The organism is Rhizobium sp. TAL182, from assembly GCF_002117725.1.
Classification (GTDB): domain Bacteria; phylum Pseudomonadota; class Alphaproteobacteria; order Rhizobiales; family Rhizobiaceae; genus Rhizobium; species Rhizobium esperanzae.
Map to the genome: position 1 here is coordinate 171,444 of NZ_CP021028.1, position 57,009 is coordinate 228,452.

A 57,009-nucleotide genomic window follows, 5' to 3' on the forward strand; every position below is an offset into this window, starting at 1 on the left:
CCTGAAACAGAACGACAGGCGCCGCACCGCCGGCAATATCGCCAGACACCTCGGCGAACTTCTGCCCGAGGGCGCACGCGTCGGATTTACGGTCCTCTATACCTCCGCCGGAGCCAGGCTATGAGCACGTCGATCAGCAGGGTCCTCAACATTGCGGCCGTCCTCCTGCTTCTGGCCGCTCCTGCCCTGGCGCAGCAAGACACGGATTTTGCCGGCGAGGATGGCGGCCGGGTGATCGGCGGCCAGGCGGCGAAGAAAGGCGAATGGCCCTGGCAGGTGAAGATCCTGGCGCCCGATCCCGAGCAGCGCGGCCGCTTCGGCGGTCATTGCGGCGGCTCGCTGATCTCGCCGCGCTGGATCCTGACCGCCGCCCATTGCGTCACCAGCGGCCGTTCCGGCAAGCAGGACCTCTTCGCCCGCGACCTCCTGATCGTCGAGGGAAAGCAGAAGGTCGACAAGGTGATCTCGGTCGACGGGCCTGACAAGCCGGGGCTGTCCGTCGAAGACGTGATCATCCACGAGGATTTCGACCGCAAGGTCTTCGCCAACGACATCGCCCTCATCAAGCTTGCCGAACCCGCCGTCTCGAAACCGGCAATCCTCGCCTCGGTCTCGGACGAGACCGTCGAAAGCCCCGGCCACACCGCCGTCGTCACCGGCTGGGGTTACACCAAGGCCGATCACGGCTGGGATGACAAATACCTGCCGACCGAACTGCAGGAGGTCGAGCTGCCGCTCGTCTCGCGCGAGGATTGCCGCGCCGCCTATCGCGAGAGCTCGATGCGCATGAACCCGATCGACGAGCGCAATGTCTGCGCCGGCTATGCCGAGGGCGGCAAGGATGCCTGCCAGGGTGACAGCGGCGGGCCGCTGGTCGCGCAGCGCCCCGACAAGCGCTGGATCCAGCTCGGCATCGTCAGCTGGGGCGCCGGCTGCGCCGAGGCCGAGCATTACGGCGTCTACACCCGCGTCGCCGCCTTCCGCGATTGGATCGCCGCCAAGACGGACGGCGACGTGCCGAACGCGCCCGACACCTCAGCTGCTGCCGCCGGCGACCAGGTGGCGGCGATCGGCACCAAGCGCCGGCCTGCTCCCAGCGAGACGGCGGCCGGGATGAAGCAGAAACAGACGCCGGCCGCACAGATCGAGGCCAACCTTGCGATCACCACACCGCCCGACGCCACGAAGGCGCCTGCGGGAACGACGGAGACTCCACCAGCCGCTTCACCCGACGGCAGTCAGCCCGAGGTTCAGGCGCCGGCCGCCGAGCTGCCGATGGCCGTGCGTTCCCCCGGAGACCGCGCGCTTCTGATCGGCATCGACGATTATGAGATGCGCGAGGCGAAGCTGACGGGCTCGGTCGACGATGTGAAGGCGATGCAGCTCTTCCTCGTCAAGACGGTCGGCTACCGTCCCGAACAGATCCACACGCTCACCAACCGCAAGGCTAGCCGCGCCGCGATCCTTGCCGAGATCGACGACTGGCTCGTGCGCCAGTCGCAGACCGGCAGCCGTGTCTTTCTCTATTTCAGCGGCCAGGGCTCCGAGGAAATGGGCGCCGAGGCGACGACGAGCCCGACGCTGGTTGCCGCCGATGCCAAGCTGGTGCGGGACGGCGGTAAGGTGACCGTCACCAACCAGATCCGCGAGACCGAAATCGCCGCCCGGCTGAACAGCCTCAAGGACCGCCGCGTCACGCTGCTGATCGATGCCTGCCATGTCGGCCCCGGCAGCCGCAGCGCGGTCGCCGCACCCGCCGGCGGCACGGTGCGCTGCCTCGGTCCGGCCCTGGCGTCGCTGCAGCCGCCGAACCGGTCCGGCAAGGAAGCGAAATTCTCCTTCGGCGGCGAAACGGCGATGGTCTGGTCGGCGGTCAATGCAGGCCAATGGGCGCTGGTCGATACCGAGGCCAAACCGCCGCTCGGCGTCTTCACCCGCCGCTTCATCGAAGGCGTGCAGGAAGGGGTGGCGCGCGCTTCCGACAAGCCGAACGTTAGCAACGCCGCCCTGCTCGATTATGTCAGGCGCAAGTCCGACGAATATTGCCGGGCCCATTCTGGGGATTGCCGCTTCACGCCGGTGCCGCAATTCTACGGCCTGCCGGACGCGCTCGGCCGCGACGTCGTCACCGGCGAGGAGGCGAAGACGCCGGTCGCCGCCGTCGAAAATACATTGAAAACCGACAACGAGGCGGGTGTTGCCGTGGACGTGCTGCCCGGCACTTCGGTCAGCATCGGCGACAAGGTGGCGATGCGAGTCTCCACCAAGAAGCCTGGCTACCTGATCCTCGTCGATATTGACGCGGCGGGCAAGTTGACGCAGCTCTATCCGAACAAACGCTCGATGGGCCTGAAACCGACCGCCAAGGGCGGCGACAACCGGCTCGACCCGGCACGGCCCGTGGTCGTGCCCGATGCCCGCAATCCCTATATCGGCTTCGAATATGTGGTGGAGGGGCCGGCCGGCGTCGGCATGGTCGTCGCCATCCTCAGCGACAAGCCGATCGAAGTGCTCGACCTGCCAGACGTGCCGACGCCGCTCGTCGGCCAGCGCGCCGCCTTCAACTATGTCTACGACCTCGCCCGAAGCCTCAGGATCGTCGGCGACGACGAGACCGGCGTCCAGGGCAAATGGTCGTTCGATTCCAAATTCTATCGCATCCGCTGAAAGAGGAGCGAATGATGTCGAAATCCATTCTGCTGGCGGGCCTCGCCGCTTCCCTGATGGCGCTGGCGCCCGCCCATGCGGGCGACGCCACTGACACCAGCGCGGTCCTTGCCGCCCAGGCCGGGCTTGCCGTCGACCTGATCGACCGCACGCTGGCGAAGGAAGGGGCGGCCAACATCATGGTGTCGCCGGCAAGCCTTGCTGCCGCTCTCGGCCTCGCAGGCCTCGGCGCCTCGGATGCGGGCAAGGCGGCGATCGCCAAGGGGCTGGGCTTCGGCGATGCGGTCAAGGGGCCGGAGAAGGTGCTCGACGAGATGAACCCGAAGATGCCGCCGGCGGCCGACGCGCCGCTCGCGTCAGGCGTTGCGATCGTCTTCGACGACAAACTGGCGCTCGTTCCCGATGCCCTCTCCATGCTGGCCGGTCACCGCATCAAGCCGTCGATCGAGGATCTCGATCAACCGCAATCCGTCGAGCACATCAACGGCTGGGTCAGGCAGGCGACGCGCGACGCCATTCCGGCGATCCTGGAAACCCCGCCCGGCGGCGGCTTCATCAGCCTCGGGGCGCTCTCCTTCAAGGCCCGCTGGAAAACCGCCTTCGAGGCTCAGAGCCCGGCGGCGCCGTTCCGGCGGCCGGACGGCTCGATGGTCTCGGTGCCGATGATGCATCTTGCCGGCGACGGCCAGAAATTCCGCGTCGACGACCGCTTCGCAGCCGTCGACCTCGCCTATTCAGGTGAAACCTACCGCATGGTGGTGATCGCGGCGCGCTCCGAACAAGGCGTTGGCGGCGCCGATCTCAAAACCCTTGCCTCCTGGCTCCAGGGCGAGAAATTCGAAGCCGCCAAGGGCGAAATCTTCCTGCCCCGCTTTTCCCTCAATGACGGGCGTGATTTGATGCCGACACTCCACGCGATGGGGCTTTCGCCCGAAAAGGCGAGCGATGCGGCTTTTCCCGGGTTCACCACGGAAAACATCAGCTTGTCGCGCGTTCTGCAGAAGACGATGATCAAGGTCGATGAGAACGGCACGGAAGCGGCGGCGGCAACCGCTGTGGTCACCGAGCGCAGCATCGATCCGAAACTGGTGCGGGTGAGCGCGGATGCCCGTTTCGCCTTTGCGCTGCGGGACACGAAGACCGGCCTGTTTCTCGCCGCCGGCCTGATCGGCGATCCGCTTCTGGCGGGTGAATGACATGCGCTTTGATGAAGACAAAATGGCAGGGGGACACGTGCATGAGAAGTGATCTGATCGCCCGCTACACGATCGGCGAGCCGGTCTACGAGAACGAGTTCATCGTCTATCCGGCTCAGGACAAGCGGATGGATCGTTCGGTCTTCATCGTCGCGCCTGACGTGGCGCTGAAACTGGACAAGGCCCGCTTCGAGCGGGTCTGGACCTCGGTCAACGAGGCCAAATCGCTGACGGCGCGGCGTTTCGTCGAGATCGAGGACCTCATCCCGCCGTCGCCGGAAGACGACAATTTTTATATTGTCGAGAAGCGGCCGTCGAAGACGCTGCACCAATATCTCGAGGAAACCGAGATGGTGGCCTATGACCGCGCCATCGAGATCGGCCGCCATATCCTCGAAGGGCTGGCGACGCTGCATGGGGCGGGTTATGCCCACAATGCGCTGACCGACCAGTGCATCTATGTGTCGGAGGATTATTCCGGCCTCTCGGTCCGGATCGGCAACCTGCACCTGATCTCCAGGATCGGCGAGCACATCATCCCGCCCTATGCGCCGGAATTCGGCGCGCCGGAGATCTATGCCAGCGGCACCTTCTCCGCTTCGGCCGCGCTCGATATCTATGCGATGGGCATGATCGCCTACAAGCTCTTCCTGCCGCGCCAGACCTATGCCAGCGTCTTCGACAGCGTCATGGTCTGGGAGGACGAACATCAGCGCGAGCAGAGCTGGAAAAACATCCATCTCGACCCGTCCAACATCTTCCCGCGCCTCGACGTGCTGATCCCCGGTTTCCCCGAGGGCCTGGCCAGCCTGATCGAGAGAATGTTGAGCCGCGACCCGGCCCAGCGGCCGCGCATGGGCGCCGATGCGCTCGGCGAATTCAGCCGCGTCACCACCGGCATCCAGCCGATGGCCTGGGATCCGCGCGGCGGCATGCCGCAACAGCCGGAAACCCCGAAGCGGAAGAAATGGACGCTTGCGCATTTCTCGATGATCGGTGCGCTGCTCCTGATCTGCATCGGCGTCGGCGTCGTCACCATCCCGAAGCTGCTGCGCCCCGATCCCAAGCTCGTCGCCGATGTCGGCACCTGGAAGAAGGAGGCCGAAAGCCGCAGGGACAAAGCAATCGCCGCCAAGGCGCCGGAACGCCCCTCGGGCGACGAGGCGAAGCTCTCCTATGATGCTGGCGCCGCCGCACTGACCGAGGCCAATGCCCTGCTCAAGGACGAGGACTATAAGAAGGCGCTTCCCGGCTACCAGAAGGCGGCGATCAGCCTCGGCAAGTCGCTCATCACAATCTCGAAAGAAAATGCCGAGAAGGCCAAATCAGCCGCTGCCGCCGCCGGCGGTGACAAGGCCCCGAGTTTTGCCGAGGCCGACAGCAAGATGAAGGCCGCCGCCGACAGCGCCGCCGCCCAGCAGATGCACGGCGCGGTCGATAATTACGAGGCCGCCAAAACGGCTTACGACGATCTCGCCAAGGCGCTGACCGCGCTGACGGCGGCCGAAAAGGACGCCACGGCAAAACGCGACACCGTCACCCGCATCGGTGCCGGCGACAGCCCCGACGTCGCCAAGGCGACTGGCCTCATGACCGAGGCCAAGGCCAAGGCCGAGCAGTGGCAGCTGCCGGCCGCGACCTCGGGCTATGGCGACGCCGCCAAGCTCTTCGCCGCGCTGATATCGGATGTCATGGCGGCCAAGGACGAGGCGACGGCGCTGAGGCAGAAGGTCACCGATCTCCACGCCTCGCTGACGACACGCGCCGGCCCCGCCGATCCGACACTGGCCGCACTCGCGCCGAAGCTCACCGAGGCCGACGGCCGCTACACCGCCGAGGCATACAAGCTCGCCATCGCTGCCTATCAGCCGATCCTCGCCGATCTCGAAGCGCTGTCAGCGCGCGGCTTCTGCCCGGTTGCACCCAATGTCGCCTTCGAGACCATCCCGGCCGGCAGCTATTCGCTTGACAATGTCCGGCTGATGACCTCGTCGCTGAAGGAGCTCGGCGGCATGCTCGGCGTCGCCAATGGCGCCGTGAAGGTCGAAAAGTCCTTCTGCATGCAGGCAAAGGCGGTGACCCGCGCTGAAATGGCAGAGTATTACACCGCCAACGCAGACCCGGCCTCCGCCCAGGCCTATGCCGGCAATCCCGAGCAGCCGGCCGACGACGTGCCGCTCGCCGAGGCGCAAAACTATACCGCCTGGCTGTCGAAACAGCTGAACGCCCCCATTCACCTGCCGTCGGCGACCGAATGGATGGCCAGCGCCGTCAAGCTGACGACGGAAAAACTGCCCGACAATGGCGACATCATCCTGCAATGGAGCGCCACCCCCTGCGAAGCCGGCGGCAATGTCGCCTTCATGGCCCAGGAAGGCTCCACCTTCGTCGTCTGCTCGGATGCTTCGGCCGGCGGGATTTTTCGGGTGAGCGCCGAGTTGCGGTGACGAAGGGGCGGGACCGGAAAGCGAAACTCCGGCTGCATGCGGCCGATGAGGCGGGTATCGCTACTCTATCGCGGGTTCTGCGGGGAATGGATGAGCAGCGGCCGGGCGTTTTCTTTGAGGATGATCCTTATTCAAGGGCTTCTCGTGATCATTGCGCCCTGCGCCTGATGCGATCATCTCAAGGATGAGGCAGGCAAAAAGCTCGTCCAGCCTCATAGGAGTTTTGCCATGCTGATCAATTTGAATGGCTGGCCCGGCGTCGGAAAACTGACGACCGGGCGTGAGTTGAAAGCACTCATTGGCGGAAGACTCCTTGACAACCACACCATATTAAATGTGGGAAGTGCTTTGGCCGAGAGCGGAACCTCTGAATACTACCAGTTGGTTCGCGCCGTCAGGTCAGCCGCCTTTGCAGCAGTACTCAAATTACCGCCAGCGCTTCCGGTCATTCTAACGAACGTCGTGGCTCGCGGAGGAACGAGTGGGTTTCTCGAGGAGAACTGGCAGGCGATTGCAGATTTGGCTAAATCACGAGGATGCCCTCTTTTCTCCGTTACGCTCACCTGCTCCGCTGTGGAAAATAGACATCGCATCGTGAATGGAGAACGCGGAGCCCTGGGAAAAATTCAGGATCCAGATGTCTTGGACGCCCTGGCAGGTGAGCGTGTTCTCTTCGACGACGGCGCGACCTTCCGGACGACTATCGACAATACGCACTTGTCCCCTGCAGAGACGGCGCGGCATATTCAACAGTGGATTAGCTCCGGAGGCGTTACGTCGGTCTGAGAGACCCCGTCACCCTGACGGTAGTGTCCGCGGACCTTGTTCCCTCTTCTCCCCACAGGGAGAAGGTGGCCCGAAGGGTCGGATGAGGGGGCCGCACGGCCCTCCATTTATGGCGCGCTTTAGCTGCTTCCATTGCAATAGATGATGTGTGATGCAAACGTTTGGTTCAAGGAACGACAGAGTCTGCCTGCTCAATTTTGGAATCAATCGCACGGAGCTTCGACATGCCTGAACCACGATCGCCACGTCTTGCGGTTCTTATCGATGCTGACAATGCCTCCGCAAAGATCGTTGACGGTCTATTCGAGGAGATAGCCAAGATTGGTGAAGCGAGCGTCCGGCGCATCTATGGCGACTTCGCCAATGCTCGCTCGAAGGCATGGATCGACGTCCTTGCAAAACACGCGATCATCCCTCAACAACAGTTTGCCTACACCACGGGTAAGAACGCGTCCGACATTACGCTGGTCATCGACGCGATGGACTTGCTCCATAGTGCCCGCTTCGACGGCTTCTGCTTGGTATCATCAGATAGCGATTTCACGCGTCTCGCCTCACGCATCCGGGAGCAGGGGATCGATGTCTTCGGTTTCGGGGAACAGAAGACCCCGGAGAGTTTCCGCCAGGCATGCCGTCGGTTTATCTACACGGAAAATCTGACGCCTTCAGTCGTGTCGAACGGAGCGGACGCCGCACAGGTTGCGTCTTCACTACGCCCGCCTAGCGCCGCAACACCGATCATCAAAAGAGTAATCGCGCAGATGGAGACCGAGGACGGATGGATCCCTCTCGGCGCGGTTGGAACCCAACTCGCCAACCTGGCATCCGACTTCGACCCACGAACGTTCGGATTCAAGAAGTTGAGCGATCTGGTCAAGAAGACGAACGCCTTCGAGGTCGATCATGCCGAAGGCCGTCCGTTTCGCATCCGGCTGAAACCTGCGCCAACAAAAAGCAGCGTGAAGCCGGCAACCTAACGCATCGGCAGACAACGCGAGATTGGATCTCAGATCGCCAAAAGCGCTCGCAGGTTCAGCCGAAACATCGGGACGTGTGCTAGGGTTTTGCGTTTCGATATGATTTGGATTGTCGCTCCCTTTGCTTCGGCGGCGGCCTCTTCAGCGTAAGCGCCGAATTACGGCGAACTTCATCACAAATTCGCGTTCAAGCCGTGTCTCACGACAAATTTCAATTCCAAATTTCCAAATACGCGCGTACATTGAACATGGGGACTGAAGTATCCGTGCGTTGAGGGGTCGGGGTTAATGTGCTGGAATACATCATCAGCATTCACGCCTGTCGGGTTTGCTTTGCGAGGTCCGAAATCTCGCAAGATCGTGTGGACATTGGGCGACGCGGCCCGTCTCCTGATGAACGACTGGCCTTGCGACGACGGCGAGGAATATATGGCCGCCGTCAAAGCCTGCGTCGACGCCATCACCGGCAAAATTGCCCCGGAACAATTCCGCGAAGTGCTTCTGCGTGCGGCCGAAGAGGCGGGTATTGCTACTCTATCGCTCGTTCCGCAGGGAGTGGGAGGGCGACGACCCGGTCTTCCCCCCACGATGCTAATATAGGCTCTTCTTCAAGGGACTATCCGCTTCATAAGGTTTCAGCCAAGAGCTGTCGTTGGGCTCGGTGTGAAGGAACAACCGGTTTGGAGCCGGAAGCGGAGATGTCCGCGATAGGCGCATTCATCGAATAGCTGTCGATAGCAGCCGACCTATTGCAGTCGCCCGGACCCCGAAAAAATTCCCAATTGCAGGCATTCGCGCCTGCGAGGTTTGCACTGAATCATTCCGACGGGTATTGGATATGGATCACGAAGGGGGAAGCATGAGTGCATATAATCTCGGCAAGCTCGTAAGGATCGAGCTTCGTGATATCTGGATGAGTGAATCATCTCACTTCACCCCGTGGCTGGCGCGCGAAGAAAACCTTCTCACACTTGGCGAAACGCTCGGGCTTGAGCTTGAACTAGAAGCGCAAGAGAGGGCGGTAGGGCCGTTTCGCGCCGACATACTATGTAAGGATATTGGCACCAATGCTTGGGTACTGATCGAGAATCAGCTTGAGCGTACCGACCATTCTCATCTTGGGCAATTGTTGACTTATGCCTCTGGCTTAGAGGCCGTGACGATCGTTTGGGTTGCCGCTCGGTTCACCGAAGAACACCGCTCCACACTCGATTGGCTGAACCGCATCACCGACGAAACCTTTCGATTCTTTGGGGTGGAGGTAGAGCTTTGGAGGATCGGTGAATCGCCGGCCGCTCCCCGCTTCAACATCGTGTCCAAGCCCAACAACTGGAACAAACTCGTGACACAGGCCGCGCGAGCGATCGACGAGGCTGAGCTTACTGGCACCAAGGCGCTTCAACTGGCTTACTGGAGTGCATTGGGCAGCGTCCTGATGGCGAAGGGCGGCCCACTGGCAAGAGAGCGTAAGCCGCAACCGCAATCCTGGATGTCCTATTCGATCGGACGCAGCGGTTTTGGGATCAACGCTGCGATGGTGCGACCGAAACGACAGGTGCGTGCCGAGCTTTATATCTCCAATGCCGACGCCAAAGCATTTTTCCATCTGCTCCATGAACAGAAATCGGAGATCGAGGCAGAACTCGGCTATGCTCTTGATTGGAACGAACTGCCCGAGGGCAGGGACACGCGAATATCGACGCCACTCAACGAGATCGATCCGGAGGATCGAGCGGATTGGCCTCGCCAACACGATTGGCTAGCCGCGCGACTGAACGAGCTCTACCGTGTGTTCGTAAACCGGGTTAAGGGATTGGATGCGAGCGCTTGGCAGCCAGAAGATGCGCTTAAAGCTTAAAGGCCTGTCGTCTAGGCCGCTCGAGAGCGAGTATCGTAAAGTCCATTCCTTGCATTACCAAAAGGCCGCCATTCCGCTTCCCACCGTGAGAGACATTCCCGTCGTCTAGGGGACTGCCAGCTTTGGGATACGCATGAAGCCGCCTAACGGCTGAATGGAGGGCGGAGCGGCCGTTTGGAGGCACCGCCGCAATGTCCGTTTTGGGGTGAAGGCAAAATTTGACTGAACGTCCGAGATTAGGGCGCGTACCCGCCAGATATTTGCCGTCACCGCATTGTGTCGGGCTACGGACGATCGCTACATTCGTTTGGGAGAGTCCGCACGTCGCGACCCTTTTCACCGGATTAAAGCCCGTGATAAAAGCGCTCATGGGCATCAGGAACTATTTGATCGAAGGCAGCTCGGGCACTGGAAAAACGTCTGTCGCTTCCGAACTGGAGCAGCGGGGCTACCATGTTGTCCATGGTGACCGCGTCCTGGCATATGTGGGCGACCCCGAGACAGGCCAGGCACTCGCGGGACCACCCGAAGGCGCCGACCGTATTGCTTGGGGATACGCGCATTGGATTTGGCCTGCCGAAAAGGTCCGGGCCATTGCTGCCGACACCACTCATCCTGTTACTTTCTTCTGTGGCGGATCGCGCAATTTCCACAAATTCCTGCACCTGTTCGATAAGGTTTTCGTGCTCGACATCGACGTCGAGACTTTGAACCGACGATTGGATGGGCGGCCCGATGAGCCGGGCTTCGAGCCGGCCGAGCGGGCTCTGGTGCTCCGTTACCATAAGACCCGGGAGCATCTTCCCGTCGGTATCGATATCGACACCGCGGGCAGCATTACGGGTGTCGTCGACGATATTCTCGCTCAACTCACCTGACGTCCTCCGCCTGGACGCTGATCGGCGGCATCTCCCTTCGTAGCCACCGGCAGCTGTCGGAGCGACAAACGGCGTGTCGTCGTGGATGTAATGAGGACGCGAAGCTGCCGAGGCAGGTGTCGACCCATGCCAGACAAACTTTTGCTGCCGCAGCCGCGGTGCATGATCTCGAGTGACCGGTCTTCGGCAGGGAAAGTTCGGGGACACTTGCGCTACCTGCGCGAGCAGGTTATACACTGAACCATATGGTTCAGTATGAAAGTCCTCCCCTCGATCTCTCCTTCGCGGCGCTGTCCGATGCGACCCGCCGCGGGATCATCGATCAGCTTGGGCGAGGGGAGGCGTCGATCACCAGTCTGGCGGATAAATTCCAGATGACGCTGACCGGCATGAAAAAGCACGTCCAGGTTCTCGAGCGGGCGGGGCTAGTCGTCACGCAGAAGGTCGGACGGGTGAGAACCTGCAAGCTTGGGAAGCGCGGCCTCAAGGCGGAGGCGGAGTGGATCGAGGCGCATCGCAAGCTGTTCGAGGCCCGCTTCGAAGCATTGGACGAAATCATCAGCGAATTGAAACGGGAGGGAAGCCATGACTGAGCAAGTTCAGAGGGCAGGTGGCGCGCAGATCCGCACGTCGGTCGAGCGCAGAGGGGATCGCGAACTCGTGATAACCAGGACATTCGATGCGCCGCCGAGCACGGTTTACAGGGCGTGGAGCCAGCCCGAGCTGTTCCAGCGCTGGTGGGTGCCGAAATCAGCACCCGGCATTTCGCTGGTATCGTGCGATATGGACGTCCGCACCGGCGGCAAATATCGGCTGGAATTCGGCGCCGGCGGTTCGGACACCATGGCCTTCTATGGCAAGTATCTCGAGGTGGTGCCGAACGAGCGCATCGTCTGGACCAATGACGAGGGCGAAGAGGGCGCGATCACCACCGTGACCTTCGAGGACCAAGGCGGCAGAACACTGCTGGTTTTCCACGAAGTCTATCCGTCCAAGGAAGCGCTTGAGGAAGCGCTGCAGGGCTCGGCTGTCGCATTGCCGGAGCAGTTGGAGCAGCTCGACGAATTGCTTCCCGGCCTGATCGGATAGCGGACGGCCCTCAGACCGCCTTTGCCGCCGTCCACGCTGGTTTGGAACGCAACTCGTCCTGTTTCATTACCGTGGAGGCGGTAAGAAAGGGGAGTCATGGCAATGCGGATCCAGGGAATCTACGCCGCGCTCGCAACGGCAGACATGGATAAAGCGGAGAAGTTTTACACTCGGCTGTTGGACCGGGGGCCTGATGATCGTCCCATGGAGGCGTTGATCCAATGGCGCAACGTCGCCGGAGCGAACATCCAAATCTTCCTCGACAAAGAGAATGCTGGGTTCGGCAGGCTGACCATTGTGGTGCCGAAAATGGATGAAGCCCGCAGAGCGCTCGAAGAGATTGGCGTGACGCTCACAGGTGAATCCGAGGGCGACTACGGAAGGATTGCCCAGATCGCGGACCCCGACGGCAATCGCATCACCCTTGCGGAGCCGCCCTCTCGGCCGTTCGATACGCAGCGAAGATAGCGCCGCGGCTTGACCCTCTGGTTTGCCCGTGCCTAAGCTTGGGCATGGGCGAACCGGAAGTTCCTCTTACAGGCGGCGCAGATTCGAATGTTGTCCGGGTCGGCGGCACTGTTCGGCGGGGTGGCCGCGCATGGTCTTCTGCCGTTCTCGACCTGCTTCGCCACGTTGAACGGCAAGGATTTGAAGGGGCTCCCCGTGCGCTCGGCTTCGATGATCAGGGACGCGAATGTCTCACTTACATCGAAGGTGACGTTGGCTTGGGCCAGGGCTTCATCCCTGATCGACAGGGCCGCTTCGATGTCCGGCTTCCTGACTACGTCTGGAGCGACCGAGCCCTTGTCGAATTGGGGAAATTGCTGCGATCTTACCACGATGCTGCAGCAAGCTTCGCCTGGAATGAGCGCAACTGGCGCCTTGAACCGCGGGAACCCGTCGAAACCATCTGTCACAATGATCTGTCACCGTGGAATACCGTCTTCCGAGCTGGGCTCCCTGTGGCGTTTATCGATTGGGATGCAGCAGCACCAGGACCGCGCTCTTGGGACCTTGGCTTCATTGCGTGGCGCTGGGTGCCCTTTTGGCGAGACGACAAATGCGAAGCGCATGGTTTGCCGAAAGGCATCCGCGAGAAAGCACGGCGCTTCCAGCTGTTCCTAGACGCTTACGGGATAGAGCCGGAGATTGAGATCATGCGGGCAGCCATCGAAAGGGTTCGGCAGATGCAGCAACATATGCGCAATCTCGCTGCATCCGGCTCTGCATGGGAAATGGAACTGGAACGCCGTGGCGTCCTTGATGAGGGAGCGCTCGAAGTGGCCTGGATGGAAGAACACGCAGGGGAATTGGTGCAGCGACCGGTGGGTCGTCATAGCATCTAGATCAGACTGCGCGAGCAAGGCAACAGTCTTAAAGGCGGCACACCGCCTACGGTGTAGAGAACCAGCGATCAGTCGAACCGCTGTGCGGCAAGAAATAGATACACGTTGTGTATGCGCCTGTGGTATAGGCTGATCTCGAAGGAAAAGACCATGGCCAGCAAAAACGCGACCGATACCCACAAACACGCCGTCAATTTGAAGGTTCGTGACGACATTCGCGGCCTGATCGACCGTGCAGCCAAGGCTCACGGGAAAACCCGCTCGGATTTCATGATCGACGCCGCGCGCCGCGCCGCCGAAGACGCGCTTCTCGATCAGACATTGGTGCAAGTCGATCCCGATAGCTATGAACACTATCTGGCCGTCCTCGACCAGCCGCCCAGCGGGGAAGGTTTTGAGCGGCTGATGAATGCTCCCAAACCCTGGTAGCGGTGATGTTGTCACCTCCGGCGCTTCTCGGAGAAGCGCACGATCTCCAGCTATTCGACAGCGGGCACGATGGTCTCGATGAATGGCTGCGCCGCCGGGCGCGGGCCAATCAGGTCAGCGGCGCGTCGCGAACCTACGTGGTCTGCGAGGGCGAGCGTGTCATCGGTTACTATTGCCTGTCATCGGGGGCGCTCGCGGTCGCGGACGCGCCGGGAGCTGTCCGGCGCAATATGCCCGACCCCGTTCCTATGGCAGTGCTCGGCCGTCTTGCTATCGATCTGAACTGGCAGGGAAGAGGCATTGGAGCTGCGCTGTTGCAAGACGCCGTTTTGCGCACGGGACAGGCGGCCCATATCATGGGCATTCGTGGCCTTCTGGTTCACGCAATCTCCGACGAAGCCAAGGCCTTTTACGAGCATTATGGGTTCGTCGCGTCGCCGGCAAACCCTATGACCTTGGTGTTATCGTTGAAAGCACGGCAGGCTTGATTGATTCCCAAAAAATTGCCCGATGCAATGAATATTGCGAATAGGCGTTTCTAACGCCCCGCCGCCCCCACGCGGTCTACTTGACGACGTTGACGTCGAAAGTCACGTCGCGAACGACGCCATCTCCATAGGACTCCCTGAACGTTGTTTTATCAGGGCCGACATATCCGGCTGCAGACGTGTAGTAAACAACCATGCCGGCGGTTTTCACCCCAGCGCATCTGGAAAACTTCTTCGAATTCGCGAGTACATCTTCCGGTACGATTTCGAGTTTCCCATGAGCTGGCGGAGAAACCGTTCGAACGTTCGGACGGCTTGATGGTGAGCAATCGGTTTTGAGGTGCCAGGCCTGCCCCAGTCGTGTCCGCTCGGCGCTGACTGCAGTAAGGCTCTTGTTCTCGGTGACGATGCCACCCGAGGTGGTCGTGCAGCTCGCCAGTATTGGAAGAAGGAGAGCGGAAATTGCTGCAGCCGAAGTTCGCATCATAGGTGTCCTGTTGCTGATGAGTATGCGTATCACGGCCCATAAAAGCGTCAATCGCGTGAGGCATTGAGCCGCAGGGGCCAAGTCCCGCTGACGAGCTGCAGGCACTCCGCAGCGGTGAACTGTGCGGGCGACGGCAAGGGAACCTTTGGCAGGGGCGAAGTGTTGTGCCCGGCATGATTGCGGGAGGCATGGCCGATGTACATCATTGTTGGAGGGACGGGGCGCGTCGGCTCCGCCGTGGCGAAGGCGCTGCTCGCTGAGGGCGAAGCCGTCACCATCGTCACACGAAACGCTGAGAAGGCGGGCGCATGGCGACGGCGGGGCGCAGAGATTGCGCTCGCCGACGTCCACGACGTGGCCTCGCTGCGGACGGTGTTCCGCCGCGGGAAGCGGGCCTTCCTGCTGAACCCGAACGCTGACATCTCGAGCGATACGGATCGGGAGGAACGCAAGACCGTGCGCTGCCTGCTCGAGGCGATCGAAGGGTCCGGGCTGGAGAAGGTGGTGGCGCAATCAACCATGGGCGCGCAGCCGGGCGAGCAATGCGGCGATCTCAGCGTCCTATATGAACTGGAGGCGGGCCTGAGAAGCCAGCCGATTCCTGCCAGTATCATCCGCGCAGCCTATTACTACAGCAACTGGGATGCGATGGTGGGGCCTGTCACGAAGGACGGGGTATTGTCGACCATGCTCCCGGCCGACCTCACGCTCCCGATGGTCGCGCCGGAGGATCTCGGAAGGGTGGCTGCGCGGCTGCTGCAGGAGCCGATCGGCCGGATCGGCATATACCCCGTAGAAGGGCCGGAACGATACTCCCCCAATGATGTTGCCGCAGCCTTCGCCGCCGCCCTCGGCCGGGCCGTTCGCGTCGAGGTGATTCCGCGCGAAACCTGGGAAGACGCATACCGCCGTTTGGGTTTCTCCGACGCGGCGGCTCACTCATATGCAAGGATGACGGCTCTCACCGCCGACGGCCCCGAATATCCCGAGGACTCAATTCGCGGATCGATCTCGCTCCAGACCTACATAGATGGGCTCGTTCGCGACTCGCCCTGACGCGCTCCGATGGACGAAACAGCGAGATCGCCAAGAAGGCTGCATACTTGTGCCGGTGGGCGGGCGCCTCGGCCTCAGGCGACGGACCAGCCACCGTCCACCAGCAGGTTCGCTCCGGTGATCAGGCTCGCAGCCGGCGACGCCAGGAAGACGACTGCGCCCACCACGTCATCGGTTTCACCGATCCGGCCGAGGGGAATGTGATCGAGCGTCGCTTGGCGACTGGCGAGGTCGGATAGAAAGGGTGCCGTGCCATCCGTGTGGATGAAAGTCGGCGATACGGTGTTGACGGTGACATTATAGCGTGCCCATTCGGCTGCAAGGCAGCGCGAGAGGTGATTGATGGCCGCCTTGCTCATGCAATAGATGGCCTCTCCGCGCAGCGCCACGGTGCCGGCCTGTGAGCTGATGCTGATGATCCGGCCGCCATTCTGCTTGATCATCTGACGCCCGACGGCCTGCGTCATCAGGAAGGTGCCTTTGATGTTGACATCGAGGATCTCGTCGAGGTCCTTCTCCTCGACGAGTTCCGCAAGATTGCCTGGAGCCACGCCGACATTGTTGACGAGGACGTCGATCCGACCAAATGTCGTCAGGGCTGCGTCGACAGCCTGCGCGATATGGGCTTTGTTGGGAATGTCCAGTTCAACCGCGAGGGCTTTTCGTCCCGCGCCCTCGAGCTCGGCAACCAGATCCGCCGACGCTGCGACATTGCGGACCCCCAGGACAATATCGGAACCTGCCGCCGCACAGGCAAGCGCACAAGCTCGGCCGATACCACGGCTCGCGCCTGTTACCAAAGTCACTTTGCCCTCAAGGCTGAAGTCCGGCGCATTCCTCTGCATCGTGGTGCCTCCCTTGGGAAACCCAATTATGGCAGGGTCGGCGAGCGGATGCCAGATTTTGTGCGCGTGCTGAGGAGTGTCGCCTTGGGACGCAGAAGCACCCCAAGCAGACATGCCGCGCTGGCTGTGTGCTAGTTGCGGCGCTTCGATGGGTGTAGACTGCGGAGACGATTGCATGTTCATGCAAGGCAACGATGATGGGCACCCCCGCGCTTGACCGAAAGCTGCTCGCGATCCTCGCAGCGGATATGGTTGGCTACTCCAAGGCGATGGAGGCCGATGAGGCCGGCACCATCAGGCGGCTGAAGGCCATCCGCGCCGAGCTGATCAATCCCACTATCTCTGAGCGCCATGGCACCATCATCAAGCTGATGGGCGACGGCGCACTTGTCGCCTTCGACAGCGTGGTTGATGCGGTTGCCTGCGCCGCGGTGTTTCAGAATGCCGTGGCGGCGCGCAATGCCGCCCTGCCGGAGCCTGAACGTATCATGTTCCGCGTCGGGATCAATCTGGGCGATGTGGCCTTGGTGGATGGCGATGTTTATGGGGACGGGGTGAACGTCGCCGCGCGGCTGGAACATTTGGCCGAGCCGGGAGGCGTGGTAGTGTCGGGCACGGCATACGATCATCTCCAGGGCAAACTCGACTGGCCGCTCGATTTCGCCGGCGAGCGGCAGGTCAAGAACATCAGCCGCCCGGTGCGGATGTATCGGCTGAGGCTCGACGGCAAACGGGCACGCCGCCGCCCGCTTCTCGCAATGATGCCGCGCTGGGTCGGGACAACTGCAGCGGCGATCGTCGTTTTGGCTCTGGCAGGTGGCGGGGCCGCCTGGTGGTTCCTCCAGCCGGAACCTTTGAGCGGCAAGCCGTCGGTAGCGGTGCTGCCCTTCGAAGATTATGGGGGCGACGAGGCGAGCGGGCGTCTAGCCGACGGCCTGACTGAGGACGTCATCACCGACCTCGCACGGTTTCCCGAATTCGAGGTGGTGGCGCGCAATTCGACGGAAGTTTATAAAGGGAAGCCGGTGGATGCCCGCCAGGTCGCAACTGCGCTCCATGTCGGCTTTGTCCTGGAAGGCTCGATCCAGCGGCAGAGTGGCCGGGTCCGGATCACAGCGCAGTTGATCGATGCAAAAACCGGGCGCCATCTTTGGTCGGAGAATTGGGACCGGCCGGCTGAGGACGTATTCGCCGTTCAGACCGAAATCGCAGAGCAGGTGGCCAACCGCCTCGGCGGCGGCGTGGGACTGATTCAGGAGGCCGGGCGGGCCGCAGCCAAACGCAAACGGCCCGAAAACCTGAATGCCTACGATTATTATCTGCTCGGGTCGGAGAAGATCGAAAAGATCACCAAAGCCGATGACGAGGAGGCCATCGCCTTTCTCAACCGCGCCGTGGAGTTGGACCCGGGGCTGGCGCGGGCCTGGGTAGAACTTTACCACGCTCATGATCTGATGAGAGTGTTCGGAGTCGATCCCGAGGGCAACCGCAAGGCGGGCGCCGATGTGGCCGAACGCGCGGTCCGGCTTGATCCGCGCGACGCTGAGGCCCACGTGGTGTTTGCCATGAGCCTTGCCAGCAGGGGCGACATGGGTCGCGCCAAGTCCGAATTCGACACGGCCCTTCGCCTGGCTCCCGGTTCGTCCGAAATCCTGACTTTTTACAGCGGCTATGCCGCACGCTTCAACGACCCGGAACGCGGTGCTCAAATGGTCGACAAGGTCATGCGGCTCGACCCGAACTATCCGATGTGGGCGTCCAACTTCTTCGCCCCTGCCTATTTCATGGCGGGGCGGTATGAGGACGCGGTGACGATGCTGGAGCGCATGACGGCCAACAACTACCAAAGGTGGACCTGGGTGATCCGCAGCAGCTCGCTTGCGGCCCTGGGTCGAACCGATGAGGCGCATGCTTCAGCTCTGGAAACTCTCAAGCAGCACCCTGACGTGACCGTCGAGAGCATGATCAACGAACCCGGCCTCAGCACGGTGGAGCGCAATCGGTTCATAGAGACAATGCCGCTCGCCGGCTTCCCGGTATGCGCCAAGCCCGAGGCGCTGGCGAATCTCGTCAAACCTGTACGACTGCCGGAATGCGACGCGGCGAAGGCGAAGCCTCCCGGGCAACCGTAAAACAGCCGTGCAACGCGCGCGCCGCCGATCGCCCCGGCGCCGGCATGCGCGGCCCTCCAAGAGAGCCTCATCCTTGTACGTTGCCGTTGCTGTATAGTGGGTTGCGCGACGGGGATGCGTGTCATCCTTGGGTTTTGAACTCGTACCTCAGCGAACATCTCCGTCGCCATGTCTTCGTTCGAACGGTTGATTGGGCCTTGAGCCCGCGTTGCAAGGAGGAGCACCCATGCATGTCCCGCAGCGGTCTCGAAGGGCGAGGCGGGCGCTCAGGCGTTGATCCATGCAAGAAGCAGCGTTGCGGCATTCGGTAGCAAACGCCACCATCGGTTCTCAAGGTCAATCCAACCCGTCAATTCAGGCCGGCACGGGTAAGTCCTTCGATCAGACGCGCCCGATCCTCGGCGCGGACGAAAGAAGATGTTGCTCCGACCGCGTCCCGTGAGATGTCAGGAACTAGCGATTTAAGCCGTCCGAGCAAGTCCGTGGCAGCCTCCCGGTTGTCGAGAAGTCCGGCACACGCAGTGCCAATGATCAGCGGAACCGCATGGCCGGACCGCAATCGATGCGCCTCCCGTGCGTAACGCAATCCAAGTTCGTAATTCGCGCCCTGGAAATGAGCCATGGCGTAGTAAAACTGAAAGTCGCCGAGAAAAGCCTCGCGAGGGCTCAGTCTGAGGGCGTAGTCGATGCAAGGAATGGCGTCCGCCGCGCGGCCCCCGTTGGCATGCGCAAGTCCCAACTGGCCGTGTGCAAACGCGGAGTTGGGGTTGATCGCGACAGCCTGGCTGATCGCTGCCACCGCCAGGACATTGTCGCGCGTCGCAAAGGCTATCATCGCCTGCGCAAGGTAAGTCCACGGTTCCTTATCGTCCGCGGCCATGGCTTGTTGGACGACATCCCTGGCAAGGGCCAAGGCATATCCCATGTCCTCCCACCCCTGGAACGCGCGCCACAAGGTAATCCAACCTTTCATGGCGAGCGCCTGGGCATAGCCGGGGGCCAGTTCGATTGCCCTGTCGAGCAGCGGGAGCATCTTCCTGCTGCTCTCCTCAGACAGTTGGGAACACAGGAACACCGCCCGCACGACACATTCCCAGGCATCAAGGCCATGATGCGGCTTGGGGCTTTCGCGAGCATGCTCCGCCGCCAGAAGTTCCGGCCCGATGCGGCCGACGACGCTTGCGGTAATTTCGTCCTGAATCGCGAAGATGTCGCCGAGGTCGCCGTCGTACCTCTCGGCCCAGAGATGGACGTCGGAGGCCGCATCGATGAGCTGCGCGGTCACCCTCATCCGGTTGCCGGACTTGCGGACACTCCCCTCGAGAACATAGCGGACCCCGAGTTCGTGCCCGATGGCGCGCACATCCACGGGCTTTCCCTTGTAGGTGAACATCGTGTTGCGGGCGATCACGAAGAAGCCCTTGAGCTTGGATAGCGCGGTGGTGATGTCCTCGGTCAGCCCATCGCTGAAGAAGTCCTGCTCCGGTTCGGCGCTCAGGGCGTTGAACGGCAGCACGGCAATGGATGGCCGCTCCGGAAGTGCAGACCTCAACGATGCCGTTCCTGCGGCCGCCCTTTCCTGAAGGGGGCGGTACAGTCGCACCGGCCTTTCCATATTCTTCAGCGCGCGCTCGCCGAGGTATTCGTAGTCGCAGTCAAGCTTGCCGGGGAGGTGATCGTAGGCCGTGCCGGAAATGCAAATGCCGCCCGGATCCGCCAAGGTCTGGAGGCGGGCCGCGATGTTGACGCCATCGCCGTAGAGATCCCCATCGAGCTCGTGGATCACATCACCCAGATTGACGCCGATCCGGAAGACGATGCGTCGCTCCGTCGGGATATCGGCCTGGTTCTCGGCAACCCCCTTCTGGATGGCGACCGCGCACGCGACGGCATCGACGACCGAGCCGAACTCCACGAGCGCACCGTCGCCCATCAGCTTGACGACACGGCCCTGATGCTCGGCCAGCAGCGGATCGATCACCTCCCGGCGCAGAACCTTGAGGGCCGACAACGTCCCAGTCTCGTCATGTTCGACAAGGCGGGAATAGCCGACGACGTCAGCGGCCAGGATCGCGGCCAGCCGCCGCTCTGCTCTTGCGGTTGCCATGGCTGTCTCCCCTCAGGAGATGCGCCGATTGAAGCCCAGGCGATTGACGCGACATGCACCATCCGGCTGCCCGACACCGCGACCGTGCCGGTTCATGATACCACTGAGACGGTCATAAGGCGACGCTTCACAAGGGTGCCGCCTCCAACGGAACAGGAGCCGCGAAGCGGTCAACGCAAAGGTCTGTTGCCGCCCCATGGAAAGAACGGCCTTATTAGAAGGAAGGTCCGTTTCGGAATTTGGAACCCACTCGCGTGGCTGAGGTGCCCCGCAGGGGCCTCGAAGGACGTGGGTGTGCCAACATCAGGCCTCCGATGAGAACGCACGGTATTTCCTCTTCATTATGAATAACAGAGTCCGATCCCCGGGCGTGCAAGTCTACTCACATCTTAGCCCGAATTAACTAAGAAAATCACACAATTAGTAAGTTGATCTGTCGCCGCTCTGATTATAGTCTTTTTATCTTATGGGAAGGCATAAATCCTCCTCCGACTGCAGAGATCAGTCGGAAATGGAGGTTTTTGCTATGGGCGAACAATCTCACGTGTCAGATGGTTTGAGTATCGCGCGTCGAAGCCGATAGCCGACCTCCAATGAGGAGAATCCTAACACCCGATTCAGCTCCCGCCGCGAGGCGGGGCGAGGATTTCGTAGTCCGTTGGCGACCAACGCCGGAGGGGAGCCAGCACATCTCCAAAAGGAACGCTCTGGCGCATGCCTGATGTTAGTGAACCCCGATCAAGGAGCATGTACCATGTCGAGACTTACGCTTTCGGTTTTCACCGCCCTCGCACTTCTGCTCGGTGGGCTTCAGTCGACGTTTGCTGCCAGCAGCAATTCACGGGACCAGACCACAACCATGGGCGAAAGCGGCAACCTGCCACCGAACGACAACGCAGGAAGCAGCAACGGCACCAAGGACACCTCAACAAACAAGGGCAACCCGGACAACACCAACTGCAACGACTGCGGTTCGACCGGGCCCGGCAACAAATGAGGTTAATCCGGGCGGCATCGCGCCGGACAAACGTAGCAAAGTCAAACCATTGGATGGCTAACTCTGCCGGAGCAGATTTTCGTCAGGCGAAAGGCGTGGCGAGGGCATACTCAAGGTGTCTCCGGCATTCAGGGGTTCCGCAGATTTGTCACCGAAGCTGCGGGCCGCTGATCGACCGGCCGGCTTGGCCGTAGGCGTGACTACGACGCGCGCTGGCCGGTCGACCCTCCGAGCGGTTTTGAAGAGTTTCGAACCGGCGCTCACCGCCGCGCCGGCGGCTTGGTGGCGGCGCGGCGCTGCAGCGCGAAACGCGCGGCCGAGCAGTTGACGTCGGGAACGAGATCGTAGGTCTGCTGATAAAGGCTTTGCGCCAGCGTGTTGTTGCCGCGGTTTTCCGAGGCAAGGGCTGCGAGCGCCGTGCGCTTGTAGGCCTCGACGATCGGCTCCGCCGCCTTCGCCAGCGCCGCATCGTCGGCGGGTTCGGTCGCCAGCGAAAGCGCGGCATAGGTGACATCGCCATCGCGGCCGACGCGGCCGCCGACGGCGCCGTTGAAAGTCTGCTCGGAGACCTGGCGCAGGCGCCTGGCGTTCTTGATGCATGTCGGGATGCGGGCCGCTTCCGCGTTGATGCGCTCCGCTGTCGGGCCGGCCTCCGTGCTGCCGCCGCCGGAGAGGATCACATATCCGATGATGCCGACCACGGCGAGGTAGACGAGGCCCATGCCGGCGAGGAAGGCCGGCTGCTTGAAGAGCGGCTTTTTCGGCTTGCCGTCGTCTGCCTTGGCAGCCTCCTTCTTCGGGGCCTCCTTGGCCGGCGCCTTCTCCACAAACTGGAACTCGACATCCTTGCCGAGGCGGAAACTGTCGCCGGCTTTCAGCGAAGCCGTCTGCAGCAGCGCCTCGCCGCGCAGCATGATCGGGTTCAGCCCCATGCGGCGGATGATGAAGCCGCCGTCGCTCTGCTTTTCGATGCGCGCGTGGATCGGCGCCAGGAACGGATCGTCGACCACGATATCGGCATTGGCTGCCCGGCCGATCGACATTTCCGCCCGGTCGAGCACATGGCTGCGGCTCTGGCCGCCGGGGCCGGTCTGAAGAAGGCTGGGTTTGTTGCCGCGAAAGAAGGAAAAGACCATGATCAGAACATCCCACTCGACATCATCTCGACGATTGCCGGCGCCAGCACCAGAAGCAGGATCGACACGACGATCATCATCGCCGGCATGACGATCTTGGCTTTCAGCTTTTCACTGGCCCTGTCGGCCTTTTCCCAGCGGCGGAAGCGCAGGTCGCGCGCATGTTCGCGCAACAGCTCGACGCGGTTGCTGCCCTCGACCTCGCCCTGGATGACGGCGCGGATGACCCGCACCACCTCCTCGGCCGTCATGCGCGCCTCCAGGCGCTGCAGCGCCTCGATCATGCCGGTGCCGAGCGCCACGTCCTTCAGTGTCTGCTCGATCTCCTCGCTCATCACGGTGCCCGGGGCGGCCTCGGCATAAAGCCTGAGGCTTTCCGGCAGGGTCGCCTGCGCCTGCTGCGTCATGACGACGAGATCGAGGAAATAGGGAAATTCGCGCGAGATGCGTTCCTTGCGGTCCTGCATCTTGTCGTCGGCGACGACCCAGAAATAGATGGCGGGGATGAAGCCGAGGATCAGGCCGGCGACCAGCCCGCCGATGATGCTGCCGCTGGCGATGCCGAACAGCACTCCGAGCAGGATGAAGCCGAAGAGGCTCAAGACGATGAGAAGGGCGATATATTCACGCCCCGTCACGCCGCCGAACGGCCGGCCGCCATAGATCAGCTTCTTTTCGAGCTGCGCGCCGAAATCGGCGAGAAACGGCTCGAAATGTCTCAGCACGAATTCGACAGGCGTGCGCATGCCGATGCTGTCGACGATATTCGGCGGCGGCCCGTCGCCGCCGGCCTTTCGCCGCACGACCTGGATGCTGCCGAGCAGGTCGCCGATCCACCAGACGATGAGCGCCGCGGTGATGCCGGCAAGGACAATGATGATCGGGGCGAGGGGGATTTGCGACATCATACCGACACCTTCATCATCGAGCGCATCCAGAAGAAACCGGTGGCATAGAGAATGGCGCCGACGATCGCGATGACGATGCCGATGGCGTTGCCGAACACCTTGTCGATCAGCTCAGGCTGGCCGAAGAAGATCATCAGGATCATGAACAGCGCGCCGCCATTGACGACGCGGAAGTTCATCCGCGCCTGCGAGGACGAGGTGCTGATCTTCTGGTCGAGCTTCCAGATCTCCTTGAAGGATTTCGACATTTCCGTCAGCGGCTCTGATATGTCGCCGCCCTGGCGGGCAAACAGGCCGAGGGCGGCATCGACCATCTTGAAATGCAGGCTCGGCACGGTGCGGCCGTGGCGGTCGAGCGCCTCGACCAGGCCGATGCCGAGCTTCTGCTCGCGGGCGATGCGCTCGAACTCGCGCGAGGAGGGCATCTGGCCGGTATCGGCGACCGCATTGACGGCGACGGCGAGCGGCTTGCCGGTGCGCACCGCCGAGACGATCTGGTCGACGGCATAGGGAAGCTGGGATTCGATCTGCAGCCAGCGCCGCTGCAGGAAATAGCGGATCGTCGCCTTGGGCAGGAAGAAGGCGACGGGAATGGCGACGACGATGCCGACGATCGGGCCGAAGATCAGCGAGATCAGAGCAAAGACGACGATCGCGGTGATGGCATAGGCAAGGATCATCGTATAGGGCGGCACCGCATCGCGGCCGAAGACCTGGGCTGCTTCGCTGGCGAGCGCGATATCGCGTTCGGTGGCGCGCAGCAGTGGTGCCGGCCATTGAACCGGCGCGCCCCAGACGAGCAGTCCCGCGGTCACCGCGCCGAGGGCGATCGTCAGGATCTGCAGAATGCTGATGTCCATGGTTCCACCCTCAAACGAACATATCCAGGTTCTTGATCTCGCCGTCTTCGCCGAAGGCGACGAGCTCGGCGACGAAGCTCGGCAGATAGCCGGTGAAGGCATGCACCGCCTGGCCGCCGGCGCGGCCGACGAGATTGAAGATCGGCTCGACGATGATGAGGCCGGTGTCCGGATCGATGCCGATCACCTCGGATATCTCGGTGACGGCGCGCCGGCCGCTTTCCAGCCGGTTGAGCTGCACCACGAGTTCGACGGCGGCGACGATCTGCTGGCGGATCGCCGTCACCGGCAGCGAGCTCTGGCCCTGCAGCACCATCACCTCCAGGCGGGTCATCATGTCCTGCGGCGTGTTGGCATGCGCCGTCGTCATCGAACCGGCATGGCCGGTGTTCATCGCCTGCAGCATGTCGATTGCCTCGGCACCGCGGCACTCGCCGACGATGATGCGGTCGGGGCGCATGCGCAGCGCATTGCGCACCAGGTCGCGGATGGTGACGCTGGTTTCGCTCTCCGCCGTCTTCGGCCGCGATTGCAGGTAGACGACGTGAATGCCGTCGAGCTGCAGTTCGGACGTGTCCTCGACCGCAACGACGCGCTCGCCGACCGGAATGAACTGCGACAGGCTGTTCAACAGCGTTGTCTTGCCGGAGCCGGTGCCGCCGGAGACGACGATGTTCTTGCGCGCGCGCACCGCCGCCTCGAGGAAGGCGCGCATCGGTTCGCTGAGCGCGCCGGCGGCGACCAGCTTGCTGATGTCGAGCCGCGATTTGCCGCCGAATTTGCGGATGGTGAGGCAGGCGCCCTTGACGGCGAGCGGCGGAATGACGGCGTTGACGCGCGAACCGTCCGGCATGCGGAAGTCGGCCATCGCCTCGCTCTCGTTGATCGAGCGGTTGGAATCGACGGCGATGCGCTCGATCACCTTCATCAGCTGTCGCTCATTGGCGAAGGCGAAGGGGTAGCGCTCCAGCAGACCGAATTTCTCGACATAGATCTCGTCATAACGCGTCACCATGATTTCCGAGATGACGTCGAGATCCATCAGTTCCGAGATCGTGCCCCAGCGATACATCAGCTCCTCGATATTGGAGCGCAGGTGCATATGGGCGATCTCGTAGCGATCCCCGGCGTTGAACAGCGCCTGCCGGGCCTGGAAGGCGGCGCCGAACTTGGTGTCGAGCTGGGCGAAATCGGCGCGGGTGGATTCGAAGTTCAGCTTCAGTTGCAGCGCCGAGATCAGCGCCTTGCCGACATCGAAGAGCCGGCGGTTGTCCTGCTCTTCGCGCGCGAGGGTCGCCGCATTCGAAGCGCCGTCGCGCCGGCCGGTGCGGGCGATGCGTTTTGCCAGCCAGCGGTAGACGGCGTTCTTGATGACGAGGATGACCAGATCCTGCGGCGCTGCATCAAGCGCCTCCTTGATGAACAGGTCGAGGCGTTCGCGGATGCGGCTGCGCGTCTCCTCGCGGCCGAAATCGGAGGATTTGACCAGCCGGTCATATTGCGTGTCTTTTAGCAATCTCTCATGTATTTCCATCTGCAGTGCCAGCACCCGCTCCTGGTCCGGAAACTGCGTCACCGCCTCCGGCGCCGCCGCCGGCTCGACGAGCTCGATGGTCACATTCGGCACCCAGATCGACATGCCGGCCGCAACCGCCACCGGCGTGCCGGCCCTCAGCGGCTGGTCGTCGACCCGCGTCGGGTTGCGGCCGTGATGCTGCACCGACCAGCCCTGGCCTGACTTGCGCAGCACGAATTGCGGCGAGGAGACGTGGCTGCCGCGCAGCCGCACGACGCCGGCACCGGCGGGAAGCGAAAGCGTGCTGCTTTCGCCGACGAAATAGGTCTCGTTCGCCAAGAGCGGGATCACCTCCCGTCCGCTGCCGTCCTCATAGGAAATCTTCAACAGCATGGCTCAATCCTTGAAACGATCACATGCGCGTCCAGTTGATGCTCGGCAGGTCTTCGACGCTATTGTCCGTCGGATTGCGCAGCACGAGGTTGAGGCTGCCATTCGCCTGGCCCATGGCGAAGATCAGCATCTCGGCTTCCGACGGCGTCACTTCGACCGTCACGTGATTATAGCTGCTATTGGCCTTGGTGACCGCACCTTCCGGCGTGGTCGCCGCACCGACGGCGAGCACCTTGACGTTCTGCAGGAAGGTGCGGGTGACGACGCGGGTGCGCGAGCTGATGCCGAGCTTGTAGTCCTGCGCCTGCTTCCGGTAGGCGTTGACGTCGTTCTCGTCGGCGCCCGGATATTGGGTGAGATAGTTCTTCAGCATCTGCTCGACCGGCGAGGGCGGCTGGGCCGGCGCTGCCGGTGCGGCGGGCGCCTGGCCGGGTGCGGCGCTGCGCCCGGGCGTTCCCGGCTGCGTGGCGGCGGGCGGCGCCACCGGCTCGACCGGTTCGTCGACCGTGCCGAGGATATCGACATAGCTGCCCGGCTCGACGAAATGGCCGACCGCCTCGGCGGCGTTGACCGGCAGGGTGAGCGCCCGTTTGCCGGGCGCGATCATCGTCGTCAGCCGCCCGCCGTCGGTATCGTCGAAATACTGGAAGAGCAGCACCGAGCCGGCCGGAATGTCGGCCGCGGCCGTCCGGTCCTTCAGCCATTCCTGATAGGCGCTGGCGGCGGGAACCGCGAGCTTGGCAAGCGCCCCGAAGCTTTCCGGCAGCATCACCGGTTCGGCGAGCATGTCCGGCGTGATCGCCTGTCCTCTCGTCACCTTCTTGTCGGGCTGCAGCCGCATGAAGGCGTAGGCCACCTGCTCGTTCTTGACGCTCTCGGTCCAGAAGTAGAGGAGAACGCCGGTAATGAGCCCGACGATCACAGCGGCAATGAGCTTCCAGTTCATGGTGTTGTTCCTTCGACGAAGGGTTGCCTGATTTGAATGACCTCAACGGTCCTGCCGTCGGTTTTGCTTCTGGTGTAGAGAACATTGGCTTCGACACTGCCGCGCCGGCCATAAAGCGCGGTGACGCCGCCGCGCTCAGCCGGCGGCGTTTCGATGGTGAAGCCATCGCGGATTAGCAGGTCGGCGCGCTGATCGGACCAGCGCGCGGCGGCGAGCGTGCCCTTCGACACGACCGTGCGCGACATATGGCCTTTGTCATGGTCGCCGATATCGCTCAGCACCTCGACGCCGGCCGGCGGACGCAGCGACACCGGCAGCTTGCCGACATCGGCCGGGGCGGCGAAGGCCGGCAGCGTCGCGGCGACATCGTCGAAGCGGCTCATCAGCACCTCGGTGATCGGCGCATCGGCAGGCCGGCGGATCATGATCGAGACGCCCGGAATCGGCGCTTTCGCCGAAGGATCGTTCGGATCCTGCCGTCTCATATAGTCGAGCGCAGCCTCGCCGTCGCCGTCGAAGAAGCGCACGACAACGGCAAGGTCGTCGCGGATGCGGCTCACCTTCGGGACGATCATCATGTTGGCTGCGATGACGGCGGTCAGTTCCTCCCGGCCGCTGCTTTTCGGCATGGCGGGCCGGGTATTGGCGGCCAGCACCCGCAGCCACTCGTCGGTGATATCGGAAATGCTGCGATCGCTCTGGTACGGCGTGAACTCGAGCGGCTGGCCGTTGATGACGAGATCGCGCGGCGCCCGTTCCGGCGTCCCGAGAATGCCGGCCAGCATCGAATTCAGCGTCACCCGGATATCCTTATAGATCTCGGCGCGCCCCGGTGTGGCCAATATCACGGCGAGCCCGACGACCATGGCCGTACCGAGGAGATGAACGGAAATGCTTGACCGCTGTGCCATGTCACTTCGCCCCCGGAAAGACGCCGTCGAAGAGATCGCCGGAATGGCTGGCCACATGGCGGATTTCCCGGCGTAGCGTCGGGTCGTAGCCGCGGCGCGTAGTGTCGTTGTTGTGCGAGATGAAGAGCGTCGAGTCATCCACTGTGAACGCATCCTTCCAGCGGATGCTGCGGATGGTGTCGAGATCGTCGGAATCCCTGAACTTGTAGACGCGGTCGGCGGTCGCGGTCACAAGCTGCGGCTTCTCGTCGGCGAGCTCGCCGACCATATCGCCGAACTCGCGTCCATTACTCTCGAGGGTGTTCTGCACATCGTCCCAGATAAAGGTCCGCTGAGGATCGCCGTCGCCTTCATGCGAAGGCGTGCGCGAACAGTTGATGGCGTCTCCTCCGGGAAGGGCCGGCAAGGCCGGGATCGGGAACACGTTCGAGAAATCCGACGTGCAGTTGAGGCCGGACGCCTCGGCGAAGGCAGAATTGCGCATGGCAAGCATGGTCGCGACCTTCTTGGTGGAAATCTTGTTGGCGTGAATGACGAAGATCACGATCAGCAGGATAACCGGCGCGGCGAGCACGAATTCGATCGAGGCGAGACCGCGGCGATCGCGGTGCAGCCGCATCATGAACCCGCCGGCCGGCGCGCCTCCGTCGTGCTCAGTGTGTGTTGACGGCAGCCCAGGCATTGGCTCCTCCCTGGTCGAAGACGCGTGTCAGGCCGGTGAAGCTGTCTGCGGCCGGGCTCTGTTTGATGGTGCTGGAAACCGCGCCGGCATCATCGGCGAGGGTCGCGGGCGCCAGCGAGGCAAGCCAGTCCTGGGTGTAGAGATCGAAGGCCGTGTAATTGTGAACCCAGCTCTGCGCCAGCGCATAAGCGGACGGCGTCTTGTCCTTGAACAGCCGAACCTGGAGCCTGGCGCGCGGCGCCCGCGAAACGATCGCCAGCGTCTGGTAATCGGTCAGCTGGTCGCCCCCGAAGGGCGTGAAGTTGAAGGGGATGCGCCCCTTCAGCCAGTAGGGCTTCGGGAAGGAGACGAGCGGCAGATTGGCACCGGTCACCGAGATCGCCCCGCCCGCCGGGCCGCAGACCTGGTTCCAGATCATGTCGAACTTGCGGGTGAAGTCGTTCTCGTCCTTCGTCTGCGAGTCGGAATAGCGCGGCGGCACGTCGATCGGCAGCTGGAACGGATTGGTGATGCCGAAGCCGACGCCGAAGACCTTGTCGGCGATCCAGAAGCTGGCATCGAGCGTCAGTTCCTGCCACCAGCTGAGATCGCCGGCATATTGCTCGACAATCGCCTTGAACGGGACCTTGCTCAGATAGGCCGGCCCGAAGGCTTCGTAGAAGATGTAGAACTCCACCAGCTGATTGTCGATGCCGCTCTCATGGTTGACCCAGTCGCGGATATGGCTGCCGTCTACGCCGCCTGCCGTCAAGGGGCCCTTGCCGTTGGGGAAGCCGCGGTTGGCGTATTCGCCGCGCATCAGGAGCGGATCCTGTCCCTGGGTGCCATAGGACATGGCAAGGCACATTTCCGTATAGGCAGCGGCTGGATTGACGCCATCACGGTCCACCGGCAGGTTGCCGCCGGCACCTTCTCCGGCCTGTCCGCAAGACTCGCAGGGCGGATGGAAGACGACGTGATCCGACTTGTTCAACCGAACCAGATGCAAGGCCTCATTGCCGACCCGCTCGGGAAAGCTTTCAACGAGATAATCGTTGAGATCATTCATCGCATCGATGATCTCCCTAGACTTTTTGATCAGATTCCAGGGATCATATTTAGCCTGCGCCGCCACCGTATAGGCGATCGCCTTGGTGGCTTCGGTCGCGCGGAACCCCTGGAACGCCAGGCAAGCGCCGTAGATGATGCCGCCGACGATCGGGACCTTCTGCCAGCCGGGGCAATAGGGCATCGGCGGCAACGGCGGCAGGAGCGACGCCGGTCCGAAGCCTTCGGTGAAGGAGTATTGGGCGAGTTTCGCCAGAATGGCGCTCGAGCGCAGAAACAGTTCCGCTGTCGTCAGCTGGTAGGCGACCGACGTCGCCATGACCACGGTTGCCTGCGAGGAGGCGACATTGTTCATCGCCATGATGTTGAGATAGCGCGCCTCCCAGTCGGCATGGACCAGTGCGGCGGCATCGGCGGTATCCTGCGTGCGCTGCTTGTCGTAGATCATCTGCCCGGTGTTGAGGATCCACACGATCATCAGCGCGAGCGCGATCGTCATGTAGAGGATGATCGGAGACAGGAAGCCGCGCTGGTCGCGGTGCAGTCGATGGATGAAGGTCGGGGTCATAACAGGTTCACCTCCGCCGTCGAAATCGTGTAGTAGCGCCCGTCCTTCCGCTGGCCGCGGGCAAAGACCCAGCCGGCATATTCGAGCAGCAGGAAGCGCGCTTCGACCTTGGCCGTGACAGGCACATGTGGCGAGCGGTTGATGGCGGCATAGAGCGCCATCGGGGCGCGGTCGACGGTGACCGTGACGTTCTGCGGGTCGAACATGTAGCGGGCCTGGTTGCGCATGGCGCGCCAGTTCTTCGACAGGCCCGAGGCGTCGGCAAGGCTCTTCAGCGCCTCTTCCGGCGGCTGGCAGGCGCCGACGCATTTCAGCTGGTCGTAGGGAGCGGCCGGAATCAGCGCCAGGCGCGCGGCGAGATCGGCCTTGCCCGCTGCAGCATCGTTATCGCAGGTCTTGGGGCCGATGAAGCTGTGGATGGTGATCGGCAGGGCCGGGCAGAAATAGACGCGGGCGCTGCGTGCCGCCGCATAGGCGGCATAGTGGGTGAAGAGGTGGTTCTTCGCCAGGATCGTGAACTGGAAGACCACGAACATGAAGAAGACGAAGATCGGCGTAACGAGCACGAAATCCATCATCGTCGTGCTGCCTGAGATATCGCCGTGAAGCTCCGACATCCGGCGCCGGCGGGCGGAAAGCCGCGGCAGCAGCAGCATCGAGGTTAGCAACAGCATGGCGATCGCGAAGGTGCCGAGAAGCGCGCCGTGATCCTGAGGGATCCAGAAGGTCCGCGAGTGCAGGATCGAACTCCAGAAAGCACCGTCGAAAGTGGGGCGTTCGAGTTCCGCGCGCATTGCCGTTACCTCACGAGTGAAAGAGGGGTGAAATCAGGCATGAACAGGCACCAGAGAAGTCCGAGAGCGGCGGCGACGCCGAAACGGACGGTATGATGGGTTTCGCGCGGCTTCAGCACCGAGGCGGCGTCGCGGAAACCGGCGGGCAGAAGCAGGGCGAACAGGCCGAGGCTTCGCACGAGCACGCTCCATTGAACCCGCCGCGCCATCGAGAAGACGGCAATCGTGCCGCCGATCATCAGCGATGCGAGCGTCACGTCGATGGCCGGCCAGAGGCCGAGAACGGCGCCGAGCGCCGCCATCAGCTTGACATCACCGCCGCCGCAGCCTCCGGCTGCGAAGGCGATGATGAAGATCAGGCCTGAGGCAAGGAGGCCGGCAAAAGCCAGGCCGACCCCCGCGAGGCCGCCGCCGATCGCCGCCAGCATGAACCCGGCAAGCAGGCAGGGGTAGGTGACGGCGTTCGGGATCTGACCGTGGCGGTGATCGAACACCGCCGCGGTCGTGGCGCAGGCGACGGCAAGAGCCGCCGCCGCTGGCATCAGGGTCAGATCGTAGGTCATGTCCATGACACCGACCCCGCTTATTGACCCGGCTCAGGAATTCTCTCGGCGTCGGAGAGAGCCGTATTCTTTTCGTTGAACCATTCGCCGATCTGTTTGCCGAATGCGAGCAGGAGCAGCATCAGCGGAATGACGATCAGGGCGACGGCGAGGACGATCTGGGCCATGTCGCCGCGTTCGTCCTTGTGAAGTGCAATTGCGAGAGTCTTGAGTTTTGCAAACATCTGCGTATTCCTCGTTCCATGGTTTGTTTCGGATCGAAGACCTTGGTGAAGAAGAAGCAAGCATACGCCATCGATCCGAACCAGCACGTTGCTCGTTCCAATGATTTTTTCTGCTTCTGCTTTTCTTCCCCGGTCGCCAACGCTTGTTGAGCAACATCATTAAGACCCAAGAGTGCGCCCAAGGCCAGCCCTCCGTCAAGCAAACGGAAGGCAGGGTTCCAATTGTCTTGGAGGCGTCGCCTGCAGACATGCGGTTGACGGCGGCGTTTTCAGGCTAACAGGCTGATTAAGCTATAATTTTTTTGGGTGAGGCATGCAGTGAAGCGATTTTCGCGGATATCGTCTGCTGCTCCATTATTGGTCAATGGTTTCAAGGCGATAGAAGAGGCAGAAGCAACACGGCCAAAGTGGCGGGCGGGCGAGGGCGCCCCCATGGCGTTGCTTGCCGATCTGGATTAAGCTCGTCTTCAATATTGGCTATGGCCCGTCAGTCGTTCCGGAGACAAAACCATGGAAACGATGAGCAGCGTCTTGATACTTGCATTGGTCCTCATTCCACTGATGTTGTTCTTTCCGACTGCGGTCCAGATGATGGTAACGCTGTTCGGCATGAGTTCCGTCCTTGTCGGGATGCCGCTCTGATGAAAGCCGTTTCCGACGACGCTGCCGAACAGGCGACCTTCCAGGTTCTGACCCGGGCGCTGGACAAGCTCCTGGCGCCGATCCGCTTCCTGCTCGAGGATCCGAGCGTTTCCGAAATCCTGATCAACGGAACCTCCGATATCTTCGTCGAAAGGCGCGGCAAGCTCGAACGCGCCGATACGCGCTTCGCCAGCCGCGAGGATCTGGAATCGGCGGCGCGCAGCATCGCGCAATTCTCAGGCAAGCGCCTGACGCCGGAAGAACCGAGCGTCGAAGCCCGTCTGCCGGACGGTTCGCGCGTGCAGATGATCCAGCCGCCGGCCGCCCGCACCGGGCTCTGCATTTCCATCCGCCGCTTTCTGAGAGAACATCGCAGCATTCGCGACCTCGTCACCCAAGGCAGCCTGACGGAGGAGTCGCTGTCCTTGCTGCAGGCGGCGGTCGGGCTGCAGAAGAATGTGATCATCTCGGGCGGCACCGGCACCGGCAAGACGACGATGCTGAACGCGCTATCGGAAGCCTTCGCCGATCATGAGCGGGTCATCGTCATCGAGGACACGTCGGAACTGCAGATCCGCAAGGAGCACGTCGTCTATCTCGAAGTCACCAAGCCCGACAGGTTCGGTCGCGGCGGCGCCAGCATTCGCGAGCTGTTCCGCTCTTCCCTGCGAATGCGGCCGGACCGCATCATCGTCGGCGAGTGCCGCGGCGGCGAAGCGCTCGATATGATCCAGGCGATGACATCGGGCCATAGCGGCAGCCTTTCGACCGTGCATGCCAATACGCCCTACGACGCACTGCACCGGCTGGAGACCCTGGCGCTGATGTCGGATATCGACATGCCGCTGCGGCCGCTGCGCTCACAGATCGCTTCCGCCGTCGACGTCGTCGTCCAGATTGCCCGGTTCAAGCGCACCGGTCGGCGACGGGTCATCGAAATTTCCGAGATCAAGGGCCTCAATGAGGACGGCCAGTATATCGTCGAGAGCATCTACAAGCTCGATGGCGGCGGCCATTCCAACGCGGATGGCGAACTGCGCTGGACAGGCGCCGTGCCGAGCTTCGCCACGGAAGCCCTTGAGGAGTTGGGGAGCAGCCAAATGGAGCTCCCGAGTTGGATGAAGCCGGTCGCGGCTTCGCGTTAGCCTGCCGGGACTGTCGGATCTCGCGAGCTTCGGCGAAAGGGAGACGATGGCCTGCAGGCGGACGAGCGCAGCATGAGGCCGATATCGCCATGGAAAATGCCCGCAAGAAGGCCAAGGACGTCCTGCTCGACGAAGCCGCCGCCATTGTCGGGACGAGGCGGATTTGCGCAAGACGCCGTAAGGGCGGCTTCCAATCCGCTACTTTAGTGCCGCGACCTCTTGCCTTAAAGCCGCGACCTCCTCCCTTAACTCCTCGACCCCTTTGGCAAGCTTGTCGAGATCCTTTGGCGATACGGCCCCATCTTTAGGAAACGTAATTTTTCCACTCGCATCAAGCTCGCGCGGAATATTGTATTTGGAAGTACCATGTGCCGGATCATGGATATCGACACGACCTGCGCCGTCTCTAATCCCAACCGCTATCTCGAAGGTCGTCGGGGCAGCTATTTCAACCTCTTTGATCTCTTCACCCGTTGCTATGTTCACGCAGGGTCTGTTGCTGAGCCAGTCTGTCGCTGTGAGCGCTGCACAGGCTTCCGATACGCAAACCTTGACTCTATAAGCCATGATCGTCCTCCCGTTGTTGCGAGCTAGTCGTTTTGCAGGCGGCCATTGCGATGCGCCATCCTCAAGGTGATAGAGTAGGAGCTAGGGGATCTCTTCCCGGGCAGCTGCGAATCCAAGATAAGGCTCCTGGCATCGCCAAAGGCCGTTGAGACTTCGAGGATTTGTTCAGACGCGGTGATCCGCCACATTTTGTAACCGAGGCACGTGTCAAAGCCGCAGCCGACCGCAGGCTCGGCATTCGGACCTGTAACAATAAAAATGCGAGTTGAATCCAGCCTGTAGCAGTGACCCTCGAAAGCGTAGCCATACGCAAGCACTGTGGAGCCGATTATCGTTCCGGATCGTAGTCTGATCTGGAGCTCCGTCGTTCCCGCCATCCCGACCTCCAGATGGGCAATGCCGCCGGCGTCATTCAAATCCACGCCATAGAGTATGATTTCATCCGCTACATAATGAGGTCCAGAAGGTGCTGGAACGCTGTCGTCTGTCATCGATGCCTCCCGTCGTTTGGTTACAAAATGCCGCGCCACCTCATGCAATCTTCAAGCTGATCGAGATAAGCCACCCCGCGCCCGCGGCTCGCCGCCTCGAGGAGGGCAACTGCCGCCGATTCGAAGGTCAGGCTGTCGGGGTCGAGATATCTCCAGGAACGCAGGAGCGCTTCGCCGACAATGTCGCGCGCCTCCTGCAGGGCGGCCTTTACCGCGAAGTGCCGCAGTTCATAGGATGCCGCCGATGTCCGAAGTCCTTCTTCCATCAGCCTCGGCGCCATCTGCTGGCGCAGGTCGCTGAACCGCTTCGGATCGATGTCCGACAACCCGCGCGCAAAAAGCAGTGACTGGTAGACCTCGATGAGGCCGTCGAACAGGCCCGCCGCAAAGGGCTTGGATCGGTCGTGCACTTCCCGGCTGACATCGCCGATGCGAAGCGAGTTGTTCAGCAACCGCAGCTGCTTCTCGTCGCTGAGCTCGGCGAATTTGTCGAGTTCGTTGTGCAAGAGCAGATTTCCGCCGGTGCGGCGCAGCAGCCGGTCGAGCGCCGTATCGAAGTGCAGCAGTCCGAGCAGCGAGGTGAAATCGGCGATCGCCTCATGATAGGAAAAGAAGTCGCTGCCGGCGCCGTCGCCTTCGAGAATGCCGAGTTCGCTGAGAAGAACGAGGTGGCCCATTTCATGCGCGACCGCATCGAAATTCAGCGCGAAGCAGGAGGCCGGGCGTTTTCCCTCGCTCTCGCCCAGTTCGAGAAAGCCGAAGCCGGACTGGGCGTTTTGCCAATGCGGGATGCGCGGAATGATCTCCAGCCGTTCCAGCGTCGGCTGGAAGAACCAGACGAGCGGGCGCCCGAGATAACCCTCGCAGATATCGAGGACGCGGCGGGCGCATGCATAGCTATGGGTTGCAAGAAAAGCCGGTGAGTCCGGCCCGATGTGATCGAAATGCCCGTCCGGGCCGGGCTCGGCCGGCGGTCGCAGCAGGCCGGGATAAGGCGGAATATAGGGCACGGCATAGGGCGGTTTCGCTTCGACAGGATTTGCCACATAGATCCTGTCGTCGGACGGCCCCGCCAGGATCGGCCCGGCCGAGGGTCCGATCCACACCACCTCGGGTTTTTCATAGCCGGGAATGAAGGAAGGCTGGGGAAAGACAAGGAAACGTGTACCTAACGGCCGCTCTGCGGCTGCCCCGGTGCCTGCGCCCTCCTGATGCGTGATGGCATCCAATGCCGCCCCCACCGCTCGTTGCCCAATGTCAAGCGATCGTCCACTATACCAGTACTACGTGCCTTTCGGCAAGAGACTGTCGAGCATGTTGTAGTACTCCATGTCATTGGCGAATGATTCGGTAAGTTCAAATTTACAAGGAGCAAGCGTATTCGGCCGTTTGATCTTTTGACCGGCGAGATATGCCAGCAGATTTACCGCATCGGTCCGCTTCCGGCTTGTGGCGCCAATTTTCAGCCAAGTTTTTAGTGCTTGAAGCTGGTTGGCGGGGGCCCGGTTGTTTTCTGCCGCCGCCAGAAGCCTGGAATATGATCTTTCGCTGAAGTGAATTGTGCGCGCCAGCGTTTCAAGCACGTCTCGAAGCCGCCTTTGAATGATGCCGGCGCGTTCGGCTTTTCTGAGTGTCAGCCTGATGTCGATCAGAGCATCGCCCAATGCGCGTGATCCGAGTGCTGCGGGCGCCATCGGCACGGTGACATCGGCATCGTCGGCGAGCGGGTGCCGCCGGTACCAGCGGTAGATCATCCCATGGCCGATCATGCCCTCGGGCGTGAGTTCGGCAGCCCGCAGCGCACCGATGCTGGCGGCGCCATAGATGCGAACGCCGCGCGCCATTGCCCATAGAATTTCCTGGTGGCGAACCGCCGGAAGCTCCCCGAAAACGCCGTCGATCAGCACGATCGCCGCAGGCTGATGTCGCGCCACGGCCCGCACCACATCCGCGCATCCGACCGGAGGATAATAGATCGCGTCGAGATATGTCCGGGCCTCGGTCTCGGAAAGCGTGGGGCCGAGAAAAACCACGATATCACAGGGCAAGATCGGCCTCCGGATTGGTTTCCAGCGGCGGAGCAACCACCCGCACGACGTGGAGCGGCACGCGATCATCGGAATGAAGAACCACAAGAGCGGCCGCCTGCGCGCCCGCCAGCTTCAATGCCTCGATGGCCATCCGGATGGAGCGGCTGCCGGCGGCGGCCCCCTCTTCGCAGACATAGGGCCGGCCGCCTCTTGTGAGCTCTGCGCGCCAGGCGGTTAATTCCGCGGCGTCGGCATCGCCGTAAAGCTCCGCGCTGATATCGTCGCGCGCCGCTGAAATCACGCCGAGCCGGGACTGGCAGGCTTCGAGCAAGGCGCTCGTCAGCGCCCTGTCGTGGCTGAAATCGCAGCCGAAGCCTTCGGCCGGCAGCGGCGCAAAGGGGGCTCGGCTTGCATCTTCCATGACATGGCACCAATAGACCGGCAGCGCATGCGGCGTCGGGATTTGCCAGATCCCGACGACAAACCCTGCCTTGGACAGACGCCGGATGATCTCACCGGCGCTTCCCCGTTGAACGGACCGGCTGTCGATCTGGAAGCGGTCGAAGAAATGCGGCGTCTTCATTGCCGTGCAGCGGGCCTGCCGTTCCAGAACTTCAAGGCACGCATGCAGCACCGCGCCTTGAAGGCTGGTGCCTGCTGCAAGTCCCGTCGTGTCGCGGGCGAGCCAATGGGGATGCGGCGACGGGACGATATAGGCGGAGTCCACAAGGGCAAGCGGAACGGCGATTTTCCGCCCCGAAAAGAGATCGAGCCCGTCAATCCAGGAAAGCGTCTCCGCGCCGCGGCCGGCGCCGAGGTGCGACCAGTCTCCCCGTTCCATGTCACGCAGGCTTGCCGTGAAGATGCGCTCCGGAGCAATCCGCTCCGAAGCCCAGCCCTCGAGCGATTCCATCAGGCCCGATATCGCCGCTAAGGCAAAGGTCAGCCCCTTGCCCTGGCTGACCGCGACGGAGCGTGAGCGCGGCCGCACGACCTGGACGACCGGGATGCCGATCCGGTCGAGCCCGGTGATCGAACCCAGCCTGGTAATGCCGTAATCCTCTCTGCGCGCCAGGATGCGCTGCACCGTCTGCCCGGGATCGGGAGGCGAGGGGGCCCCCCCGATATCAAGGACAGCATCAAGGGCGGTATCAAGGATGATATCGAGGATATTATCGCGCCTCCCTTCGTCCATCGCATCCTTCCATCTCAGGTTACGGCCGCGGCTATGCGTCCAGGCTGCGCTTTGCCCTTGCCGCCAGCCAGGCGGCTTTCTGTCCCTCGGCGATCTGGATCGCGCGCGTCAGGTCTCTTCTTATCGATGCCGGCGTTTCATTCAGATCGCGCCTCAGCGTCGCGCTGAGGCGATAAAGCTCAGCCAGCCAGAATGACTGGCCGCTGCTGCGGCCGACGCTGATCGCATTCTGGATGGTTGCCAGCGCTTCGGCAGGCCTTCCGAGCCGCTGCAGCACCTGCGCATGCATGTCGCTGTGCATGGAAAAATTGTCGTCGGTGCCCAGTTGCTGCTGCAACAGCAGGCCGGCCTTGAAACGCGCCTCGCCGCGCGCGGCCGATGAGGTCATCAGCTCCGCCCAGCCGCAATACATATTGGCGCGCGCCTGGCTGGCGGCCAGCCCATGCCGCTCGGCCAGTGCCAGCATCCGTTCGCCGAGCGCATGGACGTCGTCATATCGGCTTTGGCAGCGGCGGAGCACGATGGCGTAATAAAGCGCATGCACCATGCTGCCGGCATGATCGGTCGAACCAGCCCATTCCAGGCACTCGCTGATCGCAGTTTCGCTGGCCCCGGCATCGTCGAGCAGCAGATAGGAGAGGGCGCTTTCGCCAAGCCCGCAGACCTTGGCGTCATGTCCGCCGAAGAAGGCGCGATGTCTGACCGCGCTTTCCGGATCGTAGAGCTTCAGGCCATTGGCAACGCAATCGAGACAAAAGCCGTGCTCGCCGGCGTGGAAGCTGGTCGCCCAACCGCAGTGATAGGATTGAAGCCTCGTCTCCCGATCCTCGACGGCCTGCATGTCCGCCACGAGAATGCGCGCGCGTGATTGCTGCGTCAGAATGTTGGGTGCCGTGAACCACCATCCCCAATAGACCGGAAAATGGTTCATCCGCACGGCCGGCGGCTGTTTCTGCAGAAGCTGCATGGCGCGGGAATAGACCCGCCGCGCGCTCTCCGATCCCTCGCCTTCGAGGGCGCTCGCCACGACGCCTTGAAGTTCGCACAGGCTGAGGGCGAGTTCGATGCGCTCGAGGTGGCGCCGGGAAAGGCTCGCCACCTCCCGCGCGCACAGTTCGAGCGAGACGTTGGCCTCGTGCATGGCCGAGCGCAGAACGCTTGCTTCCGCCGCCGCCAGGGCAAAGCGGGCGGCGGCATCATGCAGACCGGCCTCGGCACATTGCCAGGCGGCGATCGCAGCCGGCAGGCTGGGCTTTGCTTCGGTGATCAGCCGATCGGCGATCCGCCGGTGGATGCGGCGCCGGTCGCTCTTCAGCAGGCTGCCATAGGCCGCCTCCTGCGCGAGCACGTGCCGGAACTGAAAGGAGCCCTGCGTGGCGGACGAACGCTCGATGATGCCCTCGGAAAGCAGCCGGTCGATATCGGCGTCGACGCTCCGGCGGCTGACGCCTTCGAGCAGGTAGATGAGCAGCGAGATGTTGAATTCGCGGCCGATGACGCTGGCAATCTGCGCCACCCGCCGTGCCGAACCGGTCGCAGCAAGCTTGGCGGACAGCAGATCATTGAGCGAGGTGACGCTGCCGTCGCGCAGCAGGCATTGCCATTCGGAGAGCGACTTGCCCAAGGGCTGCCTTCCCTGAAAGAAATAGGCCAGTTCCTCGGCGTAGAGCGGCATGCCGTCACATTGATCGAGAATGAAATCCGAAAGCCCGGGCGGCGGATGCTCACGCCAGATCGAGGCGACGAGATCGCGAACCGCGGCAGAGCTCAGCCCCGACAGCTCGATCTCGGTTGCAACCGCGAGAGACCGCCTGAGTCTCGATGTCTGCACCACGAGGATCGGCAGCCCGCCGGCCAGCGACCCCAGCCTGTCGATCAGCTCAAGCGTCATGTCGTCGGCCCAGTGAACATCCTCGAAGATGAGCAGCGTCGGCACAGCGGGCGCCTTGCAGGTCAGAATCCCGGCCGCGGCTTCGATCACCTTGCGCCGGAACGCCAGCCCGGATGGGTCGGAGACGCGGATGTTGCGCGACATTGGCAAGGAACGGTCGGCGGTGAATGAGAGAATTGCGTCGGCGACGGCGGCGTCCACCTCTCGGCCGGACGCCTGAAGCGCCCGCACGAAGGTCTCACGGTCGCCATCCCTCAGAACCGAGGGCTCGACCAGCCTCTCGAGAAAAGAAAGGAAGGGATGCAGGGGCTGGCTCTCCAGGCGCCTGCCGCACTGAAAGACCACCGTCTCATGCGCGGTCTGCCGCAGCCGTCCGGCGAATTCGCCAACCAGTCTCGATTTGCCGATGCCTGCCTCGCCGACGACGGCGATCAGGCTTCCCTTGCCTTCGAGCGCCGAAGCCCAAGCGCCGGAAAGGGCGGCAAGCTCCTTTTCCCGGCCGCGGATCGGCCTGTCGCGCCCCTCGGACGGCGATGCTTCGGGCGCTGACCGGTCACGCTCCTGCGGCCGCCAGAGCGCAATCGGATCTTCGAAGCCCTTCAACCGTGCTGCGCGAACCAGCCTATAGTCGAATTTGTGCCGGGTGAGCCGAACTGTGGAATCGGCGACCAGCACGGAATTGGGCTCGGCCTCCGCCTGCAGACGCGCTGCCAGTACCGGCGCCGTGCCGACAATCTCATCACCTTCCGTGGAGAAGACCACGAGACCGGTGGCGACCCCGATCCGCAGCTGGAAGGGCGTGCGCGCTTTGGTTTTGCTGCCGGTGGCGATGTGCAGCAGTTCCAGAGATGCCTGCACCGCGCTTTCGGCGGCATCTTCGGATTGCTCGGGATATCCGAAGAAGCAGCATCCGCCATCGCCGAGCCGCTGATGAAGAAACCCGCCGTGTTTTCTTATGATCGTTTCGGCATTCTGATGTAACGCCGAAACCGATCGGAAGAATTTCTCGGGCTCACTCCGCAATAGCAGTTCCGTCGAGCCGACGATGTCATAGAAAAGGGCAGTGACCTGTCGCCGCTCACCTGTGAACCGAATTCGTGCGTCGAGGGTTTTCATTTGCGGTTGCCCAACACCACAGAAGCCGTGTTCAGCACATCCGATTTAGTGCTTGCATGCAAGCTTTTCGTGCGGTGGCGCTAATATATCCGCGATTTCGCCTGATCTGCGTCAGCCCGGGCATAACCGCGCCGAAAACGGCTCAGGCCGTCTCCGCCGCAATGGCGCGCCCGCCCGTGCCGCGGGCCGTCGCTATGCCGCCCAGCAGATTGCGAAGATCCGCCGCGGTTCTGTTGGCGATGACGCCGACCGCCAGGCCGCCTGATATCGCCAGCAGATGAAAGAGCGGAGCCGGCAGCACGTCCGCTGCCTCGGGCATCAGCAGTTCCGGCACGAAGCGGTGCAGCAGGTAGGTCGGAAAGGCCGAGACGGCGATCAGCGTCACCAGCCGCCCCAGCCGCACGGGCAGGGGAATGCGTGGCAGATAGAGAAGCGCCATCAGTGCGGCGAAGATCGTCAGATATTTGACCGTCGTGCCGATCCAGAGCGTTTCCCAGAAGGCGAGATAACCGAGCACGGCGGCGGCAATGACCGTCAGGATGAGCCGCTGCTCCGGCCTGCCGGCCAGGCCCGCGCACCAGCCGAACAGGCCGAGATGCAGGCCCCAGTAGAGGGTGAAAATCTGCCGCCGGCCGATATCGAAGACGTACGGCAGCGAAAACCGCGCGGTGACCGCCAGCGCCAGCAGCGCCAGCGAGAAGGCGAAGGGTCGCGCCCGCGCGAGCCGGCGCACATCAGGCAGGGCGAAGATGAGCGAGAAGACGAGAAGCGTCTGCGCATAGGCTTCGATGAACCAGTAGAGATAGGGAAGCATCTCGTGACGCTCCGGCTCGGCATAACCGAAATTGCCGGTCAGCGTCACCGAGGCCCAGGGAATCGTCTGCCACGCGAGCCCATAGGCGGCGACGATGAGAAAATAGGGGATGAGCACATTGATGCCGGGCCGCAGCGCGTGGCGGAAATCGCCGGCGAGGAAATGGCCCGACTGGAAGCGCGCCAGGCTGAAGCCGACGAGGAGCAGCATCACGCCCGATCCGCCGGGAATGGGCCAGAGCATCTCGTGATGGATGACGACGAGCAGAATGGCGATTGCCCTGAGAACCAGATCGGTCGGCAGCGCCCTGAACTCTGCGCTCCGGCCCGGCGCGGTGAGCCGCGGGGCTATATCGAGCTCGGCGATTCGCCGCTGCTCCCAGCCTTGCGGCAGCTCGATGCCAAGCCGGTCGAGCGCCATCGTCAATTGCAGGAAGCGCAGCGAATCGCCGCCGAGCGAGACGAAGCTGTCGTTGCGGCTGACCGTGTGGGGGTAGAACACCCCCGCATAGGCATCGAGCACGCTGAGCACCGCCACACGGCTCATCTCGCGCGCCGCCAGCATCTCCTCGCCGAGGGCCGCATAGTCGATCTTGCCGGAGGCAAGCCTCGGAAGCTCGCTTCGCGCCCTGACGGTAACAAGGCTGGCGGGAAGATGGCTCGCCTCGACGAGCAGCTGGAGCGCCCGGTCGGCCTCGTCAGCATCGCTCACAAAGGCCTGCAGACCGTGATCGTCACCGACGACCGCAGCCGCGATCCCCGCTTCGGCCAGCACCTGCTCCATGATGTCGAAGCCGATCCTCAGCCCCGCGACCTTGGCGAAACGGCTCTTGCGCCCTACGATCCTGTAGAAACCGTCCTCGTCGCGCATGGCGATATCGCCCGTCATCAATGCCGCGACCTCGGCCCCCCGCTGAAGATCGGCGCGGTCCGTACCGTAGCCCATCATCACGTTCGGGCCGGCATAGACGAGCTCCCCGGCAACACCGGCTCGGTCGAGCGGACGCCCGTCATCGCCAACGAGGCTCAGCCGGCCGCCGGGAATGGCGATGCCGATCCGCTCTTCATGGTCGCCCAGGCTTTCCGGTGGCACAAAGGCGATGCGGGCGGCGGCCTCGGTCTGGCCGTACATGACGAAGAAGCGGCCGCCGCTCGCGCGCACGTGGTCGCGGTAGAGACGGATGAGCTCGGGCGCCATGCGGCCGCCGGCCACCGTCATGAAGCGCAGCGCCTTGAACTCGTGGCTTCGAAAGCCCGTCTTTTCCATCAGCTCATAGGAATAGGGCACGCCCGAAAGATTGGTGCAGCCGCTTTCGCCGAGCAGCCTTGCAAAATCCTCGCTGACCACGGAGACGCCCGGCATGAAGATGCTGCCGCCGACAACCAGATGCGAATGGAGGACGGAGAGGCCGTAGGAATAGTGAAGCGGCAGGACGAGCGCGGTTCTGTCGGCAGGGGAGAGCTCGAGATAGGAAGCGATCGCGCGCGCATTGGCGTCGAGATTGGCATGGGACAGGCGCACGGCTTTCGCCGGGCCCGAACTGCCCGATGTCATCAGCAGCAGAGCGAGATCCGGATGCAGCGGCGCAGCACTTTGCCCGGACCGGGTTTCCTCGACGAGCCGCCAGCGGCCATCGGCCGGGCGAAAGGTGAAGTCGGGCTGAAAGGCCGACAGAAACTCTCGCCACAGCCTGTCGTCGCAGGGCGGCAACATCGCCACCGCATGGCCGGCCCGCAAGGCGCCGAGATAGGCGACGATCGCATGTTCCGAGATCTCGGCCGAAATCGCCACGAGCCGCTTTTCCCCGCCTCCCAGCCGCTCGGCAAAGCGCCGCGTCCGGGCGTTGAGGTCGGCGTAGGAGAGCGTCCGCCCGTCGGCGAAGACAAGGGCAGGGCGATCGTCGGCGCGAGCGATTTCGGAAAACAGGTTGGCGGGGATCATGCGGACGCTTCGGATTGGCAGAAAACTGGCCGAAGCGCGTATAATCCTTGACAATCGCAGTCAACTAATTTCCAGGTGCATATCTGCGCCGCGCCAACTGCTGCGGTCGTCGCACGCGCTGGAGGAGGGGTGTCGTCACCACCGCGGCGGCGAGTTCAGCGTGCAGCGCCGGATGGCTGTTCGTTTCAATCCAGTCGCAGCCGATGTCGATCACCAGCGGGAATGGCGCGTGTTGACGTTTCCGTAATCACGGCAAGCGCCTTTGCTTGCCGGGCGGCTCTTTTCTCATAGGATTTCTGCGCCATCTGTTGCCAGGGCAACCAGACAGGGTGCTGTATGGACGAGACAATCGAACAGCTTCTCCATCTTTCCGCGCAGACGGAAACGCTGATGGCGGTCTATGATGGCGATGACCGGCTGCGCTATGCCAACAGCGCCTTCCGCTCGGCCTATTTCATCGAGCCGGAGGAAACGCCGCTCTGGCCGGATCTGATGCGGCGCAATTTTGATCTCGGCCGCGGCACCGTCATCCGCACCGATAATTTCGAGGAATGGCTGCGCTCGACCCAGTCGCGCCGCGGCAAGATCGGCTACCGGGCCTTCGAGACGGATCTTTCCGACGGCCGCTGGCTGTGGATGACCGAGGCGGTGCAGAGTAACGGCTGGATGCTCTGCATCGCCAGCGACATTACCCGGCTGAGAGCCCATGGCCGCACTGTCCGGCAGGATCGCGATCAGGCGATCAAGGCTTCCTACACCGACGAGCTCACCGGCGTCGCCAACCGCCGCTTCGTGATGGCGCGCGTCGAAGACATGCTGGCCGCCGCCCGGCATGGCAGCAGCGGCTGCCTCGCCGTCTTCGACATCGACAATTTCAAACGCATCAACGACCGGCTCGGCCACCACGCCGGCGATCTCGTGCTGCGCGATTTCGCCCACCGCATCCACCAGAATGTCCGCCGCAACGATTGTTTCGGCCGCGTCGGCGGCGAAGAATTCCTCCTCGTCATGCCGGCCACCGGCCCGGAAGACGCTCTTGCCATGGTCGAGCGGATGCTGACTGTGATCCGCTTCTCCCGGCCGCTGCCGGAATCGCCCGATTTCAGCTACACGTGTTCTGCTGGCATCGCCGGGTGTGTGCCGACTGACAGTGCGTCTGAGCTTTACCGGCGGGCGGATCAGGCGCTTTATGATGCCAAGATGAGTGGTCGGGATAGGGTGCGGGCGGCTTAGGATGCTTGGTTGACCTGTCAAAAGTTCAGCTCCCATCATCCGAATGCAAGCCTCGGCATTTCTGCTGCAATTCATGATGGTTGATATTCCTCGTTAACAGTTTGATGCATAATGATAGTGTTTCGTGCTAACTTCGAAAGCCAGGCGGCTCTAAAACTGAAAGTTGCTTGATTGTGGACCAGACTGCCGTCGCTACCAGGACCTTCGCCACGCGTGCCAGGACGATCGACCATCTCGGTCGTGAACAGATCGCGGATTGCCCTACTGCGGTTTCCGAACTCTGGAAAAATTCCTGGGACGCCTATGCACGTAGCGTGAGACTAAGGGTTTTTGCCGAGGAACTGCCGGTCGCTGTGTTGACCGATGACGGTCACGGCATGCGTGCGCGCGACCTGTTCGAGCGGTGGCTCGTCATAGGCACGGAGAGCAAGATATCGGACAGCGTGCCCACAGCTTCTGCAGACCGTAACGGGCTGCCGATCCGCGTCCGACAAGGTCAAAAGGGAATCGGTCGGCTTTCCAGTGCAAAGCTGGGCTCGATCCTGCTGCTTATCAGCAAACATCGCGAGGAGGACTATGTCGTTGCGCTCATCGATTGGCGTATGTTCGAGAATCCGTTTGTGAATTTGTCGGAGGTTGCCGTTGCCACTGGCGATTTCACTACCAAGGAAGATATCTTTTCATCGCTAGCTTCTCTCGCAGATGTACTGGTGGCAAGCATACTTGAAGACGGTCGGGACTGGCGGAAGGCAGATAAACTATCCGTCCGCGAACCCTGGCTCCGTTATGACCGTGAGTGGCTTGCAGAAAACCCATCCCAACTGGGGCTGATGCCTTCCGAAAGGATTATCCAGGGCATGAAGCGGCTGCCCTTTCGCCCTGATCATTTAGTGGGTTGGGAAGGCAGTGGGACGGCGATGCTCGTCTTTGATCTCGATGATTCACTTCGGGCACTGCCTGCGACCGGCGACACTGACCTTGTGAAAGCCGATAATACCGACCGCTTTCAGAGGACCCTCTCAAACTTCGTAGACCCGTATTCCGTCGGCCGAAAGCGCCCGGAATTCGCCTACAGCGCTGATGTGCGCGCCGTTGTTTCGGATGCGACGCGCATAAAGGTTATTGTTGGAGCTGAGAAGGCGATAGATCGTGTGCAGGTACAGGAAATGGAGCATCAGATCGACGGCACGGTCGGCGAAGACGGTATCTTCCGCGGCAAGTTGAAGGCATTTGGCACCTGGCTGCAGGAAAGTGTTGAATTTGAGCTACCGAAAGGGCTTTTGATGCCTGATAGGTCAGCTTCGCGAGTCGGGCCGTTCGAACTGTACATCGCCTCCATGGAATTCGAGCCTGAAAACTCCACGCATTCCCGCGCCGAGCACATTCGGTATACAGATTTGGCAAAGGACTATTCCGGTCTAATGATTTATCGTGACGGGCTGCGCGTGCTTCCTTACGGACGCGAAGATAACGACTTCTTCGAAATCGAATACAAGCGCAGCAAAAATGCGGGCCGTTACTTCTGGAACCACCGGCAGATGTTCGGCCGCATCGCTTTGACGCGTGACCACAACCCAAACCTTAAAGATAAAGCTGGAAGAGAAGGTTTTATCGACAACACGGCGGCGAAAACCTTTCGCGCCATCGTCGGGAATATCCTCGATCAGTCCGCTCGGCGGTACTTTGGCTCGGCATCCGAAATTCGCAAGCCTCGCCTGACGGATATCAAGGCTCGGAACAGGGCAGGCCGGGCCGAAGAAGAGGCCAAGAAGCTTCGAGAAAAAGAGCGCAAGCAGTTTCAGACGGAACTTGAGCGCGCCGAGCAGCGGCTGCCAATGCTGCTGGGAAAGATTGGGGAGGGGGCTCGGACACTCTCAGTCGAAAAGGATTCTGATGTAACATCGGCTATTGGTCGCCTGTCGGAATGGCGGAGCGAGCTGGCCGATACTTCAATTCGCCCCTTACCTGCGGGTTCTGCACGATTCTCTCAACGTTATCAGGCAGCCAGAGCCAACGCGGAAACGATCTCTGAAGCGATCATAGCCTACGAGGAAAAGTTTCGGCAGGAAATGGATCGCTACAAGGCGGCGAAGCCCTCAGAAATCGTCGAGGCTCAGATCAAGGAAGCCGACCAGGCCGTTCGTCTTCAAGTAGAGCAGTTCCAGGCAGTCATCGTCTCTCTTCAACGCGAGCAGTATGACTCGGTAAAGCAGTTAGCTCAGAGTCGCATGATCGAATTCCGGCGTGAGGCCGATGCTATCGCGTCGAGGCTGCAGGCTGGCAGCTCTGAATTGAGTATCGTCATCGAATTGATCCGTAAGTTGCGGGACGAGTGGGTGGAAGAGAACCGCTCTGTTTTCGGTATCTATGTATCTGCGCTCGAGAGTGTGAAGGAAGAGATAGATCTGGAAACACTTGCAAGCGTCCAGAATCAGAATCTTCGCGAAGCTGCAGCGGAGCTCGATCGACTAACTGCTCTGGCTCAACTGGGAATCGCAGTCGAAATCGCCGCCCATGACCTGCAGGACCTGGATGAGATGGCCACTGCGGGCCTTAAAGCATTACCCGAAGACATGCGCGATACCCCGGCCGTTCGTGATATTCGACTCGGCATCGAAGGTCTGACCGACCAACTGCGTTTCCTTTCCCCGTTGCGACTCTCTGGTGACAAACTGCAGCGCTGGATCGGCGGTGCCGAGATCGCAGATTTCATCCGACGTTTCTTTGCACCAAAATTCGCTGAGGCTGGCATCGCATTTACCGCAACTCAAGATTTTATGGCTATACGTTTGTTCGAACGTCCTGCGCGAGTCCTACCTGTTTTCATGAACCTCGTAAACAACAGCATTTATTGGGTCGGCACCGTACCTCGAGCGAAGCGGGAAATCCTTCTGGATGTCGTCGACAACGAAGTGGTTGTTGCCGACAGTGGCCCGGGTATATCCGGGGACGATCAGGAACACATCTTCAAGCTGTTTTTCACAAGAAAGGAGCGTTACGGCCGGGGTGTCGGACTTTATCTTGCCCGCGCCAATCTTTCGGCGGGAGGGCATACGATTCGTTACAGAAACAAACAGGACAGGCCATCCTTAGCCGGCGCAGCATTCTATATAAATTTTAGAGATGCGGACCTCGGACCGCAGGGGGAGTGATGACCGAGAAGAATTATAATGACCTGATCGGCGAAGCTTTTATCGATCCAATCCGTTCTGTGCTCATCGTCGATGACGATTACCCTACGTTCCACGAAATCCTCCAGGACGATCCAATCCTTCTGCAGAAGTTCGCCCATAAAGACTGGAACAAGAAGGCAGAGAACCGAGCAAAAGTTCGAAAGGTAATTGAAGAATTCCGTCGCCCTGAAGCGCCTTACCTTCTCGACATCCATGACGGCACCTCGCCGAGCGAGGAAACGGATGAACAGCAGGTACATATTCTCCATCAGACTGATCTCCTGATTCTGGATTACCAGCTTGAGAAATCGAGAGAGGGGGACGGATCGAAAGCGGTGCGAATTGCACGGCAGGCTTTGGCCAACAAGCATTTCAATTTGATCTTGGTTCATACACAGGAGAGCCTTGAGCGAGTCTTTCACGAATTCCTCGTCGGCTTTTCGATGCCAGCCCTTTCGCAATGCGAGATCGAAGTTGGCAACAAGCTGCAGGAATTTCTCAATTCACAAGAAGATGCGCTGCTGGCGGCTGTGCGGGACCGTCAGTACAATTGGGCGATCAGGTCAGGTCGCGAAAACTTGCGCAAGGCGCTGCACAAGGGAGAGGCTCCCTGGGGTGACACCAAGGCGCTTTTCGAGAAAGCGAATTTGGCCCGCAGCGAGTGGCTGACGGCAGTTTATCATGCCTTACAAATTTTCGAACAAGACAACGCTGAAAGGCTTGCCAGCGAAAATCTCGGCGTGACCTTCTGGAACGACGGGGAGGTAAAATTCATCCGAGCGGCAAGAGGCTTCATAGCGTTCAAGTCAAAAGATGACGATAAGGAACTGCTTCCGGCCATTCAGAAGGCACTCATCGCCTGGAACCCGCGTCCTCCTCGCTTAATGCTCACTAAACTTAGAGCTGAAATGAACGAAAGGGGCATTGAGGTGCAGGATGATGCCTTAGGCGATCCGGATATTGGCGCGATATGGTATCATCGGCTACTGGAAGCTGGCGCCCAGAATCTCGATGCCATCGTGACCGGAACCGTCCGCAATTATGCCGAGCAGCTACTCGACAAGCTGCTCCCGAATGTCACGTCCTTCGCCAAAGATATCATCAGCGTTGACCGCAAGCGCGGCGCTCTCGAAGCTGTAAAAGGCCACTTTTCCGTCGACCTGTCGGATGCTGAGGTTTTGACCACAGCGAAGATGGGACACAACGCGTTTGTCGGCAGTAAACCGGTCAGGAGCGTACATCTCGAACTGGGCCATATATTGCGAATTGAAGATATCTACTGGCTCTGCCTCACGCCTGCGTGCGACATGGTGCCTAAAGTGCATCGCGGCAAACCATCAGACAGAATGGAGGGGATCAAGAGGTTTACCGCGTTAAAGCTTGTTCCTCAAAAGCCTGCGGACGCAATCGCGAATGCGAATAGAGGCGGACAGATCTTTGCAAATATCACTAGCCCTGGAGGCGAGGCAAAACGTTTGGCTTTCTCCGCCGCAGTCGCACCGGGCGCGTCGCCCGCCTGGATGATGATGTATGTGCAGAATGACGGTTATCTTCCGAATGAGGATGCACCACGCTGTCGCGTCAGCTACGTCAGTGCCCCAAAGACGAAGCGGGCAAAGTTTCCCAAGATTAAGACCATAGAGGCGACCGTTTGCGGGATGCTCCGGTACGAATACGCACTGGAAATTCAATCTCGGTTTATTGCATCCCAATCGAGAATCGGTCTGGACTTCGTGAGCGCTGGCGATCAGCAGGTTGAAGTCGATGAAGCCGCGGGCCAATGATGTTCGAACTGACAGACCCGCACCGGGATTGCCCAGTCGGTGAAGAAAAAATACCGGCTTTAAGTACCGTTAGAGAAGATTATTTGCCGTCACCCCTGTGCGTTGATCTTTTTGCCGGGGCGGGGGGCTTCTCTCTGGGTGCCATCGAAGCGGGCTTCGAACTTAGGGCCGCGGTAGAGTACTCGCGGCATGCCGCATCGACCTATCGAAAGCAGATCAGAAACAAAAACGGGCGCAGGATTGCAGTCTTTGAGAATAACATTCTTGAACTGAATCCCTGCGACGTCATGGACGAGGCTGGACTGATCGAGGGGCGCTGCGACCTGCTTCTCGGCGGTCCACCCTGTCAGGGCTTCTCGTCGCATCGCTTGAATGATGCTGGAGTCGATGATCCTCGAAACGCATTGCTCCTGCGTTATTTTTCATTCGTCCGTGCGATTCGTCCCAAGATCTTTCTCGTTGAGAATGTCCCCGGGTTGCTCCATTCCAAACATGCAAACTATCTGAACAAATTTCTCGGAGCAGCTCGCGAACAGGACTATGAGGTTTTCGATCCCGTTATCGTCAACGCACAGGATTACGGCGTGCCTCAGAACAGGAAGCGCGTTTTTATCCTCGGATACGACTCCAGGCGCATCGACTTCAAAGCCGAATGGCCGCCTCGGCAATCTCATGGAAACCCCTCCAAAGCCGGACGCTTCGGCCCCCTGCTGCCGTGGCGTACCGCTGCCGACGCCTTCGCTATTTTGCCTCTCGCCGATGACGCAAATGATGTGCACATGACTCATGGGGCCGAACTCGTTGAAGCCTTTAAAAGCACACCGTTGAACGGGGGGTCGCGCGCGCAATCAAATAGGCAACTTCTTTGCCATCAGAACCACGATGGGCATCGTGACGTTTATGGGCGAATTGATCCTTCGAAACCGTCGCCGACCATGACCACCGCATGCATAAATCCCTCTAAGGGACGATTCGTGCATCCGACTGAACACCATGGTATAACGGCGCGTCAGGCAGCCAGACTACAAACCTTCCCTGAGGATTTCGTGTTCGAAGGCGGACTGATGGCAGCGGGGGTTCAAATCGGCAACGCTGTCCCGGTGCGGCTAGCGCACGCCCTTTGTGATCAGGTTATCCGTGCACTCGCATCTCCAGACACTACATTCGCGGGTCGTCGGAGTACGCATTGTGTTGGAACATGATCACCGCAATAAATCTTCGGCTTCCGAAAATTGCGGATCCCCTTGAAATCCGCAAACTGTTCTGCAGGCGATCGGAGTAGAAATTGCTCGCAAACGCTGCCGCCCACGCCTTGGTCACGCCGACTAAACGTTAGGGAACCAACGGCGCAATGTTGCTATGAGACGCCAGCGGAGATCTGATATATTCGGCGCGTGAGACGGCTGCGCCTGTTTGCACCAATAGGATATGGTGATTGGTCAGCAGCTTACGCTTGTATGAGACCTTATCACACTTTATATTTCGCAGAAGAATGGACCGGTTTTCTCCATCAGAACGCAGCAGGATCATGAGCGCCGTTCGCGGCCGTGATACACGGCCGGAAATGCGAGTCCGCAGAGTTGCGCATGCTTTAGGCTTGCGCTTTCGCCTGCATCGAAAAGATCTTCCGGGCGTACCCGATCTCGTATTTCCGAAACACCGCCTCGTGCTTTTTGTGCACGGATGTTTCTGGCATAGACACGAAGGCTGCCCGCGGGCCTCTATACCCCAAAGTAGGCGAGAGTTCTGGATAGAGAAACTGACGAAGAATGTGACGCGCGACCAGCGTGTGAAAGCAGTATTGGAGGAAATTGGATGGCGTGTTGAGGTCATTTGGGAATGTGAGACTAAGCGGGACGATTTGATCCGCGAGCGCATAACTGCAATTCCGACGTTTGCAGCTACCCAACGTATAGAACCTCCCTCAATTAAATCAGGCCCGAACAAGTGCCGACAGTACCCGAACAGAGCGCCAAATGAACGTTGAAGTGGGCCTAGGAGAAACGAACTTCCACGGTCAAACCGGGCAGTTCATAGATATTGACTGCCGGATCGCGGCGCAGCGTGCCAGAACGCTGCGTATGGGCCAAGATGTGGAAAATGTCGGCGTTTTGGTTTTCGTAGAATGTTTTAACCAACCGCGGCCAGCTCTCCCATAGAGCCCGGGAGTCATAATTGCTTTCTCCGCTGAAGCGAGCAACGTGGCGGGCGAGTACAAGTATGGCTGGTGGGGGCGAACCGGCGTTCCCGAGCCCCAATGCCCGGCACACGTCACTCGAAGATCGACCGCCGACCCAGTCGGATATTCGAGCCACCCAATCGTTTGCTTTCAGCAGGTTGATGCGTCTGCTATTGCGCTCGGTCACGGAGCGCCCGTAGATATCGGGCCATTTCAGCTGGATGAGGCAGAGACGCCCCGTCACATTGTCGAGCGCAACCGCATCAATGTCGGTAAGCTCGGTGCCGTCCGACCGTTTGATATGGAAGCCTCGGTCCGGAACCGTGTAGCGCGGCGGCTTGAATAAATCCCGCAGGTTATCCCGAAATACAGTGAGCGTACGGTGAGCTGTTTTTGCTGATCGGCCAAATCAGGCGATGTTCTGGCATTAGAACCAGCATTAGTGCTGACATTAATACCAGAACGAAGAGGTTTCATGGCTCGCATAGAGATCATGTCCGGTACCGAGCGCAGACGGCGTTGGTCGGACGAGGCGAAGCTGAGGATACTTGCGGAAGCTGATGAGCCCGGTGCTCGCATTGGCGATGTGGCGCGCCGGCACGACATTCATCCGGGCCAGATCCGCTTGTGGCGGCAATCATTCAACTATGCCGATCGGCCGACGGTGTTCCTCCCGGTGGAAATCACGGAGGAGGTTGGCGTAAGCCAGCCGTCTACCGCATCAACAAGGCCGACGATCGTTGAGATCTTGCTTCGAAACGGTCGGAGCTTGAAGGTTGCGGTTGACGTTGAGTTGAAGCTGCTTGGCCCGCTCGTCGCTTGCGTGGAGGCGGTATGATCGGCCCATCGGGGAATGTGAGGGTCTATCTGGCCTGCGGAGTGACCGATATGCGGCGTGGCATTGATGGTCTGTCCGCGCTGGTGGAGACGGTCGTGAGGGAGGCACCGGGCTCGGGCGCAATCTTCGGCTTTCGCGGAAAACGCGCGGACCGGATCAAGCTGCTTTGGTGGGATGGCCAGGGGTTCTGTCTGTTCTACAAGATTTTGGAGCGCGGATACTTTCCCTGGCCGACGGCGAAAGAGGGTGTAGCGCACCTGACGCAGGCGCAGCTTTCGATGCTCGTTGAGGGGATCGATTGGCGACGCCCGGCGTGGACTTCCGCTCCCGGCCGAACGGGATAAAAGCTATATTTTGCAGGGGCATGGGAAGCTTAACGCTGGTGCGTCAGAGGCAAATCGGCTAGTTTCGCGGATATGGAAACAGCGCCGCTGGACAGTCAGGACGAGCTCAATACTTTGCGCGCACTCGTCGCGGAACAGGCGGCAAAACTTGAGAGCCAGGAAGCCGAGGTCATCAAGCGAGACTCCATAATCGGGCTTCTTCGCGCGCAACTGGAGCTTCTCCGACATCGGCAACATGGCGCGTCTTCGGAAAAGATCGACAGGAAGATCGAGCAATTCGAGCTGATGTTGGAGGAGATCGAGGCCTCCCGGGCCGAGGCTGAACAGCGCTCCGGGAAACCGCCTCTGCCGGAGTTGGACGACGCATCCGAGAAGCCGAAGCGCAAGCCTCTACCCGATGATCTCACCACCGAAGAACTGGTCTATGCAGCTCCCTGCAATTGCCCGACCTGCGGTGGCACTTCGTTCCTGAAGGCGGCCGACAGAGTGGTCCAGGTGCTGGAGCACGTGCCGGCGTCGGTCAAGATTGTCCGGCATGTCGAGAAGCGCATGATCTGCAGGGAATGCGATACGACAGTGGCTGGCGAGATGCCGACCTTGCCGATCGAGCGCGGCAAACCCGGGCCGGGGCTGCTCGCCCACATCATGATCGCCAAATTCGACGATCACATTCCCCTCTACCGCCTGTCAGAGATGTACGACCGGTTGGGGATAGACATCTCCCGATCCGTAATGGCCGACTGGGTCGGCCGGGTATCTGCATTGCTGACACCACTTGTCCTGTTAATCAGGGCCCATATCGCCGCACTCGACCGAATACATACGGACGATACCCCGGTCGATGTTCTCGACCCCGGGCGGGGCAAGACAAAAACCGGCAGGGTCTGGGTCTACATCTTTGACGGCAGTGGCTATCAATCCGCCACTCCCGCAGCCATTGCCTATTACTACAGCCCCGACCGCAGGGGCGCACATCCGGCTGATCACCTGGCAAGCTTCAGCGGCGTCATGCATGCCGACGGCTACGGGGGTTACAAGAAGCTCTATGGCAACCAGATCATTGAAGCCGCCTGCATGGCGCATGTGCGCCGCAAGTTCCATGATGTGATAAAGCTCAAGCCGTCTCCGATCGCTGAGGAAGCGCTGTCACGCATCGGCGCTCTCTACGATATCGAGAACCGTATCCGAGGCATGTCGGCTGACGAGCGGCGCACCCTGCGCCAACACCATGCCCGGCCTGTTCTGGACGAACTCAAGGCCTGGATCGAGGCGACACTCTCGACTTTGCCTCAGAAGCAGAGGCTGGCCGAGGCGATGCGATATGCCCTGTCGCGATGGGCAGCCTTGAGCGTCTACATCGACGATGGCCGTGTCGAAATCGACAACAACATCGCTGAACGAGCCATGCGTCCGCTTGGAATTGGAAGGAAGAACTGGCTGTTTGCCGGCTCGGACAAGGGCGGCGAGCGCATCGCCAACATCCTCACCATCATCGAGACGGTCAAACTGCAAGGCCATAATCCAGAGGTCTATCTGACGGATGTCCTGACCCGGATCCAGGATCACCCCGAAGACCGAATTGAAGACCTCCTGCCTTGGAACTGGACGCCGGCAAAAGCTCGATGCGAGGCCGCCTGATGGCGCGCTCGAGGTTCATCTACACACTCAGCCAAGTCGCCGGCATGATCGGCGAAAACCTCGAACTGATCGAAGAAGTGACCGCAAACTCGGACAACATCTCCGAAGGCGAACTGGTTTACGTCGGCGATGGCAGTGAAGACGGCACGAAGGGTCTGACCGAGAATGGCATCGAAGAACTTCAAAGCCTACTCGCCGACATCAGGACGTGGGACGGCGGTATCCGCGAGTTCCTCATCGACACACAGTGCGATCCTGAAATAATCGACCGCATCATGGCCGATGAGATGAAACGCGGCCTATAGATTCCATCTCTCGACACCCGAAAATGCGTTCGCCGGACGCTTACGAAATACACGTTCACGTCCGTCGACTGCCTTGTCCCAATCGCGTCGGAAGGCTGCGCGAAGGTGCCATGTCAATCCCGCGCTGGCATTCAGCATGCCCCCGAATATCGGCAGCAGGACAAAGTTCCTCCCGAATTCAATATAGTAGGGGAGAGGCTGCTCATGATTGTGTTCGCAGATAGCCGCAGTATCGGCATTCAGCGACAGACCGGCAACGACTTGATCCGCCGACGAGGCGCTTTCTCCCGCCTGCTGCCAGAGCGCTTTCACGTCCTCCTTGTGAGCAAAGGCGGTTAACAAGTTGCGAAGCTCGAGATTGGGCCTGGTCGCCATCAATCGCGTGGCGCAGGCAATATGATGCAACACGCGTCCGTAGGCTGTTATCGACAATGCATTCCAGCTGCGAAATGTGCGCCCGCCAAGAAGGGTGTCTTCTGGCAGAGCATTGGCTTCGGCCGTTCCCGCACTATAGATTTCTGCGAGGTGTCGATAATAAGCCGTCGTGTCCTCGTCGGGTTCATATCGGAGGAACCAGCCGTCTTGAACGCGTGCGTAACGGTCAATCCCAAGAGCCATTTCTTGCTTTCGTGCAGCGAGCTGGCCCTCAATCGCCGACAGACGCTGACGCGCCGAATAGCTCAACCAAGCGCTTGCTCTTCGTTCCTCATCGTCATCATTGCTGGAGGCGACTTCCAATATCAGATGATCCTCTGAGAGGAATGTGGACTCGGCTAAGCCATGCCGCTCCATGGCGGCATATCTCTGAACGACGGCAAGTCGGCCGCAGTTTATAAGATGTCGGTCAGCAACAGCGCTAAACTCCGGCGAGGTCGATCTCCACGGTACTCCGTTGGAAACATCCTGAAGTACTCTTAAAAATGGCCGCAAAGCTGATGCGGCTCCTGCCATTATGAAGTGCCTGGCCTCATCGTTTCTTATCAGCTGGTCGCGATTGGGTGCTAAGGTGAATGCAAAAGATGCTTCATCGAGGCCGCGCACGAGCTCGATTAAGAACTCCCGTTCGTAACCCCGCCAGGCATCTAGAGTGCGCGCCAGATAAGAAGCTCGGATCGATGATACTAGTTGTTCAGCGCGTCGCATGGTTCGTTAGCTACTTGAGCGAATTAGAACTTTATGCCGGCGTGGTAAAGAAATTACCTTAGGTTACAGACGCGCACTCGGCGCCTCCCCGACACCAACTATCCCACCGCGCCAAAATCCGCCGCCAACACCGCATTCTTCAGTGCCCTTGAATACGCATGCTGCGGATCATCCAACACTGCTCGCGCCCGCCCCCGCTCAACAATC

General features: G+C 61.1%; 53 protein-coding genes (2 of these 53 running past the window's edge). 29 read left to right on the plus strand and 24 right to left on the minus strand.

What is annotated here, in order from left to right; all coding sequences use genetic code 11:
- The 15 genes from Tal182_RS27405 to Tal182_RS27475 form a co-directional block, all read left to right on the plus strand.
- On the plus strand, window positions 1-124 hold the end of the coding sequence (locus Tal182_RS27405) for a caspase family protein (protein WP_085861512.1). It extends 1,493 nt beyond the left edge of the window; the window shows 124 of its 1,617 coding nt (coding positions 1,494-1,617); its start codon lies off the left edge, out of view; its stop codon occupies window positions 122-124.
- A complete protein-coding gene (locus Tal182_RS27410) occupies window positions 121-2,667 on the plus strand; it encodes a trypsin-like serine protease (protein ID WP_085861513.1) in 2,547 nt (848 codons plus the stop codon). The genes Tal182_RS27405 and Tal182_RS27410 overlap by 4 nt, the downstream gene beginning before the upstream one ends.
- A gap of 14 nt (window positions 2,668-2,681) precedes the next feature.
- Window positions 2,682-3,863 (plus strand): serpin family protein, encoded by a 1,182-nt coding sequence (locus Tal182_RS27415; RefSeq protein WP_085861748.1) that lies wholly within the window; start codon window positions 2,682-2,684, stop codon window positions 3,861-3,863.
- 41 nt (window positions 3,864-3,904) lie between these two features.
- Window positions 3,905-6,310, plus strand: a complete 2,406-nt coding sequence (locus Tal182_RS27420) for a serine/threonine protein kinase (protein ID WP_085861514.1) — start codon at window positions 3,905-3,907, stop codon at window positions 6,308-6,310.
- 228 nt (window positions 6,311-6,538) lie between these two features.
- Window positions 6,539-7,096 (plus strand): hypothetical protein, encoded by a 558-nt coding sequence (locus Tal182_RS27425; RefSeq protein WP_085861515.1) that lies wholly within the window; start codon window positions 6,539-6,541, stop codon window positions 7,094-7,096.
- 224 nt (window positions 7,097-7,320) lie between these two features.
- Window positions 7,321-8,073 (plus strand): NYN domain-containing protein, encoded by a 753-nt coding sequence (locus tag Tal182_RS27430; RefSeq protein WP_085861516.1) that lies wholly within the window; start codon window positions 7,321-7,323, stop codon window positions 8,071-8,073.
- A 288-nt stretch (window positions 8,074-8,361) separates the two neighbouring features.
- On the plus strand, window positions 8,362-8,673 hold the full coding sequence (locus tag Tal182_RS27435; RefSeq protein ID WP_085861517.1) for a DUF982 domain-containing protein: 312 nt from the start codon (window positions 8,362-8,364) through the stop codon (window positions 8,671-8,673).
- A 259-nt stretch (window positions 8,674-8,932) separates the two neighbouring features.
- Window positions 8,933-9,931, plus strand: coding sequence for a DUF4268 domain-containing protein (locus tag Tal182_RS27440; protein ID WP_085861749.1), 999 nt, complete (start codon window positions 8,933-8,935; stop codon window positions 9,929-9,931).
- Window positions 9,932-10,299: 368 nt separating this feature from the next.
- On the plus strand, window positions 10,300-10,809 hold the full coding sequence (locus Tal182_RS27445; protein ID WP_085861518.1) for a nucleoside kinase: 510 nt from the start codon (window positions 10,300-10,302) through the stop codon (window positions 10,807-10,809).
- Between the two features lie 245 nt (window positions 10,810-11,054).
- Complete coding sequence (locus Tal182_RS27450) at window positions 11,055-11,402, plus strand: metalloregulator ArsR/SmtB family transcription factor (protein ID WP_085861519.1); 348 nt, start codon at window positions 11,055-11,057, stop codon at window positions 11,400-11,402.
- The gene (locus Tal182_RS27455; RefSeq protein ID WP_085861520.1) at window positions 11,395-11,898 is read left to right on the plus strand and encodes an SRPBCC family protein; all 504 of its coding nucleotides are present in this window, start codon (window positions 11,395-11,397) and stop codon (window positions 11,896-11,898) included. The genes Tal182_RS27450 and Tal182_RS27455 overlap by 8 nt, the downstream gene beginning before the upstream one ends.
- A gap of 96 nt (window positions 11,899-11,994) precedes the next feature.
- Window positions 11,995-12,366 carry a VOC family protein gene (locus tag Tal182_RS27460; protein WP_245344902.1) on the plus strand — a complete coding sequence of 124 codons (372 nt, stop codon included), beginning with the start codon at window positions 11,995-11,997 and terminating at the stop codon, window positions 12,364-12,366.
- A 44-nt stretch (window positions 12,367-12,410) separates the two neighbouring features.
- Window positions 12,411-13,244: an aminoglycoside phosphotransferase family protein gene (locus Tal182_RS27465; protein WP_085861521.1), complete on the plus strand. Its 834-nt coding sequence runs from the start codon at window positions 12,411-12,413 to the stop codon at window positions 13,242-13,244.
- Between the two features lie 150 nt (window positions 13,245-13,394).
- A complete protein-coding gene (locus Tal182_RS27470; RefSeq protein WP_064808264.1) occupies window positions 13,395-13,673 on the plus strand; it encodes a DUF1778 domain-containing protein in 279 nt (92 codons plus the stop codon).
- 5 nt (window positions 13,674-13,678) lie between these two features.
- On the plus strand, window positions 13,679-14,161 hold the full coding sequence (locus Tal182_RS27475; RefSeq protein ID WP_085861522.1) for a GNAT family N-acetyltransferase: 483 nt from the start codon (window positions 13,679-13,681) through the stop codon (window positions 14,159-14,161).
- A gap of 76 nt (window positions 14,162-14,237) precedes the next feature.
- Here the strand turns inward: Tal182_RS27475 and Tal182_RS32015 are convergent, their stop codons facing one another.
- A complete protein-coding gene (locus Tal182_RS32015) occupies window positions 14,238-14,645 on the minus strand; it encodes a hypothetical protein (RefSeq protein ID WP_206426550.1) in 408 nt (135 codons plus the stop codon).
- 198 nt (window positions 14,646-14,843) lie between these two features.
- On the opposite strand from Tal182_RS32015, the gene Tal182_RS27480 reads away from it, so the two are divergent.
- Window positions 14,844-15,704, plus strand: a complete 861-nt coding sequence (locus Tal182_RS27480) for an NmrA family NAD(P)-binding protein (RefSeq protein ID WP_085861523.1) — start codon at window positions 14,844-14,846, stop codon at window positions 15,702-15,704.
- A gap of 74 nt (window positions 15,705-15,778) precedes the next feature.
- On the opposite strand, the gene Tal182_RS27485 is transcribed toward Tal182_RS27480, so the two are convergent.
- Complete coding sequence (locus Tal182_RS27485) at window positions 15,779-16,549, minus strand: glucose 1-dehydrogenase (protein WP_085861524.1); 771 nt, start codon at window positions 16,547-16,549, stop codon at window positions 15,779-15,781.
- Between the two features lie 197 nt (window positions 16,550-16,746).
- Here Tal182_RS27485 and Tal182_RS27490 point away from each other — a divergent pair, with 197 nt between their 5' ends.
- Complete coding sequence (locus Tal182_RS27490) at window positions 16,747-18,681, plus strand: adenylate/guanylate cyclase domain-containing protein (protein ID WP_085861525.1); 1,935 nt, start codon at window positions 16,747-16,749, stop codon at window positions 18,679-18,681.
- A gap of 349 nt (window positions 18,682-19,030) precedes the next feature.
- On the opposite strand, the gene Tal182_RS27495 is transcribed toward Tal182_RS27490, so the two are convergent.
- Window positions 19,031-20,788, minus strand: a complete 1,758-nt coding sequence (locus Tal182_RS27495) for an adenylate/guanylate cyclase domain-containing protein (RefSeq protein ID WP_085861526.1) — start codon at window positions 20,786-20,788, stop codon at window positions 19,031-19,033.
- 754 nt (window positions 20,789-21,542) lie between these two features.
- Here Tal182_RS27495 and Tal182_RS27500 point away from each other — a divergent pair.
- Window positions 21,543-21,785, plus strand: coding sequence for a hypothetical protein (locus tag Tal182_RS27500; protein WP_085861527.1), 243 nt, complete (start codon window positions 21,543-21,545; stop codon window positions 21,783-21,785).
- A 260-nt stretch (window positions 21,786-22,045) separates the two neighbouring features.
- On the opposite strand, the gene Tal182_RS27505 is transcribed toward Tal182_RS27500, so the two are convergent.
- The 11 genes from Tal182_RS27505 to Tal182_RS27555 are packed head-to-tail and all read right to left on the minus strand — an operon-like array spanning window position 22,046 to window position 32,333.
- Window positions 22,046-22,921: an FHA domain-containing protein gene (locus tag Tal182_RS27505; protein WP_064812123.1), complete on the minus strand. Its 876-nt coding sequence runs from the start codon at window positions 22,919-22,921 to the stop codon at window positions 22,046-22,048.
- A 2-nt stretch (window positions 22,922-22,923) separates the two neighbouring features.
- Window positions 22,924-23,829: a type II secretion system F family protein gene (locus tag Tal182_RS27510; RefSeq protein WP_085861528.1), complete on the minus strand. Its 906-nt coding sequence runs from the start codon at window positions 23,827-23,829 to the stop codon at window positions 22,924-22,926.
- Window positions 23,826-24,689 carry a type II secretion system F family protein gene (locus Tal182_RS27515; protein WP_085861529.1) on the minus strand — a complete coding sequence of 288 codons (864 nt, stop codon included), beginning with the start codon at window positions 24,687-24,689 and terminating at the stop codon, window positions 23,826-23,828. The genes Tal182_RS27510 and Tal182_RS27515 overlap by 4 nt, the downstream gene beginning before the upstream one ends.
- A 10-nt stretch (window positions 24,690-24,699) precedes the next feature.
- Window positions 24,700-26,598 carry an ATPase, T2SS/T4P/T4SS family gene (locus Tal182_RS27520; protein WP_085861530.1) on the minus strand — a complete coding sequence of 633 codons (1,899 nt, stop codon included), beginning with the start codon at window positions 26,596-26,598 and terminating at the stop codon, window positions 24,700-24,702.
- 19 nt (window positions 26,599-26,617) lie between these two features.
- Entirely contained in the window at window positions 26,618-27,544 is a 927-nt protein-coding gene (locus Tal182_RS27525) for an RcpC/CpaB family pilus assembly protein (protein WP_085861531.1), read from the minus strand.
- Entirely contained in the window at window positions 27,541-28,455 is a 915-nt protein-coding gene (locus Tal182_RS27530) for a hypothetical protein (protein WP_085861532.1), read from the minus strand. Before Tal182_RS27530 ends, Tal182_RS27525 begins: the two co-directional genes overlap by 4 nt.
- 1 nt (window position 28,456) lies before the next feature.
- Window positions 28,457-29,137: a pilus assembly protein gene (locus tag Tal182_RS27535; protein WP_085861533.1), complete on the minus strand. Its 681-nt coding sequence runs from the start codon at window positions 29,135-29,137 to the stop codon at window positions 28,457-28,459.
- Window positions 29,109-30,752 (minus strand): Tad domain-containing protein, encoded by a 1,644-nt coding sequence (locus Tal182_RS27540; RefSeq protein ID WP_085861534.1) that lies wholly within the window; start codon window positions 30,750-30,752, stop codon window positions 29,109-29,111. The genes Tal182_RS27535 and Tal182_RS27540 overlap by 29 nt, the downstream gene beginning before the upstream one ends.
- A complete protein-coding gene (locus Tal182_RS27545) occupies window positions 30,749-31,546 on the minus strand; it encodes a TadE/TadG family type IV pilus assembly protein (RefSeq protein WP_085861535.1) in 798 nt (265 codons plus the stop codon). Before Tal182_RS27545 ends, Tal182_RS27540 begins: the two co-directional genes overlap by 4 nt.
- Before the next feature lie 5 nt (window positions 31,547-31,551).
- On the minus strand, window positions 31,552-32,115 hold the full coding sequence (locus Tal182_RS27550; protein ID WP_085861536.1) for a prepilin peptidase: 564 nt from the start codon (window positions 32,113-32,115) through the stop codon (window positions 31,552-31,554).
- Window positions 32,116-32,129: 14 nt separating this feature from the next.
- Window positions 32,130-32,333, minus strand: coding sequence for a hypothetical protein (locus tag Tal182_RS27555; protein ID WP_064808298.1), 204 nt, complete (start codon window positions 32,331-32,333; stop codon window positions 32,130-32,132).
- Between the two features lie 510 nt (window positions 32,334-32,843).
- On the opposite strand from Tal182_RS27555, the gene Tal182_RS33165 reads away from it, so the two are divergent.
- A complete protein-coding gene (locus tag Tal182_RS33165; RefSeq protein ID WP_257784635.1) occupies window positions 32,844-32,975 on the plus strand; it encodes a hypothetical protein in 132 nt (43 codons plus the stop codon).
- Entirely contained in the window at window positions 32,975-34,120 is a 1,146-nt protein-coding gene (locus Tal182_RS27565; RefSeq protein ID WP_245344903.1) for an ATPase, T2SS/T4P/T4SS family, read from the plus strand. The genes Tal182_RS33165 and Tal182_RS27565 overlap by 1 nt, the downstream gene beginning before the upstream one ends.
- Window positions 34,121-34,318: 198 nt before the next feature.
- Here the strand turns inward: Tal182_RS27565 and Tal182_RS32475 are convergent, their stop codons facing one another.
- The 7 genes from Tal182_RS32475 to Tal182_RS27600 form a co-directional block, all read right to left on the minus strand.
- Window positions 34,319-34,687 carry a hypothetical protein gene (locus tag Tal182_RS32475; RefSeq protein ID WP_064812133.1) on the minus strand — a complete coding sequence of 123 codons (369 nt, stop codon included), beginning with the start codon at window positions 34,685-34,687 and terminating at the stop codon, window positions 34,319-34,321.
- A gap of 23 nt (window positions 34,688-34,710) precedes the next feature.
- A complete protein-coding gene (locus Tal182_RS27575) occupies window positions 34,711-35,178 on the minus strand; it encodes a hypothetical protein (RefSeq protein ID WP_064812134.1) in 468 nt (155 codons plus the stop codon).
- 20 nt (window positions 35,179-35,198) lie between these two features.
- On the minus strand, window positions 35,199-36,419 hold the full coding sequence (locus Tal182_RS27580) for a hypothetical protein (RefSeq protein ID WP_085861538.1): 1,221 nt from the start codon (window positions 36,417-36,419) through the stop codon (window positions 35,199-35,201).
- A 42-nt stretch (window positions 36,420-36,461) separates the two neighbouring features.
- Window positions 36,462-37,313: a TfuA-like protein gene (locus Tal182_RS27585; protein ID WP_348627703.1), complete on the minus strand. Its 852-nt coding sequence runs from the start codon at window positions 37,311-37,313 to the stop codon at window positions 36,462-36,464.
- A complete protein-coding gene (locus tag Tal182_RS27590; RefSeq protein ID WP_085861540.1) occupies window positions 37,216-38,403 on the minus strand; it encodes a YcaO-like family protein in 1,188 nt (395 codons plus the stop codon). The genes Tal182_RS27585 and Tal182_RS27590 overlap by 98 nt, the downstream gene beginning before the upstream one ends.
- A 31-nt stretch (window positions 38,404-38,434) precedes the next feature.
- Window positions 38,435-41,410, minus strand: a complete 2,976-nt coding sequence (locus Tal182_RS27595; RefSeq protein ID WP_085861541.1) for an AAA family ATPase — start codon at window positions 41,408-41,410, stop codon at window positions 38,435-38,437.
- A gap of 142 nt (window positions 41,411-41,552) precedes the next feature.
- Window positions 41,553-44,165 (minus strand): AMP-binding protein, encoded by a 2,613-nt coding sequence (locus Tal182_RS27600; RefSeq protein WP_085861542.1) that lies wholly within the window; start codon window positions 44,163-44,165, stop codon window positions 41,553-41,555.
- Between the two features lie 336 nt (window positions 44,166-44,501).
- Between Tal182_RS27600 and Tal182_RS27610 the strand changes: the two genes are divergently transcribed.
- The 5 genes from Tal182_RS27610 (at window position 44,502) to vsr (ending at window position 52,342) form a co-directional block, all read left to right on the plus strand.
- The gene (locus Tal182_RS27610; protein ID WP_085861544.1) at window positions 44,502-45,398 is read left to right on the plus strand and encodes a GGDEF domain-containing protein; all 897 of its coding nucleotides are present in this window, start codon (window positions 44,502-44,504) and stop codon (window positions 45,396-45,398) included.
- Between the two features lie 173 nt (window positions 45,399-45,571).
- Window positions 45,572-48,550, plus strand: coding sequence for an ATP-binding protein (locus Tal182_RS27615; protein ID WP_245344906.1), 2,979 nt, complete (start codon window positions 45,572-45,574; stop codon window positions 48,548-48,550).
- On the plus strand, window positions 48,550-50,355 hold the full coding sequence (locus Tal182_RS27620) for a response regulator receiver domain (RefSeq protein WP_085861546.1): 1,806 nt from the start codon (window positions 48,550-48,552) through the stop codon (window positions 50,353-50,355). The genes Tal182_RS27615 and Tal182_RS27620 overlap by 1 nt, the downstream gene beginning before the upstream one ends.
- Window positions 50,352-51,557 (plus strand): DNA cytosine methyltransferase, encoded by a 1,206-nt coding sequence (locus Tal182_RS27625; RefSeq protein ID WP_245344904.1) that lies wholly within the window; start codon window positions 50,352-50,354, stop codon window positions 51,555-51,557. The genes Tal182_RS27620 and Tal182_RS27625 overlap by 4 nt, the downstream gene beginning before the upstream one ends.
- 290 nt (window positions 51,558-51,847) lie before the next feature.
- Complete coding sequence (gene vsr, locus Tal182_RS27630) at window positions 51,848-52,342, plus strand: DNA mismatch endonuclease Vsr (protein WP_085861547.1); 495 nt, start codon at window positions 51,848-51,850, stop codon at window positions 52,340-52,342.
- Between the two features lie 7 nt (window positions 52,343-52,349).
- On the opposite strand, the gene Tal182_RS32025 is transcribed toward vsr, so the two are convergent.
- On the minus strand, window positions 52,350-52,721 hold the full coding sequence (locus tag Tal182_RS32025; protein WP_125461508.1) for a hypothetical protein: 372 nt from the start codon (window positions 52,719-52,721) through the stop codon (window positions 52,350-52,352).
- A gap of 288 nt (window positions 52,722-53,009) precedes the next feature.
- Here Tal182_RS32025 and Tal182_RS27635 point away from each other — a divergent pair, with 288 nt between their 5' ends.
- The 4 genes from Tal182_RS27635 (at window position 53,010) to Tal182_RS33275 (ending at window position 55,659) form a co-directional block, all read left to right on the plus strand.
- Window positions 53,010-53,372 carry a transposase gene (locus tag Tal182_RS27635; protein ID WP_009996987.1) on the plus strand — a complete coding sequence of 121 codons (363 nt, stop codon included), beginning with the start codon at window positions 53,010-53,012 and terminating at the stop codon, window positions 53,370-53,372.
- Complete coding sequence (gene tnpB, locus Tal182_RS27640) at window positions 53,369-53,716, plus strand: IS66 family insertion sequence element accessory protein TnpB (RefSeq protein WP_009996986.1); 348 nt, start codon at window positions 53,369-53,371, stop codon at window positions 53,714-53,716. Before Tal182_RS27635 ends, tnpB begins: the two co-directional genes overlap by 4 nt.
- Window positions 53,717-53,788: 72 nt before the next feature.
- A complete protein-coding gene (locus tag Tal182_RS27645; protein WP_009996985.1) occupies window positions 53,789-55,354 on the plus strand; it encodes an IS66-like element ISRel19 family transposase in 1,566 nt (521 codons plus the stop codon).
- The gene (locus tag Tal182_RS33275; RefSeq protein ID WP_009996984.1) at window positions 55,354-55,659 is read left to right on the plus strand and encodes a hypothetical protein; all 306 of its coding nucleotides are present in this window, start codon (window positions 55,354-55,356) and stop codon (window positions 55,657-55,659) included. Before Tal182_RS27645 ends, Tal182_RS33275 begins: the two co-directional genes overlap by 1 nt.
- Here Tal182_RS33275 and Tal182_RS27655 read toward each other — a convergent pair.
- Together Tal182_RS27655 and Tal182_RS27660 are read right to left on the minus strand one after the other, a co-directional pair.
- Entirely contained in the window at window positions 55,654-56,397 is a 744-nt protein-coding gene (locus Tal182_RS27655) for a hypothetical protein (protein ID WP_125461509.1), read from the minus strand. The two genes, Tal182_RS33275 and Tal182_RS27655, sit on opposite strands and share 6 nt — an antisense overlap.
- Before the next feature lie 503 nt (window positions 56,398-56,900).
- On the minus strand, window positions 56,901-57,009 hold the final stretch of the coding sequence (locus Tal182_RS27660) for an ATP-binding cassette domain-containing protein (RefSeq protein WP_085861752.1). It continues 650 nt past the right edge of the window; 109 of the gene's 759 nt are visible here — the last part of the coding sequence; its start codon lies off the right edge, out of view — the gene reads right to left on this strand; its stop codon occupies window positions 56,901-56,903.

Excerpts from the sequence above, each read along its gene's own strand:
- tnpB (WP_009996986.1), top strand. The coding sequence starts at position 53,369 with ATGATCGGCCCATCGGGGAATGTGAGGGTCTATCTGGCCTGCGGAGTG.
- Tal182_RS27510 (WP_085861528.1), bottom strand. The coding sequence starts at position 23,829 with ATGATGTCGCAAATCCCCCTCGCCCCGATCATCATTGTCCTTGCCGGC.
- Tal182_RS27595 (WP_085861541.1), bottom strand. The coding sequence starts at position 41,410 with ATGAAAACCCTCGACGCACGAATTCGGTTCACAGGTGAGCGGCGACAG.
- Tal182_RS27470 (WP_064808264.1), top strand. The coding sequence starts at position 13,395 with ATGGCCAGCAAAAACGCGACCGATACCCACAAACACGCCGTCAATTTG.
- Tal182_RS27600 (WP_085861542.1), bottom strand. The coding sequence starts at position 44,165 with ATGATCCCCGCCAACCTGTTTTCCGAAATCGCTCGCGCCGACGATCGC.
- Tal182_RS27430 (WP_085861516.1), top strand. The coding sequence starts at position 7,321 with ATGCCTGAACCACGATCGCCACGTCTTGCGGTTCTTATCGATGCTGAC.
- Tal182_RS27540 (WP_085861534.1), bottom strand. The coding sequence starts at position 30,752 with ATGACCCCGACCTTCATCCATCGACTGCACCGCGACCAGCGCGGCTTC.
- Tal182_RS33275 (WP_009996984.1), top strand. The coding sequence starts at position 55,354 with ATGGCGCGCTCGAGGTTCATCTACACACTCAGCCAAGTCGCCGGCATG.
- Tal182_RS27645 (WP_009996985.1), top strand. The coding sequence starts at position 53,789 with ATGGAAACAGCGCCGCTGGACAGTCAGGACGAGCTCAATACTTTGCGC.
- Tal182_RS27545 (WP_085861535.1), bottom strand. The coding sequence starts at position 31,546 with ATGCGCGCGGAACTCGAACGCCCCACTTTCGACGGTGCTTTCTGGAGT.
- Tal182_RS27445 (WP_085861518.1), top strand. The coding sequence starts at position 10,300 with ATGGGCATCAGGAACTATTTGATCGAAGGCAGCTCGGGCACTGGAAAA.
- Tal182_RS27420 (WP_085861514.1), top strand. The coding sequence starts at position 3,905 with ATGAGAAGTGATCTGATCGCCCGCTACACGATCGGCGAGCCGGTCTAC.
- Tal182_RS33165 (WP_257784635.1), top strand. The coding sequence starts at position 32,844 with ATGGAAACGATGAGCAGCGTCTTGATACTTGCATTGGTCCTCATTCCA.
- Tal182_RS27530 (WP_085861532.1), bottom strand. The coding sequence starts at position 28,455 with ATGGCACAGCGGTCAAGCATTTCCGTTCATCTCCTCGGTACGGCCATG.
- Tal182_RS27440 (WP_085861749.1), top strand. The coding sequence starts at position 8,933 with ATGAGTGCATATAATCTCGGCAAGCTCGTAAGGATCGAGCTTCGTGAT.
- Tal182_RS27505 (WP_064812123.1), bottom strand. The coding sequence starts at position 22,921 with ATGGTCTTTTCCTTCTTTCGCGGCAACAAACCCAGCCTTCTTCAGACC.
- Tal182_RS27535 (WP_085861533.1), bottom strand. The coding sequence starts at position 29,137 with ATGCCTGGGCTGCCGTCAACACACACTGAGCACGACGGAGGCGCGCCG.
- Tal182_RS27620 (WP_085861546.1), top strand. The coding sequence starts at position 48,550 with ATGACCGAGAAGAATTATAATGACCTGATCGGCGAAGCTTTTATCGAT.
- Tal182_RS27515 (WP_085861529.1), bottom strand. The coding sequence starts at position 24,689 with ATGGACATCAGCATTCTGCAGATCCTGACGATCGCCCTCGGCGCGGTG.
- Tal182_RS27500 (WP_085861527.1), top strand. The coding sequence starts at position 21,543 with ATGTCGAGACTTACGCTTTCGGTTTTCACCGCCCTCGCACTTCTGCTC.
- Tal182_RS27625 (WP_245344904.1), top strand. The coding sequence starts at position 50,352 with ATGATGTTCGAACTGACAGACCCGCACCGGGATTGCCCAGTCGGTGAA.
- Tal182_RS27490 (WP_085861525.1), top strand. The coding sequence starts at position 16,747 with ATGGGCACCCCCGCGCTTGACCGAAAGCTGCTCGCGATCCTCGCAGCG.
- Tal182_RS27475 (WP_085861522.1), top strand. The coding sequence starts at position 13,679 with ATGTTGTCACCTCCGGCGCTTCTCGGAGAAGCGCACGATCTCCAGCTA.
- Tal182_RS27455 (WP_085861520.1), top strand. The coding sequence starts at position 11,395 with ATGACTGAGCAAGTTCAGAGGGCAGGTGGCGCGCAGATCCGCACGTCG.
- vsr (WP_085861547.1), top strand. The coding sequence starts at position 51,848 with ATGGACCGGTTTTCTCCATCAGAACGCAGCAGGATCATGAGCGCCGTT.
- Tal182_RS27495 (WP_085861526.1), bottom strand. The coding sequence starts at position 20,788 with ATGGCAACCGCAAGAGCAGAGCGGCGGCTGGCCGCGATCCTGGCCGCT.
- Tal182_RS27460 (WP_245344902.1), top strand. The coding sequence starts at position 11,995 with ATGGCAATGCGGATCCAGGGAATCTACGCCGCGCTCGCAACGGCAGAC.
- Tal182_RS27435 (WP_085861517.1), top strand. The coding sequence starts at position 8,362 with ATGTGCTGGAATACATCATCAGCATTCACGCCTGTCGGGTTTGCTTTG.
- Tal182_RS27555 (WP_064808298.1), bottom strand. The coding sequence starts at position 32,333 with ATGTTTGCAAAACTCAAGACTCTCGCAATTGCACTTCACAAGGACGAA.
- Tal182_RS27635 (WP_009996987.1), top strand. The coding sequence starts at position 53,010 with ATGGCTCGCATAGAGATCATGTCCGGTACCGAGCGCAGACGGCGTTGG.
- Tal182_RS27520 (WP_085861530.1), bottom strand. The coding sequence starts at position 26,598 with ATGCTGTTGAAGATTTCCTATGAGGACGGCAGCGGACGGGAGGTGATC.
- Tal182_RS27575 (WP_064812134.1), bottom strand. The coding sequence starts at position 35,178 with ATGACAGACGACAGCGTTCCAGCACCTTCTGGACCTCATTATGTAGCG.
- Tal182_RS27610 (WP_085861544.1), top strand. The coding sequence starts at position 44,502 with ATGGACGAGACAATCGAACAGCTTCTCCATCTTTCCGCGCAGACGGAA.
- Tal182_RS32015 (WP_206426550.1), bottom strand. The coding sequence starts at position 14,645 with ATGCGAACTTCGGCTGCAGCAATTTCCGCTCTCCTTCTTCCAATACTG.
- Tal182_RS27565 (WP_245344903.1), top strand. The coding sequence starts at position 32,975 with ATGAAAGCCGTTTCCGACGACGCTGCCGAACAGGCGACCTTCCAGGTT.
- Tal182_RS27525 (WP_085861531.1), bottom strand. The coding sequence starts at position 27,544 with ATGAACTGGAAGCTCATTGCCGCTGTGATCGTCGGGCTCATTACCGGC.
- Tal182_RS27480 (WP_085861523.1), top strand. The coding sequence starts at position 14,844 with ATGTACATCATTGTTGGAGGGACGGGGCGCGTCGGCTCCGCCGTGGCG.
- Tal182_RS27485 (WP_085861524.1), bottom strand. The coding sequence starts at position 16,549 with ATGCAGAGGAATGCGCCGGACTTCAGCCTTGAGGGCAAAGTGACTTTG.
- Tal182_RS27590 (WP_085861540.1), bottom strand. The coding sequence starts at position 38,403 with ATGGACGAAGGGAGGCGCGATAATATCCTCGATATCATCCTTGATACC.
- Tal182_RS27410 (WP_085861513.1), top strand. The coding sequence starts at position 121 with ATGAGCACGTCGATCAGCAGGGTCCTCAACATTGCGGCCGTCCTCCTG.
- Tal182_RS27550 (WP_085861536.1), bottom strand. The coding sequence starts at position 32,115 with ATGGACATGACCTACGATCTGACCCTGATGCCAGCGGCGGCGGCTCTT.
- Tal182_RS27465 (WP_085861521.1), top strand. The coding sequence starts at position 12,411 with ATGGGCGAACCGGAAGTTCCTCTTACAGGCGGCGCAGATTCGAATGTT.
- Tal182_RS32475 (WP_064812133.1), bottom strand. The coding sequence starts at position 34,687 with ATGGCTTATAGAGTCAAGGTTTGCGTATCGGAAGCCTGTGCAGCGCTC.
- Tal182_RS27415 (WP_085861748.1), top strand. The coding sequence starts at position 2,682 with ATGTCGAAATCCATTCTGCTGGCGGGCCTCGCCGCTTCCCTGATGGCG.
- Tal182_RS27425 (WP_085861515.1), top strand. The coding sequence starts at position 6,539 with ATGCTGATCAATTTGAATGGCTGGCCCGGCGTCGGAAAACTGACGACC.
- Tal182_RS27450 (WP_085861519.1), top strand. The coding sequence starts at position 11,055 with ATGGTTCAGTATGAAAGTCCTCCCCTCGATCTCTCCTTCGCGGCGCTG.